This is a genomic window from Arthrobacter sp. AB6 (assembly GCF_031844545.1).
Lineage (GTDB): Bacteria > Actinomycetota > Actinomycetes > Actinomycetales > Micrococcaceae > Arthrobacter.
Genome location: NZ_JAUZVL010000002.1, coordinates 55271 through 109956, shown reverse-complemented (window position 1 = coordinate 109956; position 54686 = coordinate 55271). Strand labels below are relative to the sequence as shown.

General features: G+C 65.4%; 60 protein-coding genes and 2 tRNA genes (2 of these 62 running past the window's edge). 38 read left to right on the top strand and 24 right to left on the bottom strand.

Annotated elements, in window-relative coordinates; genetic code table 11:
* From Q9R30_RS01925 to Q9R30_RS01895, 7 genes are all read left to right on the top strand, one after another.
* Positions 1 to 499, top strand: the end of a protein-coding gene (locus Q9R30_RS01925) for a glutamate-5-semialdehyde dehydrogenase (RefSeq protein ID WP_104998207.1). 881 nt of this gene lie to the left of the window's left edge; the window shows 499 of its 1380 coding nt (coding positions 882-1380); the start codon falls outside the window, past its left edge; the stop codon is at positions 497 to 499.
* 77 nt (positions 500 to 576) lie between these two features.
* Positions 577 to 807 carry a hypothetical protein gene (locus Q9R30_RS01920; protein WP_104998206.1) on the top strand — a complete coding sequence of 77 codons (231 nt, stop codon included), beginning with the start codon at positions 577 to 579 and terminating at the stop codon, positions 805 to 807.
* 55 nt (positions 808 to 862) lie between these two features.
* On the top strand, positions 863 to 1477 hold the full coding sequence (gene nadD / locus Q9R30_RS01915) for a nicotinate-nucleotide adenylyltransferase (RefSeq protein ID WP_104998205.1): 615 nt from the start codon (positions 863 to 865) through the stop codon (positions 1475 to 1477).
* Positions 1478 to 1484: 7 nt separating this feature from the next.
* Positions 1485 to 2720 (top strand): hypothetical protein, encoded by a 1236-nt coding sequence (locus tag Q9R30_RS01910; protein WP_311216614.1) that lies wholly within the window; start codon positions 1485 to 1487, stop codon positions 2718 to 2720.
* 43 nt (positions 2721 to 2763) lie between these two features.
* On the top strand, positions 2764 to 3165 hold the full coding sequence (rsfS, locus tag Q9R30_RS01905) for a ribosome silencing factor (protein ID WP_311216613.1): 402 nt from the start codon (positions 2764 to 2766) through the stop codon (positions 3163 to 3165).
* Positions 3166 to 3277: 112 nt separating this feature from the next.
* Positions 3278 to 3350: transfer RNA gene (locus Q9R30_RS01900), tRNA-Ala, on the top strand.
* Positions 3351 to 3523: 173 nt separating this feature from the next.
* Positions 3524 to 3596: transfer RNA gene (locus tag Q9R30_RS01895), tRNA-Ala, on the top strand.
* A gap of 89 nt (positions 3597 to 3685) precedes the next feature.
* On the opposite strand, the gene Q9R30_RS01890 is transcribed toward Q9R30_RS01895, so the two are convergent.
* A complete protein-coding gene (locus Q9R30_RS01890; protein ID WP_311216612.1) occupies positions 3686 to 5008 on the bottom strand; it encodes a class I SAM-dependent methyltransferase in 1323 nt (440 codons plus the stop codon).
* 67 nt (positions 5009 to 5075) lie between these two features.
* Here Q9R30_RS01890 and Q9R30_RS01885 point away from each other — a divergent pair, with 67 nt between their 5' ends.
* From Q9R30_RS01885 to Q9R30_RS01860, 6 genes are all read left to right on the top strand, one after another.
* Complete coding sequence (locus Q9R30_RS01885; protein WP_311216611.1) at positions 5076 to 5168, top strand: FAD-binding protein; 93 nt, start codon at positions 5076 to 5078, stop codon at positions 5166 to 5168.
* Positions 5169 to 5303: 135 nt separating this feature from the next.
* A complete protein-coding gene (locus Q9R30_RS01880) occupies positions 5304 to 6497 on the top strand; it encodes a methyltransferase (protein WP_311216610.1) in 1194 nt (397 codons plus the stop codon).
* Between the two features lie 201 nt (positions 6498 to 6698).
* A complete protein-coding gene (locus Q9R30_RS01875) occupies positions 6699 to 7901 on the top strand; it encodes an ROK family protein (RefSeq protein ID WP_104998200.1) in 1203 nt (400 codons plus the stop codon).
* A 118-nt stretch (positions 7902 to 8019) separates the two neighbouring features.
* A complete protein-coding gene (locus Q9R30_RS01870; protein WP_311216684.1) occupies positions 8020 to 9372 on the top strand; it encodes an extracellular solute-binding protein in 1353 nt (450 codons plus the stop codon).
* A gap of 4 nt (positions 9373 to 9376) precedes the next feature.
* On the top strand, positions 9377 to 10258 hold the full coding sequence (locus Q9R30_RS01865; protein WP_311216609.1) for a sugar ABC transporter permease: 882 nt from the start codon (positions 9377 to 9379) through the stop codon (positions 10256 to 10258).
* The gene (locus tag Q9R30_RS01860; protein WP_311216608.1) at positions 10255 to 11130 is read left to right on the top strand and encodes a carbohydrate ABC transporter permease; all 876 of its coding nucleotides are present in this window, start codon (positions 10255 to 10257) and stop codon (positions 11128 to 11130) included. The genes Q9R30_RS01865 and Q9R30_RS01860 overlap by 4 nt, the downstream gene beginning before the upstream one ends.
* 106 nt (positions 11131 to 11236) lie before the next feature.
* Here Q9R30_RS01860 and Q9R30_RS01855 read toward each other — a convergent pair whose 3' ends face one another.
* A complete protein-coding gene (locus Q9R30_RS01855; protein ID WP_104999755.1) occupies positions 11237 to 11440 on the bottom strand; it encodes a hypothetical protein in 204 nt (67 codons plus the stop codon).
* Positions 11441 to 11580: 140 nt separating this feature from the next.
* On the opposite strand from Q9R30_RS01855, the gene Q9R30_RS01850 reads away from it, so the two are divergent.
* From Q9R30_RS01850 to metE, 9 genes are all read left to right on the top strand, one after another.
* A complete protein-coding gene (locus Q9R30_RS01850; RefSeq protein WP_311216607.1) occupies positions 11581 to 12588 on the top strand; it encodes a MoxR family ATPase in 1008 nt (335 codons plus the stop codon).
* 6 nt (positions 12589 to 12594) lie between these two features.
* A complete protein-coding gene (locus tag Q9R30_RS01845) occupies positions 12595 to 13497 on the top strand; it encodes a DUF58 domain-containing protein (RefSeq protein WP_311216606.1) in 903 nt (300 codons plus the stop codon).
* Entirely contained in the window at positions 13487 to 13957 is a 471-nt protein-coding gene (locus Q9R30_RS01840; protein ID WP_311216605.1) for a hypothetical protein, read from the top strand. The genes Q9R30_RS01845 and Q9R30_RS01840 overlap by 11 nt, the downstream gene beginning before the upstream one ends.
* Positions 13948 to 14979: a VWA domain-containing protein gene (locus tag Q9R30_RS01835; RefSeq protein WP_311216604.1), complete on the top strand. Its 1032-nt coding sequence runs from the start codon at positions 13948 to 13950 to the stop codon at positions 14977 to 14979. The genes Q9R30_RS01840 and Q9R30_RS01835 overlap by 10 nt, the downstream gene beginning before the upstream one ends.
* Positions 14976 to 16121, top strand: a complete 1146-nt coding sequence (locus Q9R30_RS01830; RefSeq protein WP_311216603.1) for a VWA domain-containing protein — start codon at positions 14976 to 14978, stop codon at positions 16119 to 16121. The genes Q9R30_RS01835 and Q9R30_RS01830 overlap by 4 nt, the downstream gene beginning before the upstream one ends.
* Positions 16118 to 16627 carry a hypothetical protein gene (locus Q9R30_RS01825; RefSeq protein ID WP_311216602.1) on the top strand — a complete coding sequence of 170 codons (510 nt, stop codon included), beginning with the start codon at positions 16118 to 16120 and terminating at the stop codon, positions 16625 to 16627. The genes Q9R30_RS01830 and Q9R30_RS01825 overlap by 4 nt, the downstream gene beginning before the upstream one ends.
* Before the next feature lie 112 nt (positions 16628 to 16739).
* Positions 16740 to 16874: a hypothetical protein gene (locus tag Q9R30_RS01820; protein WP_311216601.1), complete on the top strand. Its 135-nt coding sequence runs from the start codon at positions 16740 to 16742 to the stop codon at positions 16872 to 16874.
* A 326-nt stretch (positions 16875 to 17200) separates the two neighbouring features.
* On the top strand, positions 17201 to 18160 hold the full coding sequence (locus tag Q9R30_RS01815) for a methylenetetrahydrofolate reductase (protein WP_311216600.1): 960 nt from the start codon (positions 17201 to 17203) through the stop codon (positions 18158 to 18160).
* Positions 18161 to 18270: 110 nt separating this feature from the next.
* A complete protein-coding gene (gene metE / locus Q9R30_RS01810; protein WP_311216599.1) occupies positions 18271 to 20610 on the top strand; it encodes a 5-methyltetrahydropteroyltriglutamate--homocysteine S-methyltransferase in 2340 nt (779 codons plus the stop codon).
* Positions 20611 to 20690: 80 nt separating this feature from the next.
* Here the strand turns inward: metE and Q9R30_RS01805 are convergent, their stop codons facing one another.
* Both Q9R30_RS01805 and Q9R30_RS01800 read right to left on the bottom strand, forming a co-directional pair.
* The gene (locus Q9R30_RS01805; protein ID WP_104998188.1) at positions 20691 to 21197 is read right to left on the bottom strand and encodes a DUF2004 domain-containing protein; all 507 of its coding nucleotides are present in this window, start codon (positions 21195 to 21197) and stop codon (positions 20691 to 20693) included.
* 45 nt (positions 21198 to 21242) lie between these two features.
* Positions 21243 to 22160, bottom strand: coding sequence for a LysR family transcriptional regulator (locus Q9R30_RS01800; protein WP_104998187.1), 918 nt, complete (start codon positions 22158 to 22160; stop codon positions 21243 to 21245).
* A 130-nt stretch (positions 22161 to 22290) separates the two neighbouring features.
* On the opposite strand from Q9R30_RS01800, the gene Q9R30_RS01795 reads away from it, so the two are divergent.
* From Q9R30_RS01795 to Q9R30_RS01740, 12 genes are all read left to right on the top strand, one after another.
* On the top strand, positions 22291 to 23688 hold the full coding sequence (locus Q9R30_RS01795) for an FAD-dependent oxidoreductase (RefSeq protein ID WP_311216598.1): 1398 nt from the start codon (positions 22291 to 22293) through the stop codon (positions 23686 to 23688).
* Positions 23685 to 24416 carry a DUF1365 domain-containing protein gene (locus Q9R30_RS01790; RefSeq protein ID WP_311216597.1) on the top strand — a complete coding sequence of 244 codons (732 nt, stop codon included), beginning with the start codon at positions 23685 to 23687 and terminating at the stop codon, positions 24414 to 24416. The genes Q9R30_RS01795 and Q9R30_RS01790 overlap by 4 nt, the downstream gene beginning before the upstream one ends.
* The gene (locus tag Q9R30_RS01785) at positions 24413 to 25837 is read left to right on the top strand and encodes a class I SAM-dependent methyltransferase (RefSeq protein ID WP_199775239.1); all 1425 of its coding nucleotides are present in this window, start codon (positions 24413 to 24415) and stop codon (positions 25835 to 25837) included. The genes Q9R30_RS01790 and Q9R30_RS01785 overlap by 4 nt, the downstream gene beginning before the upstream one ends.
* A 383-nt stretch (positions 25838 to 26220) precedes the next feature.
* Positions 26221 to 26466: a glutaredoxin-like protein NrdH gene (nrdH, locus tag Q9R30_RS01780; protein ID WP_013601222.1), complete on the top strand. Its 246-nt coding sequence runs from the start codon at positions 26221 to 26223 to the stop codon at positions 26464 to 26466.
* Positions 26467 to 26553: 87 nt separating this feature from the next.
* A complete protein-coding gene (gene nrdI / locus Q9R30_RS01775) occupies positions 26554 to 27006 on the top strand; it encodes a class Ib ribonucleoside-diphosphate reductase assembly flavoprotein NrdI (RefSeq protein WP_311216683.1) in 453 nt (150 codons plus the stop codon).
* A gap of 20 nt (positions 27007 to 27026) precedes the next feature.
* Complete coding sequence (nrdE, locus tag Q9R30_RS01770) at positions 27027 to 29147, top strand: class 1b ribonucleoside-diphosphate reductase subunit alpha (RefSeq protein WP_311216682.1); 2121 nt, start codon at positions 27027 to 27029, stop codon at positions 29145 to 29147.
* 92 nt (positions 29148 to 29239) lie between these two features.
* Positions 29240 to 30214, top strand: coding sequence for a class 1b ribonucleoside-diphosphate reductase subunit beta (nrdF, locus tag Q9R30_RS01765; protein ID WP_056079660.1), 975 nt, complete (start codon positions 29240 to 29242; stop codon positions 30212 to 30214).
* Between the two features lie 60 nt (positions 30215 to 30274).
* Positions 30275 to 30523 carry a type II toxin-antitoxin system Phd/YefM family antitoxin gene (locus Q9R30_RS01760; RefSeq protein WP_311216596.1) on the top strand — a complete coding sequence of 83 codons (249 nt, stop codon included), beginning with the start codon at positions 30275 to 30277 and terminating at the stop codon, positions 30521 to 30523.
* A complete protein-coding gene (locus Q9R30_RS01755) occupies positions 30520 to 30780 on the top strand; it encodes a type II toxin-antitoxin system RelE/ParE family toxin (RefSeq protein ID WP_311216595.1) in 261 nt (86 codons plus the stop codon). The genes Q9R30_RS01760 and Q9R30_RS01755 overlap by 4 nt, the downstream gene beginning before the upstream one ends.
* A 334-nt stretch (positions 30781 to 31114) precedes the next feature.
* Entirely contained in the window at positions 31115 to 31237 is a 123-nt protein-coding gene (locus Q9R30_RS01750) for a hypothetical protein (protein ID WP_311216594.1), read from the top strand.
* A 188-nt stretch (positions 31238 to 31425) separates the two neighbouring features.
* A complete protein-coding gene (locus Q9R30_RS01745; RefSeq protein WP_311216593.1) occupies positions 31426 to 32703 on the top strand; it encodes a hypothetical protein in 1278 nt (425 codons plus the stop codon).
* Positions 32700 to 33011 (top strand): hypothetical protein, encoded by a 312-nt coding sequence (locus Q9R30_RS01740; protein WP_311216592.1) that lies wholly within the window; start codon positions 32700 to 32702, stop codon positions 33009 to 33011. The genes Q9R30_RS01745 and Q9R30_RS01740 overlap by 4 nt, the downstream gene beginning before the upstream one ends.
* Before the next feature lie 59 nt (positions 33012 to 33070).
* Here Q9R30_RS01740 and Q9R30_RS01735 read toward each other — a convergent pair whose 3' ends face one another.
* The 4 genes from Q9R30_RS01735 to Q9R30_RS01720 all read right to left on the bottom strand — a co-directional run bounded on the left by Q9R30_RS01735 (position 33071) and on the right by Q9R30_RS01720 (position 36719).
* Positions 33071 to 34609, bottom strand: coding sequence for a DUF222 domain-containing protein (locus Q9R30_RS01735; protein WP_311216591.1), 1539 nt, complete (start codon positions 34607 to 34609; stop codon positions 33071 to 33073).
* 71 nt (positions 34610 to 34680) lie between these two features.
* Positions 34681 to 35448: an SCO1664 family protein gene (locus Q9R30_RS01730; RefSeq protein WP_311216590.1), complete on the bottom strand. Its 768-nt coding sequence runs from the start codon at positions 35446 to 35448 to the stop codon at positions 34681 to 34683.
* Positions 35448 to 36002, bottom strand: coding sequence for a DUF3090 domain-containing protein (locus Q9R30_RS01725; RefSeq protein ID WP_311216589.1), 555 nt, complete (start codon positions 36000 to 36002; stop codon positions 35448 to 35450). Before Q9R30_RS01725 ends, Q9R30_RS01730 begins: the two co-directional genes overlap by 1 nt.
* A 24-nt stretch (positions 36003 to 36026) precedes the next feature.
* Positions 36027 to 36719: a histidine phosphatase family protein gene (locus Q9R30_RS01720; RefSeq protein ID WP_311216588.1), complete on the bottom strand. Its 693-nt coding sequence runs from the start codon at positions 36717 to 36719 to the stop codon at positions 36027 to 36029.
* 363 nt (positions 36720 to 37082) lie between these two features.
* Between Q9R30_RS01720 and Q9R30_RS01715 the strand changes: the two genes are divergently transcribed.
* A complete protein-coding gene (locus Q9R30_RS01715) occupies positions 37083 to 38045 on the top strand; it encodes a metallophosphoesterase (RefSeq protein ID WP_311216587.1) in 963 nt (320 codons plus the stop codon).
* An 81-nt stretch (positions 38046 to 38126) separates the two neighbouring features.
* On the opposite strand, the gene Q9R30_RS01710 is transcribed toward Q9R30_RS01715, so the two are convergent.
* The 11 genes from Q9R30_RS01710 to Q9R30_RS01660 all read right to left on the bottom strand — a co-directional run bounded on the left by Q9R30_RS01710 (position 38127) and on the right by Q9R30_RS01660 (position 50448).
* Positions 38127 to 39995, bottom strand: a complete 1869-nt coding sequence (locus tag Q9R30_RS01710; RefSeq protein WP_311216586.1) for a substrate-binding domain-containing protein — start codon at positions 39993 to 39995, stop codon at positions 38127 to 38129.
* A gap of 235 nt (positions 39996 to 40230) precedes the next feature.
* Positions 40231 to 41310 carry a glycerophosphodiester phosphodiesterase gene (locus tag Q9R30_RS01705; RefSeq protein ID WP_311216585.1) on the bottom strand — a complete coding sequence of 360 codons (1080 nt, stop codon included), beginning with the start codon at positions 41308 to 41310 and terminating at the stop codon, positions 40231 to 40233.
* Between the two features lie 135 nt (positions 41311 to 41445).
* Positions 41446 to 42963: a glycoside hydrolase family 32 protein gene (locus tag Q9R30_RS01700; protein ID WP_311216584.1), complete on the bottom strand. Its 1518-nt coding sequence runs from the start codon at positions 42961 to 42963 to the stop codon at positions 41446 to 41448.
* A 2-nt stretch (positions 42964 to 42965) separates the two neighbouring features.
* Positions 42966 to 43844 carry a carbohydrate ABC transporter permease gene (locus tag Q9R30_RS01695; RefSeq protein WP_311216583.1) on the bottom strand — a complete coding sequence of 293 codons (879 nt, stop codon included), beginning with the start codon at positions 43842 to 43844 and terminating at the stop codon, positions 42966 to 42968.
* A 1-nt stretch (position 43845) separates the two neighbouring features.
* Positions 43846 to 44814 carry a carbohydrate ABC transporter permease gene (locus tag Q9R30_RS01690; RefSeq protein ID WP_104998152.1) on the bottom strand — a complete coding sequence of 323 codons (969 nt, stop codon included), beginning with the start codon at positions 44812 to 44814 and terminating at the stop codon, positions 43846 to 43848.
* Between the two features lie 71 nt (positions 44815 to 44885).
* The gene (locus Q9R30_RS01685) at positions 44886 to 46178 is read right to left on the bottom strand and encodes a sugar ABC transporter substrate-binding protein (RefSeq protein ID WP_104998151.1); all 1293 of its coding nucleotides are present in this window, start codon (positions 46176 to 46178) and stop codon (positions 44886 to 44888) included.
* Between the two features lie 141 nt (positions 46179 to 46319).
* Positions 46320 to 47342 carry a LacI family DNA-binding transcriptional regulator gene (locus Q9R30_RS01680; RefSeq protein ID WP_311216582.1) on the bottom strand — a complete coding sequence of 341 codons (1023 nt, stop codon included), beginning with the start codon at positions 47340 to 47342 and terminating at the stop codon, positions 46320 to 46322.
* Between the two features lie 494 nt (positions 47343 to 47836).
* On the bottom strand, positions 47837 to 48709 hold the full coding sequence (locus tag Q9R30_RS01675; RefSeq protein ID WP_104998149.1) for an HNH endonuclease: 873 nt from the start codon (positions 48707 to 48709) through the stop codon (positions 47837 to 47839).
* Between the two features lie 62 nt (positions 48710 to 48771).
* Positions 48772 to 48966, bottom strand: coding sequence for a hypothetical protein (locus Q9R30_RS01670; RefSeq protein WP_104998148.1), 195 nt, complete (start codon positions 48964 to 48966; stop codon positions 48772 to 48774).
* Positions 48963 to 49493, bottom strand: a complete 531-nt coding sequence (locus Q9R30_RS01665; protein WP_104998147.1) for a hypothetical protein — start codon at positions 49491 to 49493, stop codon at positions 48963 to 48965. Before Q9R30_RS01665 ends, Q9R30_RS01670 begins: the two co-directional genes overlap by 4 nt.
* Positions 49494 to 49584: 91 nt before the next feature.
* The gene (locus Q9R30_RS01660) at positions 49585 to 50448 is read right to left on the bottom strand and encodes a universal stress protein (protein WP_311216581.1); all 864 of its coding nucleotides are present in this window, start codon (positions 50446 to 50448) and stop codon (positions 49585 to 49587) included.
* Between the two features lie 154 nt (positions 50449 to 50602).
* Between Q9R30_RS01660 and Q9R30_RS01655 the strand changes: the two genes are divergently transcribed.
* Both Q9R30_RS01655 and Q9R30_RS01650 read left to right on the top strand, forming a co-directional pair.
* Positions 50603 to 51373, top strand: a complete 771-nt coding sequence (locus Q9R30_RS01655) for an SDR family NAD(P)-dependent oxidoreductase (RefSeq protein ID WP_311216580.1) — start codon at positions 50603 to 50605, stop codon at positions 51371 to 51373.
* A 30-nt stretch (positions 51374 to 51403) separates the two neighbouring features.
* Positions 51404 to 51913, top strand: a complete 510-nt coding sequence (locus Q9R30_RS01650; protein ID WP_104998144.1) for a DUF1003 domain-containing protein — start codon at positions 51404 to 51406, stop codon at positions 51911 to 51913.
* A gap of 49 nt (positions 51914 to 51962) precedes the next feature.
* On the opposite strand, the gene Q9R30_RS01645 is transcribed toward Q9R30_RS01650, so the two are convergent.
* From Q9R30_RS01645 to Q9R30_RS01625, 5 genes are all read right to left on the bottom strand, one after another.
* Positions 51963 to 52526, bottom strand: coding sequence for a flavodoxin domain-containing protein (locus tag Q9R30_RS01645; RefSeq protein ID WP_311216579.1), 564 nt, complete (start codon positions 52524 to 52526; stop codon positions 51963 to 51965).
* Between the two features lie 33 nt (positions 52527 to 52559).
* On the bottom strand, positions 52560 to 53030 hold the full coding sequence (locus Q9R30_RS01640; RefSeq protein WP_311216578.1) for a GyrI-like domain-containing protein: 471 nt from the start codon (positions 53028 to 53030) through the stop codon (positions 52560 to 52562).
* Between the two features lie 74 nt (positions 53031 to 53104).
* Positions 53105 to 53536, bottom strand: a complete 432-nt coding sequence (locus Q9R30_RS01635) for a DUF5655 domain-containing protein (protein WP_311216681.1) — start codon at positions 53534 to 53536, stop codon at positions 53105 to 53107.
* Positions 53491 to 53961 (bottom strand): pyridoxamine 5'-phosphate oxidase family protein, encoded by a 471-nt coding sequence (locus Q9R30_RS01630; RefSeq protein WP_311216577.1) that lies wholly within the window; start codon positions 53959 to 53961, stop codon positions 53491 to 53493. The genes Q9R30_RS01635 and Q9R30_RS01630 overlap by 46 nt, the downstream gene beginning before the upstream one ends.
* 67 nt (positions 53962 to 54028) lie before the next feature.
* Positions 54029 to 54493 (bottom strand): flavodoxin domain-containing protein, encoded by a 465-nt coding sequence (locus Q9R30_RS01625; RefSeq protein WP_311216576.1) that lies wholly within the window; start codon positions 54491 to 54493, stop codon positions 54029 to 54031.
* Between the two features lie 141 nt (positions 54494 to 54634).
* Here Q9R30_RS01625 and Q9R30_RS01620 point away from each other — a divergent pair, with 141 nt between their 5' ends.
* On the top strand, positions 54635 to 54686 hold the beginning of the coding sequence (locus tag Q9R30_RS01620; protein WP_311216575.1) for a pyridoxamine 5'-phosphate oxidase family protein. The gene runs 425 nt beyond the window's last position; the window shows 52 of its 477 coding nt (coding positions 1-52); its start codon is at positions 54635 to 54637; its stop codon lies off the right edge, out of view.

Sequence of the window (54686 nt, the reverse complement as noted above, 5' to 3'; positions counted from 1 at the left end):
GCCCAGCGTCTGCAACACAGTGGAGACGCTCCTGGTCCACTCGGGATCCCCCGTTCTTCCCGCCGTGGCAGCTGCGCTCCGCCAGGCAGGGGTCCGGCTGCATGCGGACGAGCGGGTCCGCGCGGCCCTGCCCGCCTCCATTGAGTCCGAACCTGCCACTGAGGAGGACTGGGGCACGGAGTACATGGACCTGGACCTCGCGGTGGCCATGGTGGACAGCCTTGACGAGGCCGTGCAGCACATCCGTACCTGGTCCACGGGCCACACGGAAGCGATCCTCACCAACGATCTGCGGAATGCCGAACGCTTCATTGCCGAGGTGGATTCTGCTGCCGTCATTGTGAATGCCTCCACCCGGTTTACCGACGGCGGGGAGCTTGGCCTGGGCGCGGAGGTGGGCATTTCAACCCAAAAGCTGCACGCGCGGGGGCCCATGGGGCTGACCGAACTGACCACCACGAAGTGGATAGTGCAGGGCGAGGGCCAGGTGCGCGGGTAGCGCACGGTAACATAGACCAGAAGTCAGAAACGGCGGAGCTTTCCGCTGCCACAATCGTTTGAGCCCAAGGGGAGAAAATGCTGTTCCAGCAGATTGCCACGACCGCCGCCGAAGGCGGAGAACACGAACTCGCGCCGCTGTGGGCTGAGCCGTGGGTCTTCGGGGTGGTTATGTTCGCCCTCCTGCTGGTGCTGATGTTTATCACACTGTCCTACTCCAACCTGGGCAACCGCCACGCAGCAACCGAGGAGCACGCGGACCCGCACCGCCAGCACCCCAACAAGCACGATCACGGGCAGGGCCACTAACATTTCCCGCGCTTTGCACCGCTCGGGTGCCACCGGCAGGCTGCGGCTTGGCGTGATGGGCGGGACGTTTGATCCCATCCATCACGGCCACTTGGTCGCAGCCAGCGAGGTGGCTGCGGAATTCGACCTGGACGAGGTGGTTTTCGTCCCCACCGGCCAGCCGTGGCAGAAGTCCCACAAACACGTCAGCGAGCCCGAGCACCGCTACCTCATGACAGTCATCGCGACGGCCTCCAATCCGCGCTTCACTGTCAGCAGGGTAGACATTGAACGGCCAGGCCCCACCTACACCATCGACACCCTCCGGGACCTGCGCGCCCAGCGTCCCGACGCTGATCTCTTCTTCATCACCGGAGCGGACGCACTGGCACAAATCCTTTCCTGGAAGGACATCGACGAACTGTGGTCGCTCGCCCATTTTGTGGGAGTCACCAGGCCGGGGCATGTCCTCGACGGCATGGGACGCGATGACGTGAGCCTCCTCGAAGTTCCGGCCATGGCCATCTCCTCCACGGACTGCCGTACCCGCGTGGCGGCGAACAACCCGGTCTGGTACCTGGTGCCGGATGGCGTTGTCCAGTACATCGCCAAGTACGGCCTGTATGCCGAGGCCGTGGAAACCGGCGATGTCCCAACATCCCAAGCACGCGAACCAGCCAGTACTGAATGAGTTCTCAATGAGTCAGGAACAGCCCCCCATCCGCAGCCGCCGGGAACTCCGGAAAGCAAGGGATGCCCAACAGCCTGCGCCCGCCGGCACGGAGCAGCTTTCCCCTGCCGTGAACCCGCCTGCTGCCAGCCCTTCGGCCCCCGGGCCCGCTGCTGCTGTGCCCGCGCAAACCTCCACTCAGCGGTCGTCCCAGATCCGGGCGCGCGACCGCGCAGCCCTGCGCACCATCAAGGAGCTGGAGGAGAAAGAGGGCCAGCTTTCCGCCGGAGGGCCGCCCACCCGGCGGCAGCTCCGCCTGCAGCAGCTCAAGGAACAGGCGCTGACCGCGGCCAACCCCATTGTGCCGCCGTCGTCCGTCCAAACGGATGCGGCTGCTCCGGCGCCGAAGGACCGGGGGACAGGGGAGCGGGCTGCCCAGGGTAGCAGCAAGCCCTCCGCGACTGAGCCAGGTTCTGCAGCCCCCGCGGGCATGACGGTGGAACAGGCCCTGGCGGCACGGGCGCTGCTCGCCGAGCAGGCCAAGAACCAGATCGCCAAGATGGAGCACATCGCCTCCCTGGACCCGGAAGCGGTTGACCCGGAGATCCTTGCGGAGCAGATCGCCCTGGCGGAACGTGCTGCCATCCTGAACCGCCGTGCCATCGCCAAGCAGAAGCTGGCTGAGCAGGCCGGAGCTCCGGTTGCGCCATCGAAAGATCCTGCCCAAGGCCCGGCACGGGAACCCGGCAACGGCGACCAGGCCGGCACGGCGAGCCAGCGGCCGGCGCCGTCGACGGCCAGCAACCTTGCCATGGTCACTCCGCTGGAGTTCGTGCAGATTCCCGGCATGGACCGGCCCGTCATGAAGCCGCCGGCAACCTCGCACGTCCCGGTCACCACCCGTCCGGGGTCGAAGGTTACGGCGCCCGGAAAAAAGAAACGGCACCCCGCGGGTCCCCAGCGTCCGTCCGCGCCCGATGCCGGTTCGGGCCGCTCCCATGTCATCGCCAGGGCGGAAGCGGCAGCCCGGGCGGCCGCGCGCCCGCGGCCGGTGATGACCGACGCGAACCAGGCCGAGGACCTCTTTGAGGACCTGCCGCGCATCCCCGCCAAGTCGGCCTACGGCCTGGAACCCCTGGACGCCGCCACAGCCGGACTTGCCCGGGCCCAGCGGAACAGGGTCCTGCAGTTCTGCATCCTGGCATTCGGAATCGTGGCCCTGGTTTCGGGCATCATCCTCATCATCAGCGGCATGTCCCGCTGAGCCGCGTTCCGCAACTTAGAGTTTCCACCCAACAAGGAGTCACGTGACTGCATCAGAATTATCCATCACCATAGCCCGCGCCGCCGCCAAGGCAGCCGCGGACAAGATCGCGCAGGACCTCGTTGCCCTGGACGTCAGCGAGCGGCTCGCCCTGGCCGACGTCTTCCTCATTGCCTCCGCACCCAGCGAACGGCAGGTCAACGCAATCGTGGACGGGATCGAGGAAGAGCTCGCCAAGCAGGACCTGCGCCCCGTCCGCCGTGAAGGCCGGTCCGGCGGACGCTGGGTACTGCTCGACTACTCGGACGTAGTGATCCATGTCCAGCACGAGGAAGACCGCGTTTTCTACGCCCTGGAGCGCCTCTGGAAGGACTGCCCCGTCGTTGACCTGCAGCTCGGTGACGACACCTCCGCAAAGGCTGTCGCCGCGTCCGAGAGCGAGTAAATCCGCGGAACCACGCGGAATATGCCCGATTTGGAATTTTCGGAATTGCTGTTCTAAGATATTTGAGTTGCTTCGGGGAAAGCCGAAAAGCTTGAAGGAGCAGCAATAGTTCGGGGCTGTGGCGCAGCTGGTAGCGCACCTGCATGGCATGCAGGGGGTCAGGGGTTCGAGTCCCCTCAGCTCCACCGGACGATCCGCCGGAATCATTGTGATTCCGGCGGATTTTTTTGTGCTCCATGTGCCCAAGCCTGAAGCCGATGCGCCCGCCAATGGGCACCAGCCCGATTGGCGTGAGCGGCGAAAGTGCATTAAGCTGAACAGGTTGCTTCGAGGTGGTGAACCGGAAGCGGCAAAGTCCGGGGCTGTGGCGCAGCTGGTAGCGCACCTGCATGGCATGCAGGGGGTCAGGGGTTCGAGTCCCCTCAGCTCCACCGGAACAAAAGGGACGATCCCCACGGGATCGTCCCTTTTGTTTTTCCGCCCACGGGTGCAGGACCCGGCATCACCGCGGGTCAGGCAGTCAAAGCCACGCTGTACGGCGCAGCGGCGGTTCGTCGCCGCCCGGCCGCCGGACCAGGACCTGGTTCACGCCGGTTAGCCCGCCTTCGAAGCCCAGCGCGCTTGAAGCCATGTAAAGCCTCCAGACCCGGGCCCTTCCGAGGCCGCTGAGCTTCGCAGCCTGGTTCCAGTTTGCCTCCAGCCGGTGGACCCACGCGCGCAGGGTCAACGCATAGTGGCGCCGCAGTGCCTCCACATCCAGGATCTCGAAGCCGGCTGCCTCCAGGGCGGAAACCATCTCGCCGAGGCTGATCATCTCCCCGTCCGGAAACACGTAACGGGGGATGAAGGAATTCGGATCGGGTTTGGTGGGGCCGGCATTCCAGGAGATCGCGTGGTTCAGCAGCCGCCCGCCCGGCCGAAGGAGGCCGAACAAGGCAGCGGCGTACCCGGGGGTCTGTTCCCGCCCCACATGCTCGGACATTCCGATGGAACTGATGGCATCGAACGGACCATCCGCGACGTCCCGGTAATCCTGGACCCGAATGTCCACGCGTTCCGTCAGCCCGGCGTCTGCGGCCCGTTTCCGTGCCAGGATGGCCTGCTCCCTGGAGAGCGTTACGCCCACAACGGTTGCGCCGTACTTTCCGGCTGCATGCAGGGCAAAACTGCCCCAGCCGCAGCCAACGTCCAGCACCCGCATGCCCGGCCGGAGGCCCAGCTTGCGGCACACGAGGTCCAGCTTGGCCTCCTGCGCGGCGTCGAGGCCGTCGGCGAGCCGGCTGCCGGCATCCGGACGCGCCGGGTGGCTGCTGTCTTCGGGCCACACTGCGCAGGAGTAGACCATGGACGGCCCCAGCACCAAAGAGTAAAAGTCGTTGCCTACGTCATAGTGATGCGAGATGGCCGCGGAGTCACGGCGGCGCGAGTGCAGGCGTCCTTTCCGGGCCACCTTAGCCTCCTCCGGCGGCGGGGCCGGGTTGGGGCCAAAGGCGCCGAGCCGGACCGCGATGCGCAGCAGCGTCAAGACTTCACCGGCGGTGAGCGGCCGGAACGGACCCGGCTCCGCGAACTTGCCCGCCGAGCTCAGGGCCGCGAACGCTGCGAAAATGTCCCCGGGAGAGTCGATCTCGCCAGCCACGTAGGCCCGGCTCAAGCCGAGCTGGCCCGGAGACCACAGGATCCGCCGCAGGGCGCGGCGGGATCGGAACTCAAGGACTGGCGCTCCCGCCGGCCCCGCCTCGGAGCCGTCCCAGGCGCGCAGGCGCAGGGGTATTTCTTCAGTGCCAAGCACTACTGCCAGGGCCCTGGCGAGCCGCGATGCATTCCCGGTAGCTGTGGTCATGGTGCTCCTCCCGTCTCCATGGGCCAACACTAAGGCCGGAGTACCCCGCGCGACTATCATTGGGGAGGTGAATTCTGCCCGAACCGACGTCGTCATCATTGGTGCGGGCCAGGCCGGGTTCTCCGCTGCCTATCACCTTCAGGGCCGCGGCACTGGCTAGCGCTCGACGCCGAGGACAGCCAGGGAGGCGCGTGGCGGCACCGCCGCGAAGCCTGCGGACGGCTTTGGAATGGGCGGCCGCAGGTCCGGGCAGCGGCAGGACGCAACCAGGCACAACGGAAAGCAGCAGGAACAATTGGCATCAAACAGTCTTGGGGACCTCTTTGCGGCACTGCGGCGCAGGCCGGATGTGGAAGCACCCAACCTTCAGGCGTGGGACGCCACGGACCGGCTCCTGCTGGAGGCAGCCGAAGGACTGGTGGCAGCCGGAAGCACAGTGGCTGTCATCGGGGACCGGTACGGTGCCCTGACACTGGGGGCACTCGCCGCGCTCAACCCAGGCACCGTCCGGGTGCACCAGGACCTGATCACCGGGGAGCGCGCCCTGCAACTCAACGCAGCCGGGCTCCGTGGCGCCGGCCTGCTGCCGGACACCGCGGCGGGGATGCCCGGCGGTTCCACGGACGGGGAGCCCGGATTCACCCAGCTGCCGCTTGGCCCGGAGCTCCTGGCCGGAGTGCAGGCAGTACTCCTGCAGCTGCCCAAGACGCTGGCCGAGCTGGACGAGATCGCCGCCGCGGCGGCCCGCTACGCGGCACCGGACGTTACGCTCCTGGCAGGCGGGCGGGTCAAGCACATGTCGCTCGGCATGAACGCCGTTCTTGAACGCCACTTCTCTTCCGTCCGGCCGCAGCTCGCCAGGCAGAAGTCCCGCGTCATCCTGGCCAGCGGTGCGCAGGGGGGCGGGGAGCAGGGAAACTATCCCGTCGTCGAACACCTGGCCGAGCTGGACCTCGACGTCGCCGCCCACGGGGCAGTGTTCGCGGGCTCCAAACTGGACATCGGTACCAGGTTCCTGCTGACGTTCCTTCCGGCCATGAAGGAAGCCCGGCACGCCGTCGACCTGGGCTGCGGCACGGGTATCCTTGCCGCCATGTACGCCCGGCAGCACCCCGGGGCAAGAGTGACCGCCACGGACCAGTCCGCCGCGGCAGTGGCCTCCGCGCAGGCAACGGCACAGGCCAACGGGCTGGAAGGCCGAATCACCGTCCTGCAGGATGACGCCCTCAGCACCCTGGCCGCAGGCAGCGTGGACCTGGTCCTGCTCAACCCGCCGTTCCACGTCGGCACCGGGGTCCATGCCGGTGCAGGCCTGAAGATGATTGAGGCAGCGGGACGGGTCCTCGCGCCCGGGGGCGAGCTGTGGACGGTCTTCAACCGCCACCTGCCCTACCTGCCCGCGCTGGAGCGGCACGTTGGGCCTACCGCCGTCAAAGGCAGGAACCCCAAGTTCACGGTGACGTTGAGTACCCGCCGCGGCGATGGATAAGCGGGACCGGCGGGCCCACACCCCCGCACAGGGGGAGGACCGCACCTGCCACGCCGCGCCGTCGCGCCCGCCCTATGGGTCTGTGACCACGCGTAACGTACCATTCAAGCATCACCACAAGTACGTGGCCAAAGACGTTTAGGGGACGCCGTGACTGAGATCCGCCAATCCTCACCGAGGCGCGGAACCAACCTGCCCAAAATGGGGGATTTCAACCTCACGGTGATCCTGGACGCCATTAGAAGGGCTTCCGCCGGGCTGAGCCGGGTGGAGCTGGCCCAGATTGTGGGCCTATCGCCGCAGACCATTTCCAACATCTCCCGGCGCCTCCTTGACCAGAACCTCATCGTGGAGGCGGGCAAGGAAGGCAGCGGCCCTGGCAAACCGCGCACCATCCTGCGGCTCAACCCCGGCGGTGTGTTCGCGCTGGGTGTCCATCTCGACCCCGCCGTCACCACCTTCGTGGTCCTGGACCTGGTGGGCGCGGTGGTGCGGCACTCCAGGATCAAAACCCCCGGCGGCAACGATCCGTCGGCGGTCATTTCCACCATCGCCGAGGAAATCGCCCAGTTGGTGGAGGACTCCGGCGTGGACCGGGAGAGGATCGCCGGACTCGGTGTCGCTGCACCGGGCCCCATTGACGTTGAGCACGGAACCGTGGTGGATCCGCCCCTGCTCCCGGGCTGGGACCGGGTGGAACTGCGCAGCGCCCTTTCCGAAGCCACGGGCTACTCCGTCCTGATGGACAAGGACGTCACCAGCGCCGCCGTCGCGGAAACGTGGGCCGGCGGCCCCAGCGGCTCCGGCAGCTTCGTCTTCATGTACATGGGCACCGGCATCGGCTGCGGCATTGTGCTCAATGACGAGGTTGTCCGGGGAACCTCCGGAAACGCCGGCGAGATCGGACACATCGTGGTGGACCCGGACGGACCGCCTTGTGACTGCGGCCTGCGCGGCTGCGTGAAGTCCACCTGCATCCCGCAGGTATTGGTGGCCGAAGCGGAGGCCGCCGGCATCCTGGACGGCACGCGCCCGGGGAACAGCGGCGCGGAGATCCAGCAGAGTTTTTCCCGGCTGTGCGACCTCGCGGATGAGGGAAACGAACAGGCCCTTGCCATCATCGACAAATCCGCAGCCCGGGTGGCGCGTGCAGCGTCGGTGGTCACCAACACGCTCGATGTTGAGCGCGTGGTGTTCGGAGGGCCGTTCTGGAGCCGCCTGGCCGGACGCTACCTTGAGAAGATTCCGGCCCTGCTCGATGCCAACAGTGACACGCGGCTCATCCATCCCATCGAGGTGGTGGGCACCGGGGTAGGGGAGGACGTCGGAGCCATTGGGGCGGCCTCCCTGGTCCTGGAACATGCGCTGGCGCCCCGGGCCCAGCGGCTCCTCCTGGAGAGTTGACCGGTACGCCGCACGCGGCGCCTTGCCTGGGTCAGGGCGTCCATCTAGCATTTGCTTATTGCCGCGGCTGGGGGCCCGCTGACAACGGGGAACGCAGCCATTGACCGAATGGAGCACCATGCGTCGCCAGTCGTTGAAGACCATGTCCCTCATCGCTTCGGCAATGATTGTCCTGACGGCGTGCAACCCGGGTGATCCGGCGGGCGCGTCCAAGACCCTGAAGGTGGCTTACCAGAAGACGGATTCCTTTACCGCCCTGGATAGCATGCTCCAGGCCGCCAAACAGGAGTTCGAGGCGGCGAACCAGGGTGTCAAGGTTGAGCTTCAGCCCATCCAGGCAAACGACGACGACTACGGCACCAAACTGGCGCTTGCCCTCCGGTCGCCGTCCACGGCACCGGACGTTTTTTACGAGGACACCTTCAAGGTCCGCTCCGACGTGGACGCCGGCTACCTCCTGAAGCTGGACAGCCACCTTGAGGGCTGGGCGGACTGGGATACGTTCGACGACGGCGCCAAGGCGGCAGGGCGCGCGGACGACGGCGGGACGTACGCGGTGCCGCTGGGCACGGACACGCGCGCCATCTGGTACAACCGGAAGGTCCTGGAAAACGCCGGGATCAGCCTTCCCTGGAAGCCGCGGAGCTGGCAGGACATCCTGGACACCGCCCGGAAGATCAAGGCCAACGACCCCGCCGTGATCCCGTTCAACATGTACGCCGGCAAGGGCACGGGCGAGGGCACCGTCATGCAAAGCTTCTACGAACTGCTGTACGGGACGGGATCCGCCCTGTACGACGAAGAGGCAGGGAAATGGGTGGTTGGTTCCGCCGGATTCAAGGATTCGCTGGCCTTCCTTGAAACTCTGTATGAGGAGCAACTGGCGGTTTCCCCGGCTGAGGCCCTGGATGCGAATGTCTGGAAAAAAGTCTTCGGTGAATGGTTCCCGAAGGCCAAACTGGGCGCCACGGTGGAAGGCTCCTACTCGCCGTCGTTCTGGCAGGATGGGGGACCCTACGAGTGGCCCGGCTACGAGCAGGAGATGGGCGTGGCCCCTTTCCCCACCCAAAACGGCCAAGCGCCCGGTGCCGTGAGCATGTCCGGCGGCTGGACCCTGGCGCTGGGGGCGGGGACCAAGGAACCGGAACTGGCATTCAACTTCCTCTCAACGGCGCTCAACAAGAAGAATTCACTGGCCTTCACCGTGGAAAGCTCGCAGATTGCCGTCCGGCAGGACGTGGCTGCCGAGCAGGAGTACCTGGATGCCAACCCGTTCGTCAGGGATGTGTCCGAGCTTGTCGCGGTGACCCGGTACCGGCCGGCAACCGCTGACTACCCCCGGATTTCGGCGGCCGTCCAGGAGGCCACGGAAGCCGTCATCACCGGCAGCAAATCACCCCAGGAGGCGGCCGCGGAGTATGACGCCGCGGTGGCCGGGATCGTGGGCGGCGACAAGACCGTCCGGAAGTAGCCCGTTGCAGCTCCCCTCCACCGGACGGCAACTGTTTCGGTACCTGCCGGTCCTGCCTGCTGTGCTGCTCCTCCTCGTCTTTCTTGCCGGACCCGTGCTTTGGGCGTTCCATGCGTCCCTCACCAACGCCGGCCTGACCGGGCGCAGCGCCCGCAACCCCTCATGGGTGGGGTTGGAGAACTATGGCCGGCTGCTGGCGGACCCGGTGTTTCCCCTCTCCCTTTTCCTCACGATGGTATTTGTCGGCGGTTCTGCGGTACTGGGCCAGAACCTGCTGGGCCTCGCACTGGCGGTGCTGATGCGCCGGGCCCGGCCGGTGGTGTCCACGGCCGTTGGCACCACGGTGGTGGCTGCCTGGGTCCTTCCCGAGATCGTGGCTGCCTTTGCCGCCTATGCCTTTTTCAGTGGCGACGGGACGCTGAACCAGCTGTTGGGGAGCCTGGGGCTTGGCCGGCCGGACTGGCTCTACGCCTTTCCCATGGTGGCCGTAACGCTGGCCAACGTGTGGCGGGGGACCGCGTTTTCCATGCTGGTGTACAGGGCGGCCCTGAACGATGTTCCGGCCGAGGTGACAGAGGCGGCCCAGATGGACGGCGCGCACGGCTGGCAGCGGCTCGCCTTCATCACGCTGCCGATGATCCGCGGGAGCATCACCACGAACCTGATGCTCATCACGCTGCAGACACTGGCGGTATTCACGCTGGTGTGGGTGATGACTGCGGGTGGACCGGCCAACGCAAGCACCACGCTCCCTGTCCTGGCGTACCAGGAGGCCTTCAAATTCGGGGACATTGGCTACGGGACAGCGGTGGCCTCGGTGCTCATCCTCATCGGCGCCGCCTTTGGCCTGGTGTACATCCGGCTGCTCCGGGAACGGACTCCATGAGCGCTCCCGCCAAGACGGCCCGCGCGCTTCCGGCCACCACTGGAAGGCGGCAGCGGCGGCGCGCCGGCAGCACCCCGGCTGACCTGGTGCTGTTCCTGATCGGCGCCGGCTTCCTGCTGCCCCTGCTTTGGCTCATCCTGGCGTCCCTCGATGCCGAAGCCGGACACGAACTAAGGATTCCGGCCGAGGCCGGTGCGGACAATTTCGCCGCAGTCCTGACGCCGGAACTGCTGCTCCGGCCTCTGTGGAACAGCGTGGTGTTATCCGGGGGGACGGCTGCCGTGACCCTGGTTGCAGCCGTCCTGGCCGCCTATCCGCTCTCCCGCTACCAGTCCCGGTTCAACCGGCCGTTCATGTACACCGTCCTCTTCGGAACATGCCTCCCTATCACCGCCATCATGGTTCCGGTGTACGGCCTCTTCGTCCAGTTCGAGCTGCTGGACTCGATGCCCGCCACCATCTTCTTTATGGCCACCACCACGCTGCCCATGGCCATCTGGATGACCAAGAACTTCATGGACGGCGTGCCGGCATCGCTGGAAGAAGCCGCCTGGGTGGACGGTGCGACGCGCATGGCTGCGCTCCGAACCATTGTGCTGCCGCTGATGAGGCAGGGGCTGGGCGTCGTGTTCATCTTCGTGTTCATCCAGGCGTGGGGAAACTTCTTCGTGCCGTTCGTGCTGCTCCTGTCCGAGGCACGGCAGCCCGCCGCGGTGTCCATCTTCAGTTTCTTCGGGCAGCACGGGGCCGTGGCGTACGGCCAGCTGGCCGCGTTCTCCATCCTGTATTCCCTGCCCGTGCTGGCCCTCTACGTGATTGTGGCCAGGGGTGCCGGTGGTTCCTTTGCCCTGTCCGGGGCCGTCCGGGGGTAGCCGGGCAGCGCGGTTCCGGATCACCGTTGGCAGCCGCGGCGGCCACGGGTTCAACTCTGCCACGGGCCAAGGCGGCTCCTGGCACGATCTCGCCGCGCCGGCGAAATCAGTCGATGTCTTCGAAAACCACGCCGTACGGCAGGCTCTCATCGAGGTGGGCCTGGTGGCCGGTGGACCCGGGGTTGTACGTCACCCGTACCCCATGCAGCTTGTCCGCTGCAGACTGCAGCAGGACAGGCCTGACGGTACTGATGAACATCTCGCTTTTGTCGGCGAGAAACTCCTTGTAACTGGCTGGAAGCTCGCTCATGTCAAAAGGATAGACCTGGGCGCACCTGATGGGGAGGGGTCCCCATTGCCCAAACCGCAGCCCCGTCCTTGGATAGGATGGCGGGCGGAATGCTGCCTGTCCGGCAGCCATGCCCAGTTCAGCCAACAGGGGGAGTTCGAGTGCTTTCAACTAGCGCGTCCGCAAGAATCGAACCTGCGGAACTGGCGAGGGCGCAGCAGGTTGTGGCGAACATCGCCGGGAGCTTTGAGGCCAAAGTGGTGGGGCAGGCCAGGCTGCGGGAATCGCTGCTGGTTGGCCTGCTGACCGGCGGCCACATCCTCCTGGAAAGCGTCCCCGGGCTTGCCAAGACCACGGCTGCGCAGACGGTGGCGGAAGCCGTCAGCGCAGAGTTCCGCCGGATCCAGTGCACCCCGGACCTGCTGCCCAGTGACATCGTGGGAACCCAAATCTACGACGCCGCCAAAGGAACCTTCATCACCCAGCTGGGACCGGTGCACGCCAACATTGTCCTCCTGGACGAGATCAACCGTTCCAGCGCCAAAACGCAGAGTGCCATGCTCGAGGCAATGCAGGAACGCCAGACCTCCATCGGCGGCCAGGAATACCGTCTGCCCTCGCCTTTCCTTGTCCTGGCCACCCAGAACCCCATCGAGCAGGAGGGCACGTACCAGTTGCCGGAAGCGCAGATGGACCGCTTCATGCTCAAGGACGTGCTGGACTATCCTTCCCCGGCGGAGGAAGCCGAAATCATCCGTCGCATTGATGCCGGGGTGTACACGCCGGAGCAGGCGCCTCCGGCCGCAGCCTCCCTGGATGCCGTCACGGAGGTCCAAAAACTCGTCCGGCGCGTCTACATGGACCCCGCCATCATCAACTACATCGTGGGGCTGGTCTTCGTCACCCGGAACGCCGGGCAGTACATCGACCAGCGGCTGGCCGGGTTCATCGAGTTCGGTGCCAGCCCCAGGGCCAGCATCGCCTTCAGCCAGGCTGCACGGGCCGTTGCCCTGCTGAACGGCAGGGACCATGTCATTCCCGAGGACGTTAAGACGCTGGCGCACCGGGTCCTCCGCCACCGGCTGATCCTGAACTTTGACGCTGTGGCGGAAGAAGTGCGGGTGGAAACTGTGATTGACGCCGTCGTCACTGCCGTCCAAACCCCTTAGGCCGGCGTGACCAGCCTCCTCCAGCGGGTGAAGTCCAACATGGCCATCTTCGCGCACCGCAAGGCCCGCGGCATGCTCGACGGCGAGTACTGCTCGGTGTTCCGCGGCCGCAGCCTGGACTTCGATGACCTCCGTGCCTACGTTCCCGGCGACGAGGTCCGCGACATCGACTGGAAGGCATCGGCGCGGCACGGCTCGCCGCTGGTCAAGCAGTACATGGCGGTCCGCCGGCAGACCGTCATCCTTGTCACGGACACAGGCCGCAACATGGCCGCGGCCGCCTACAGCGGGGAAACCAAGAAGGACATCGCTGTGATGGCGCTGGGGGTCATGGGGTACCTGGCCCACCGGCACGGCGACATGGCGGGACTGGTGTGCGGCGATTCCGGCGGCACAACGTCACTGCCCGCCAAAGGCGGTGAGGCCCACCTGGAACGCCTCCTGCGTCAGGTGGACTCCACGGCAACGCTGGACGCCGCGCCCAGCAGGATCGAAGACCAGCTCCACCATGTGGCGCGCAATGTGAAGGGGCGCAACCTGCTGTTCGTCGTCGCCGACGAAGTCGCAGCCAACCCGGCCTTCGGGCAGTTGCTGCGCCGGCTTCGGGCCCAGCACGAGGTCCTCTGGCTCACGGTCCGCGACGCAGGACTGGCCCCTGGGGACCCGCTCCTTCAGCCGGAGCAGGCCCTGCCTGATTCCTACAGCGTCAGCGGCTCCCACCCCCTGCTTGCGCACCTTGCCCGGGACCCGGCAGTCGCCGCGGCCTATGCCACCGCCGTGGCAGAACGGGACGCCGGGCGCAAGGCCATGCTGCGCCAGGCCGGAATCACGGAAGGCGAAGTGGACGGAACCGGGGGCGTGATGAAGGCCCTGTTCGCCCTCCTCGAAAGGCACCGACGTGCGGGCTGAACCGGAGTTTTACGGACCGCTGGAGTATGCCCCGGTGTGGGGGTGGGCTGGAGTGGGGCTGCTCGTGATGGTTGCCGCCTGGTATACGTTCGTGTTTGCCGCCACCCGCACGCATCGCAGGGTGGAGGCCCGCCAGCGCCCTGCCCGGCTCACGGACCTGGCGGGACTCAAGGCGGCATACCTGCAGAGGATCAATGACGTGGAACGTGACGCCGCCGCGGGAAAACGGAGCGCCCGGGACTCCCACCAGGAAATCAGCCTCCTGCTGCGGAAATTCGTCCGCGATGCCACCGGAGTGGATGCGCCCCGCATGACCCGGGCGGACCTCGCCGAACATCCGCTGCCGGCGGCCGCGTCCGCCGTCGGGCAGCTGTACCCGGCCGAGTTCGGTCCCGAACCCCTTCCCTCCGTCTCAGGCTCCGCGGCCGCGGCACGCAAGGCGGTGCAGGCATGGAACTGATGTTGTGGTGGCTGCTTCCGCTGGCCGCTGTGACAGCCTGCGCTGCCGGATGGGCGGCCCTCCGGCCGGACAGGAACGCCAACGCACGACGCCGGCCGGTGGCCCATGCGGACCGCCTCACCGCACTGCCGGAGTACCAGGCGGCGCTGCGTCGGCACCGCCGCTGGCTGGCCGTGGCCGCGCTCGCATGCGCGTCCCTGCTGGCTTCCACGGCTGTGGCGGCGGCACGGCCCGTCGAGGTGGCCACCGTCCGGCCGGAACAGCACAACCGGGACATCATGCTGTGCCTTGACGTTTCGGGTTCCATGAGCAGCGCAGACGCCGCCGTGGTGGACGTTTTCTCCGAACTGGCCGCCGAATTCGACGGCGAACGCATCGGCCTGACGGTTTTCGACAGCACGGCCGTCCAGGTTTTTCCCCTGACCGACGACTACGGCTACGCCCGCGAACAGCTGCAGCTTGCTCGGGACGCCTTCAACGGGAAGCCCGGCAGTTCCGGCTTCCTGGACGGGACGTGGAGCGGCCGGGGCTCCTCCCTGATCGGCGACGGCCTGGCCTCCTGCCTCACCAGCTTCCCGCGCGGGACGGAGCAGGCAGCAAGCCGGAATCCGGGCACGGGCCAGAACCTTGGCCAACAGCCGCGCTCGCGGTCAGTGGTCCTGGCTACGGACAATTTCCTCTCCGGGGACCCCATCATGACCCTTGGGGAAGCGGCCGCCCTCGCCAAAGACAGGGCAGTCAGGGTATATGCACTGAACCCGGGCGACCTTGACTACGGCCCGGGGCCGGACCAGCCGGGGGAGCAGCTGCGGGCTGCGGCGGAATCCACGGGCGGCGCTTATTACTCCCTGGACAACCCCGAGGCAGTGCCGGGCGTCGTGCGGGGCGTCGAGGAAACAGAAAAGTCGGCTCTTCAGGGCGCCCCGCGGGCAGTGGTTTCGGAAGAACCGGGCCTGCCGCTCGCCGCGGCCCTCCTCTCCGGGCTGGTCCTCGCCGTCGCCACCTGGCGGTTGCGGCCATGACCCTGCAACCGGTCCTTTCCTGGTGGCTGATGCTTCCCGTCATCGTGGCGGCCCTCGCGTTCCTGGGATGGCGGCTTTACCGGGCAGCGGGGACTGCCGAGCGGACGGGTGCGCAGCCAAGGGCGGGAGTCAATGTCCGCGCCTGGATGCGCCGAAGCGCACTGGTGCTGCTCCTCCTCGGCGCGGCGCTGCGTCCCGGGCTGCCGGGCGGCACGGTCCAAGCAGCCGCCGCCGACCTCAACGTGTTTTTTGTGGTGGACACCACCACCAGCATGGTCGCGGAAGACTACGGCAACGCCGGACCCAGGATGGGGGGAGTGCGGCGGGACATCGCGGCCATCGCCGAAGAACTGCCCGGAGCCCGCTTCTCCGTCATCACCTTCGACACCAAAGCGCATGTCCGGATGCCGCTGACCACCGACACCCTGGCGCTGGAAACCATCATCTCCGTGCTGGAGCCGCAGGTCACCGCCTATGCCAAGGGAACCAGCATCACCGCCGCCCGGAAGGTGCTGGCCGAACGCCTCGCCGCAGCCCGGCAGAGCCACCCTGAGCGTCCCCGGCTTGTCTACTACCTGGGCGACGGCGAGCACACCAGCGCGAAGGAACCGGAAGCCCTGGACCTGGAGGATGGCCTGGTGGCCGGGGGAGCAGTGCTGGGCTACGGCACAGCCGGCGGCGGAAGGATGCGGGAAAACACCGGGCGGGAAAGCACCGGGCAGGACCACCCCGGAAATTCCACGGGAGGGGAGGCCGCCCCCTACGTCCAGGACAGTACCGGCAGAGCCGGCGGGGAGGCGCAGCCTGGGGATGCGGTGTCCAGGATTGATGAAGCCCGGCTGCGGCAGATCGCCGGGCAGTTGGGCGTTCCGTATGTGCACCGGTCGTCCGGCGACCCCGTTGCGCCGATGATGCAGGATGCCCGCCCCGCGGTGCTCGACTCCAGGGGAACGCTCGAACACCCGGCCAGTGACGGATCCCTGGCGGGGCGGACCGAGCTGTACTGGATCCTCGCGGCCGGTGCCTTCGTGCTGGGGTTGGCGGAAGCCATCGTGATTATTCGCCGGCTGCGTGAACTGCGGCCGCTTGCACCGTCCATGGCTGGCAGGCGCTCGCAGGATAGAAGGGCGGAGGCCCGGTGACTCCCCTTGAGCGGAACGCGGGCAGCAGCCCGGCACGGCGGCGGCGCCTCCTCGCGTGGTCTGCCTTACCGGTGGTCCTGGTCCTGTGCATCGCCGCCAAGCTGCTCAGCCTTGGAGTGCTGGGAGGCCGGGCGGCCGGCGCCTTCGAAGCTGCCGATGCAGCATCCCTCCGGGCCGCCGCGGAAGCACTCCAGCCGGCAAACATCATCGAACCCCACAAGGCGCACTTCGCCGCCGGGGATGCCCATGTCCTTGACGGCAATTTCGCCGCGGCGCGCCTCCGCTTCGAGGAGGCGCTGGGCGCTGTCCCGCCGGCCCGGTCCGAATCCCCCGATGCCTGCGTCATCAGGGTGAACCTGGTCCTGGCCATCGAGCGCCTCGGTGACGAAAAGCTGCAGGCAGGAGAACCGGTGCCGGCTGCCGGTTTGTTCGAGGAGGCACTCGCAGCCGCGGAAGCAACGCCGGACGGGTGCTTTTCCGGGGGACTGCCAGGGGGGGACGGGTGACCGGCTGGCCGGAGCTGAAGCACGCCTGCAGGAAAAACTCTCGGCACCCGGCAGCAGCCCGGCCCCGGAAGCAGGGCCGGCGGAGGACGCGCCCGGTGAGCACGGCCGGGATTTGCCGCTGCAGAGCCAGCTGCAGCAGTTGGAGGACAGCGCCCGGCAGGGCCAGCGCGAACGCAACAGCGGCCGCGAACGGGAGGAATACCTGGAGGACACCGGGTATGCTCCCGGCCCGGAGCGCCCCTGGTAGCGGCTGCGCACGAAGAAAATTCCGTAGAGAACCAGAAGAAGGCGTAAAACTGCGTCTTAATTCGGAGACCAACTTGAATGCTTCCCCTGCCGCTCATAGAGTCTTATACAAGTTACCCCGGTAACGTGTCAGCGATCCTCCGTGTGGAGGGTGTGGGTGCCCCCATGTGGGCCTGACATTTGCTCACGGACAACTTCATTTCAGGGCGTACCAGCCGCGGCTGCGTCCTCGTGGAGTCCTTCCGTGTTCCCCAAACTCAAATTCATTGCCGGCCGTCGTCGCTTTTTCCGACAGCAGCCGTCAATGGCCCAAAGCCAAGGACGCAAATGTCGCCACCAAGCCTTATTGAAACGCACCCGAATCTATCAGACGCCGCACCTGTGGCGCTTTCCTACGAGCTGTTCCCGCCACGTTCGCCGGCAGCCGCGGAAACCCTCTGGACCACCATCCGGGAACTGGAAACCACCGCACCGGACTACGTTTCCGTCACTTACGGCGCCAGCGGCTCCAACCGGGACACCGCCGTCGAGCTCATCAACCGCCTGCTCCTGGAAACCACGCTCCGGCCCCTGGCCCACCTGACCTGCGTGGGCAACACGCCCCAGGAACTTGCGGGAATCATCGGCGAACTGCTGGACACGGGCGTGCGTGGCATCCTTGCCCTCCGCGGCGACCTGCCCAAGGACGGCGGCGAACCGGCCGAGGGATCGCTACGCTATGCACAGGACCTGATCGAGCTCATCCGCCGGGTTGAACAGCGCCGGTCCGCCCTGCTCTGTGCAGGCAAGATCGCCGTGGGTGTCGCTGCCTACCCCACCCGGCACCCGGAGTCACCGAGCGAAGCGCACGACGTCGAGGTGCTGCTCGCCAAGCAGCGGTCCGGCGCGGACTTCGCCATCACGCAGGTCTTCTTCCACACGGAGCAGTACGCCGACCTCCTGACGCGGGCACGCCGGGCAGGGGTCACCATCCCGATCATTCCCGGTGTCATGCCGCTCACCAGCCTTCGGCGCCTGAAGCGGCTCGGCGAGCTGACAGGCGTGGAGCCGGCTCCCGAACTGCTGGACCGGATGGCCGCGGCGGACAGCGACCTGGAGCGCATGCGGATTGGTGTCAGTGCCACCGTTGACCTTGCCAACGCGGCACTGGATGCCGGAGCGCCGGGCATCCATCTCTACACCTTCAATGAACACCAAAGCGCCCTGGACGTGCTGGACAAGCTGGCCCTCCCGCGGCGCACCCGTTCCAGCCGCCGCGATGCCGTGGCCGGCCAGCTCGCCAGCTGAGCCCGCCAAAGCCCAACGTCTTTTAGCTGAACGCTTTTTAGCCCAACACCTTTTTGCGGACGCCCGCCAACGGCCTGTCCGCACTCATTGCAACTCCCCAGGAGATTCCCATGACTGAAATCAACAACGCCACCACGCCCTTTCCCGCTGCTTCCCTGCTGGGGTACCCCCGCATCGGCCGCCGCCGCGAGCTCAAGAAAGCCATCGAGGCCTACTGGGCCGGCAAGATCGACGCCGCCGCCCTGGACAACGCCGCCAAGGACATCCAACTGGCCATCGCCAAGCGCCTGCAGGAACTCGGCCTGACGGAAGCGGCAGCCGTGCCGGGCACCTTCTCCTACTACGACCAGGTCCTGGACGCCACCGCCCACCTCGGTGCCGTGCCTGCCCGCTTCGGCAAGCTCCTCAACGCCGAGGGACAGCTGGACATCGACGGCTACTTCACCCTGGCCCGCGGCAACAAGGACCAGCAGCCGCTGGAAATGACCAAGTGGTTCGACACCAACTACCACTACCTGGTGCCGGAAATCGGCCCGGAGACCGGGTTCAGCCTGGCCTCCACCGCGAAGGTTGACGAGTTCGCCTTCGCCCTGGCCAACGGCATCGAAACCCGCCCGTACATCGTTGGCCCGGTCACGTACCTGCTGCTGTCCAAGGCTTCCGACGGCGCCCCGGCCGGTTTCGCGCCGCTGTCCCGCCTCGAGGACATCCTGCCCGTCTACGTCCAGCTGCTCGAGAAGCTCGCCGCCGCCGGCGCCAGCTGGGTCCAGCTGGACGAACCCGCACTCGTGGTTGACCAGGACACCCCGGCCGTCGAAATCGAAGCAGCCGTGGCCCGCGCCTACGAGGTCCTCACCGCTGCAGCCGACCGCCCGCAGATCCTCGTCTCCACCCCGTACGGTTCACTCGACGGCCAGCTTGGCACCCTCGCCGCCACCAACATCGAGGCCCTGCACATTGACGTCTTCAAGGGCGCCGTCCCCTCCGCCGCGGCACTCGCCGGACTGGGCAGCAAGACCCTGGTTGCCGGCGTCGTTGACGGCCACAACATCTGGCGCAACGACCTCGCCGCTTCGGCCGCCAAGCTGGACGCACTGAAGGCTGCTGCAGGCAGGGTCACCGTCTCCACCTCCACGTCCACGCAGCACGTGCCGCATGACGTTGCCGAGGAGGCGCAGCTCTCCGAACAGCTGCGCAGCTGGCTGGCGTTCTCCGACCAGAAGGCAGTTGAGGTCAGGACCCTCGCGTCCTACCTGGCCGACCCCGCTTCCGCGAAGGCCGCCATTGACGAAGCCACAGCAGTGATTGCTTCCCGCGCCACCGCCGCAGGCGTCCGCCGCACGGACGTCCGTGCCCGCACCGAGGCGCTCACCGCCGCTGACTTCAGCCGCTCGGAGTACCCGGTCCGCGAGGCCGCCCAGGAACAGGCGCTGCACCTGCCGCCGCTGCCCACCACCACCATCGGCTCCTTCCCGCAGACCTCGGAGATCCGTTCGGCCCGGGCCCGCAACAACAAGGGCGACCTCACCAACGAGCAGTACGAACAGCTCATGAAAGATGAGATCAAGCGGGTCGTTGAACTCCAGGAAGAGCTGGGCTATGACGTCCTGGTGCACGGCGAGCCGGAGCGCAACGACATGGTGCAGTACTTCGCCGAGAACCTTGAGGGCTTCGACGTCACGGTCCACGGCTGGGTCCAGTCCTACGGCTCCCGCTGCACCCGGCCGTCCATCCTTTGGGGCGACGTCACCCGCAGCGCGCCCATCACGGTCGAGTGGGCCAAGTACGCACAGTCCCTGACCAGCAAGCCGATGAAGGGCATGCTCACCGGCCCGGTCACCATCCTGGCCTGGTCCTTCGTCCGCGACGACCAGCCGCTGCGCGAAACCGCCAACCAGGTTGGCCTGGCCCTGCGCGACGAAATCGCCGACCTCGAAGCCGCCGGCATCAAGGTCATCCAGGTGGACGAGCCCGCGCTGCGCGAGCTCCTGCCGCTGCGCAAAGCTGACCACGAGGACTACCTGAAGTGGTCCGTGGACTCCTTCCGCCTGGCAACGGCCGGTGCCGCCGACGCCACCCAGATCCACACCCACCTCTGCTACTCGGAGTTCGGCGTGATCATCGACGCGATCGACGGCCTCGATGCGGACGTGACGTCCATCGAGGCAGCCCGCTCACGCATGGAGGTTGTCCACGACCTCGAGTCCCACGGCTTCGGCCGCGGCGTTGGCCCGGGCGTCTATGACATCCACTCGCCGCGCGTGCCGGGTGAGGGTGAAGTCACCGAACTGCTGGCCACCGCCGTCAAGCACGTTCCGTCCCGCCAGCTCTGGGTCAACCCGGACTGCGGACTGAAGACCCGGGGCTACGCCGAGACCGAAGAGTCCCTGCGCAACCTGGTCAAGGCAACCCAGGCAGTCCGCGCCGGCCTGCTGGAGTCAGCGAAGTAAGTACATAAAGAACGACGTCGGCTGGTCACTTCAGGTGACCTGCCGACGTCGTTCTTTTGTTTGGCCGAGCCCGCCGAAACCTAGGATTCCCACACGATTTCGTCGTCCACGACGCCGTCTTCGTCCGCGGAGGCCACCAGCACCTCGTCGGTGAAATGCTCGCCCAGGGTGAAGTCCAGGACGAAGTAGCGCTCGGGCTGTCCGGGGTAGATGCCCACGTGGCCGAGCTTCAGGGCCTTCAGGAACACCTCGTTGGTGAGCTGGCTGCGGTCCGATATGCCGAAGACCTTCTGCAGGTGCTCGTCCTTGAGGGCGTTGCAGTGGAAGTGCAGGTACTCCTGCGGGCTGGTGCCTTCCTGTTCCAGTTCTTCCGCGATCATGTCCCGGACCTCGTCCACGAGCTCGGGCAGGAACCGCAGGCGGTAGTCCACCTTGTGCAGTGCGGCCTCGTCGAAGTGGTCGTGGGCGGTCACGTTCAGGTCGAGCTCCAGCGGATGGCCGCGAAGTTCGTGCTTCGCGGCGATGAAGTGATCCCTGCCGTGGTTGAGCTCAATCTCTCCAAAGTGCCGGCTCGCTACCTTGCTCATAGTTTCAACATAGACCCGAACAGCGGTGCATTCCAGCGTTCGGGCCTAATTCACCGCGGTGCGCATCCCGGCGAGCGTCTCGGCCAGCAGGTCGACGAACAGCTGGACCCGGGCGGTCTTCCGCTCGTTGATCAGGAGCGCAAAGACGTTCCGGGCCAGCCGGATTTCAGGGACGTCCAGGACCACCACGCCCGCCGGCTTGTTGCGCAGGGCAAGCTCCGGCACCAAAGCCGCGCCCAGCCCCGCGGCCGCCATCTCCAGGCTCGCGTGGAAATCGTCACTGTGCGCCACCACCCGCGGATGCAAATTGCAGCCGGCGAACAGGCGCTCAATCACCATGGCGTCGCTGGTGCCCGGGTGGTGCATGATCCACGGCATCTCGGAGAGATGGTCAGCGGCTACCTTGGCATCGGACCGGAAGCCCCAGCCGGCGGGCAGCACCACCCGGAAGTCGTCGTCGCCGATCCATTGCCGGTTGATGGTGTTCGGCCACGCAAAACCGGTCTGGCCCACCTGGAACACAACGGCGAGGTCCAGGTCGCCGCCGGTGCGCAGACCCTGGATGGTCTGCCCGGGTTCAGCCACGGACACTTTCAGGTCGATGCCCAGGTTCTTCCAGGACGGGTTCTTAAGGATGCGTGGCAGGACGTACGTGGCGAGGCTGGGAAAGATCCCCAGCCTGAGTTCCTGGCTGGCCGAATCCTGCGTCCTTGAGGCAGCGGCCATCAGGGCTTCGATGTCCGTGAGGACCTTGGCGGCGTGCCGGGTCATGACGACGGCGGCTTCCGTGGGCACCACGCGCCGTGCCGAACGCTGGAACAGGACGACGCCGGTGTCGCGTTCCAGGGCGGACATCTGCTGGGAGACGGCCGAGGCCGTGTAGCCAAGTGTTGCCGCTGCGGCTGCGAATGAACCGAGCCGGGTGACCTCCAGGAGGGTCTTCAGGTGTACCGGGTTTACCACCCGCCCACAGTACTCCGCCGGCCGCCGCCGAAAAAACTGCCGCCCATCCCACCCATCCGCCGGGCACGTGGTGCCGAATTGCCATCTGGATACCCAGCCAAGCGGCAAATGTTCAGCAGAGGAGCATGCATTGTCACCTAACCCAGCAGTAAGCGGAGGCGGGCGACGGCGGGTGGCCGTCATTGGCAGCGGCGTGGCCGGCCTGACCGCCGCCTACGTCCTCAACAGGGAGGACGACGTCACGCTGTTCGAAGCGGATTCACGGCTGGGAGGGCACGCGCACACGCATGACCTGCCGCAGCCGGACGGGCCCACCATCGGCGTCGATACCGGCTTCATTGTGCACAATGAACGGACGTACCCCACTCTGCTGCGGCTGTTCGCCGAACTGGGGGTGGAGACGCAGGATTCCGAGATGAGCATGTCCATCCGGTGCGACGGCTGCGGCCTGGAGTACGCCGGAGCCCGCGAGGGCGGACGCGGCATCATCGCCCGCCCCTCCAGCCTCCTGCGGGGCCGGTACCTGCGGATGCTGTTCGAGGTCACCCGCTTCTACCGGAAGGCCCGGGCCCTGCTGGAGACCACACCCGTTTCCGCGGCCAACGCGGACCTGGCAGCAGAGCCGACCCTTGGCGAGTTCCTGGAACGCGAAAACTTCAGTCCCTACTTCATCTCCCACTTCATGACCCCGGTGGTCAGTGCGGTGTGGTCCTGCGATCCCACCACCGCGCTTGCCTACCCGGCACGGTACCTCTTCACGTTCCTGGGCCATCACGGCATGCTGGGCGTCAAAGGCTCGCCGCAGTGGCGGACCGTCAGCGGCGGCTCGGCCAGGTACGTCGAGAAACTCGCTGCCGCCCTCGCGGATGTCCGGCTCAATACGCCGGTGATTGCCGTCCGGCGCCATGCACTCGGCGTCGAGCTGGTGACGGAGCATGGCGTGGAGGACTTCGAGGCGGTTGTCGTTGCCACCCACCCTGCGCAGGCACTGGGATTCCTGGCCGATGCCACGCCCGCCGAAAAGCAGGCGCTGGGCGGGATGCCGTACTCCGTGAACCAGACAGTGTTCCACCGGGACCCGGCCGTCCTGCCCGCCTCGGACAATGCCAAGGCCTCCTGGAACTACCGCCTTCCCTCCTGCGAAGCCCGGCCGGACAAGGTCCTGGTCAGCTACGACCTCACCCGGCTGCAGCGGCTCAGCCCGGCTGACGGCATGCCCTACCTGGTAAGCCTGGGGGAGTCGGAGCTGATAGCGGATGGCCGGGTCCTCGAGCGGATGGTGTACGAGCACCCGCAGTACACCCCCGAGTCGCTGCAGGCCCAGCAGGCAATCGCGGGCCTCAGTGACAACCGGATCGCGTACGCCGGTGCCTACCTCGGCTGGGGCTTCCATGAGGACGGCGCGCTTTCCGGCGTGCGGGCCGCCGAGGCGCTGGGCCGTTCCTGGCCCGTTGCCCAGGCTGCCGATCTGCCCGGCTCCCGCGACGGCGGGGAACGGGAGCTGCTGTCCGCGGCGGAATCCGCATGACCGCAGCCCCAGCCATCTACCGCACGTCCATCTCGCACGTGCGGCGCACACCGCTGAAGAACGCGTTCACGTACCGCAACTACAGCTGGTTCGTGGATGTGGACCAGCTCCCGCGGCTACCGTTCCTGCTCCGGCCGCTGGCCGTGTTCAAGGCCCGTGACCATCTCGGGGATCCGCATGCCAGCATCCGCAGCAACGTGGAGCGCTACTTGCGCACCCAGGGCATAGAGCCCGACGGCGGCACCATCCACATGCTGACCAGCGCCAGGGTTTTCGGCTACGTTTTCAACCCCCTGACGCTGTTCTGGTGCTACCGGACCAGCGGTGAGCTTCAGTGCGTGGTGGCCGAGGTCCACAACACCTACGGGGAGCGCCACTGCTACCTGCTGCGGACGGACGCGGCCGGGCGGGCAGCCGTGCCCAAGGCGTTCTATGTCTCACCCTTCAACGACGTAAGCGGGCAGTACCGGATGAAGCTGCCCGCGCCGGGGGAGCGGCTGGCGGTGTCCATCGTGCTGGAACGGGAGGGGCACCGGCCCTTCGTGGCCAGCATGGACGGCACCCGCCGGCCCGCCACCCTCCGGAACATCCTTGCCGCCGCCCTTGCGGTGCCCGCGGCGCCGCTGCTGGTTTCCGCGCTCATCAGGGTGCAGGGCATTACACTCTGGGCAAGACGCCTGCCTGTCGTCGCCCGGCCACACCACCCCTCACAGGAGGCAGTTCAATGACAATGACGGACGACAACCAAGCAACTGCGGCCTATGTCGGAGGCAAGGCAGCAGGCACAGCCACCGATAGGGCTGGACTCATGGCAGCAGGCGACGCTGCCGGCAAGGCCCCCGCGCACTCTCCCGCAGCCTGGACCGCGGCCGGCGTGCCGGCGTCGCCCGCCACCATCGATCCGGACCTGTGGCCGGAAGTGGCCCAGCCGCCGTCGGGCGCCAAGGCTGCCGTGGCCGGCAAAGCCGCCGGCCTCCTGTTCAAGGGAGCCGTGAAGCGGCTGCCGCTGCGGGTGGAGTACCCGGACGGCACCGTGCTGGGCACCGGCGGTCCGGACGCGCCGGTCATGACCGTGGTGCGGCCGGTGGCGTTCGAAGCGAGGATCGGCGACAACGGCCTGATCGGGCTGGGTGAATCCTTTATGGCCGGGGACTGGGAAGCCAGCGACCTGGCGGGCGTGCTCGAGGTGTTCGCGGCGTCGGTGGACACGCTCATTCCCGCTCCGCTGCAGAAGCTGCGTTCGCTGTACCTGCCGCGCACGCCCCGCCAGGAGCGGAACGCCGAGCAGAATACGCGCAGCAACATCTCGCGGCACTACGACCTGTCCAACGACCTGTTCTCCAACTTCCTGGACACCACCATGAGCTACTCGGCGGCACTGTTTCCGTCCGACGCCGGGCCGCTCGCCTCGGTTGGCTGGGAGGCGCTGGCCGAGGCCCAGCAGGCAAAGATCGACAGGCTGCTGGACAAGGCCGGCGTCGGAGCCGGGACCAGGCTCCTGGAAATCGGCACCGGCTGGGGTGAACTGGCGCTCCGGGCAGCGGCCCGCGGCGCCACCGTCTACAGCGTCACCCTGTCCAGCGAGCAGCAGGCGCTGGCGCAGGAGCGGATCGCGGCGGCCGGCTACGCGGACAGCGTGACCGTGGCCCTCCAGGATTACCGGGCTGTGGAGGGCGAGTACGACGCCGTTGTGTCCGTGGAAATGATCGAAGCGGTGGGCTTCGAGTACTGGCCAATCTATTTCCAGACCATCGACCGGGTGCTGGCCCCCGGCGGCAAGGTGGCCATCCAGGCAATCACCATGCCGCACGGGCGCATGTTGGCAACCCGGAACGCGTACACGTGGGTGCACAAGTACATCTTCCCGGGCGGGTTCCTGCCCTCCGTGCGCGCCATCGAGGGCGTGACGCAGCTGCACACCTCGCTGCGCGTGCGGGAGCGGATGGGCATGGGGGACCACTACGCCGCTACCCTGCGGTTGTGGGAGGAACGGTTCCTGGAGCGGTCCCGCGAGGTGGGCGAGCTGGGCTTCGACGCCGTGTTCCAGCGGATGTGGCTGTTCTACCTCTGCTACTCGCGGGCGGGATTCCAGTCCGGCTACCTGGACGTGCAGCAGATCGTGCTGGACCGCCGGGAGGCGCTGCTCTAGCGCTTCATGCAAAAGGCGGCGGCCGTCGTCGTGCGTTTCATCACCAGGAGGGGTTCCGAAGGTCACTTCGGGACCCCTCTCCTGTACCCCGGACCCTTCCCGAGACCCTACGGCGGCAGCCGCGACACGCCGTCTTTTCAGCGACACGCTGAGGGTTAAATGTGGCTAAGTACTCCACAGGGTGTGGATTCAGTCCACGAATTTGGCGGGATTCCGGACATTTTGAAGGACCTTGCCTGTGGATTAACGGTGCATTAAATGACATACTTGTAATACATCATCTTGGGGTTCCGAAGAGGCGTCTGCACTAGATGTAGTATCTACATACAGCTTGGGCGGGAACACCGGACGAGCAAGTTTTTCCAGAAAAGGGGACAGGAATCATGACCGTAACGGTTTACACCAAGCCTGCTTGTGTTCAGTGCAACGCCACCTACCGGGCTCTCGACAAAAAGGGCATCACCTACCAGAGCGTTGACATCTCCCAGGACGCGGAGGCCCTCGAGCGCCTGAAGGCGCTGGGCTACATGCAGGCACCCGTTGTGGTCACGGACCAGGACCACTGGTCAGGCTTCCGCCCGGACAAGATCGAGGAACTGGCCCTCTCCGCCGTTTCCTCCGTGGCCTAAGGGCCCGTCCCTGCCGGCAACCAACAACCAGCCGAGGTGACTCTTACGGCAGCACCAGCAATCCAGGATTTCCACGCGGCTCAGCGCGTGGAATCGCCCGGGCCGGTCCCGTCCGTTGTTACGGAGAGCCAGCTTATCTATTTCTCCTCGGCGTCGGAGAACACCAGCCGCTTTGTCTCGAAGCTTGGCCGCGACGCGGCCCGGATTCCGCTCCTTGCGAAGGATGCACCCCTGCTCGCCACCCGGCCGTACGTGCTGGTGGTGCCCACCTACGGCGGCACCGGGGGAGAAGGCTCCGTTCCCAAGCAGGTCATCCGGTTCCTGAACCACCCGCAGAACAGGCAACTGCTGCGCGGGGTCATCGGTGCCGGCAACACAAACTTCGGGGACAACTACTGCATGGCGGGGGACATCATCGCCGCCAAATGCCAGATACCCCACCTCTATAGATTCGAACTTATGGGAACGCCGGAAGACGTCACCCGGGTCAACCAAGGATTGGATACGTTTTGGACACGACTGTCGCAGACACAGAAGTAACCAGGGCCCAGAAGCCCGAGATGCCCGCCGCCTACAAGGGCCTGGGCTACCACGAGCTGAACGCCATGCTGAACCTGTACGGTCCCAGCGGCGAGATCCAGTTCGAGGCTGACCGCGAGGCCGCCCACCAGTACTTCCTGCAGCACGTTAACAACAACACCGTGTTCTTCCACGACCTGGAAGAGAAGCTCGACTACCTGGTGAAGAACCAGTACTACGAGCGCGAGACGCTGGACCAGTACACGATGAACTTCATCCGTGAGCTGTTCAACCGTGCCTACAAGAAGAAGTTCCGCTTCGAGACGTTCCTGGGCGCCTTCAAGTTCTACACGTCCTACACGCTGAAGACGTTTGACGGCAAGCGCTTCCTGGAGCGCTACGAGGACCGCGTCTGCATGGTGGCCCTGCACCTGGCCCGCGGCAACGAGCAGCTTGCCCTCCAGATGGTGGACGAGATCATCGAGGGCCGCTTCCAGCCGGCCACCCCCACGTTCCTGAACGCCGGCAAGAAGCAGCGCGGCGAGCTGGTCTCCTGCTTCCTGCTCCGCATCGAAGACAACATGGAGTCGATCGGACGGTCCATCAACTCCGCGCTGCAGCTCTCCAAGCGCGGCGGCGGCGTGGCATTCGCGCTGACCAACATCCGCGAAGTCGGCGCCCCGATCAAGCAGATCGAGAACCAGTCCTCCGGCGTCATCCCCGTGATGAAGCTCCTCGAAGACAGCTTCTCCTACGCCAACCAGCTCGGTGCCCGCCAGGGTGCGGGAGCTGTGTACCTGCACGCGCACCACCCGGACATCTACCGCTTCCTGGACACCAAGCGCGAGAACGCGGACGAGAAGATCCGCATCAAGACCCTCTCCCTCGGCGTCGTCATCCCGGACATCACGTTCGAGCTGGCCAAGCGGGACGAGGACATGTACCTGTTCTCCCCGTACGACGTGGAGCGCGTCTACGGCATGCCGTTCTCCGACGTCTCGGTCACCGAGAAGTACTACGAGATGGTGGACGACTCCCGGATCAAGAAGACCAAGATCAAGGCCCGCGAGTTCTTCCAGACCCTCGCCGAGATCCAGTTCGAGTCCGGCTACCCGTACATCATGTTCGAGGACACCGTGAACCGGGAGAACCCGATTGACGGCAAGATCATCATGTCCAACCTGTGCTCTGAGATCCTCCAGGTTTCCCAGCCCACCACGTACAACGATGACCTGTCCTACGCGGACACCGGCAAGGACATTTCCTGCAACCTGGGCTCGCTGAACATTGCCAAGACCATGGACTCGCCGGACTTCGGCCTGACCATCGAGACGGCCATCCGCTCGCTCTCGGCCGTGTCCGACATGTCCAACATCACCTCGGTGCCGTCCATCGCCAAGGGCAACGACCAGAGCCACGCCATCGGCCTGGGCCAGATGAACCTGCACGGCTACCTTGCCCGGGAACGGGTCCACTACGGTTCCGAAGAGGGCCTGGACTTCACCAACATCTACTTCTACTCGGTGGTGTACCACGCCATCCGCGCCTCCAACCTGCTGGCCATCGAGACCGGCCAGACGTTCGGCGGCTTCGAGAAGTCCAAGTACGCCTCCGGCGAGTTCTTCGACAAGTACACGGAGCAGGAATGGGTGCCGCAGACCGAGAAGGTGGCGGAGCTGTTCAAGAACGTCCACATCCCCACCCAGGCTGACTGGCTGGCGCTGAAGGCTTCGGTCATGGAGCACGGCATCTACAACCAGAACCTGCAGGCTGTTCCGCCCACGGGCTCGATCTCCTACATCAACAACTCCACCTCCTCGATCCACCCGGTGGCGTCCAAGATCGAGATCCGCAAGGAAGGCAAGCTGGGCCGCGTGTACTACCCGGCGCCGTACCTGACGAACGACAACCTGGAGTACTACCAGGACGCGTACGAGATCGGCTACGAGAAGGTCATCGACACCTACGCCGCCGCCACCCAGCACGTGGACCAGGGCCTGTCGCTGACGCTGTTCTTCAAGGACACCGCCACCACGCGCGACATCAACAAGGCCCAGATCTACGCCTGGAAAAAGGGCATCAAGACCATCTACTACATCCGTCTCCGCCAGCTCGCGCTGGAAGGGACTGAGGTTGAGGGCTGCGTCAGCTGCATGCTTTAATCTTCAACTAAACGTGCCAGTACGACGGCGGGTGCCCGCCCGCCGTCGTACGCTTTAACTTAGAGAAAACCACCCAACGCATAGGGGATGACATGACCGAGAAGGTCAAGCTGCTTAGCCACGTCGAGGCCATCAACTGGAACCGCATCCAGGACGACAAGGACGTCGACGTCTGGAACCGCCTGGTCAACAACTTCTGGCTGCCGGAGAAGGTGCCGCTGTCCAACGACGTCCAGTCCTGGAACACGCTGACGCCTGCCGAGCAGCAGCTCACCATGCGCGTCTTCACCGGACTGACCCTGCTGGACACCATCCAGGGCACGGTTGGCGCCGTTTCCCTGATTCCGGATGCGCTGACCCCGCACGAGGAGGCCGTGTACACCAACATCGCGTTCATGGAGTCCGTGCACGCCAAGAGCTACTCCTCCATCTTCTCCACGCTGGCCTCCACCAAGGAGATCGACGAGGCTTTCCGCTGGTCCACCGAGAACGAGAACCTTCAGAAGAAGGCGCAGATCGTCATGGACTACTACCAGGGCGATGATCCCCTGAAGCGCAAGGTTGCCTCCACGCTGCTGGAGAGCTTCCTGTTCTACTCGGGCTTCTACCTGCCCATGTACTGGTCCTCACGCGCCAAGCTGACGAACACGGCTGACCTGATCCGCCTGATCATCCGTGACGAGGCCGTGCACGGCTACTACATCGGCTACAAGTTCCAGAAGGGCCTGGAGAGGGTTTCCGAGGAGAAGCGCCAGGAAATCAAGGACTACACGTTCGAGCTGCTGTTCGAGCTGTACGAGAACGAAGTCCAGTACACGCACGACCTCTACGACGGCGTCGGCCTGGCCGAGGACGTCAAGAAGTTCCTGCACTACAACGCCAACAAGGCCCTGATGAACCTGGGCTACGAGGCGATGTTCCCGGCGTCCGTCACCGACGTGAACCCGGCAATCCTTTCGGCCCTGTCCCCGAACGCTGACGAGAACCACGACTTCTTCAGTGGCTCCGGCTCTTCGTATGTCATCGGCAAGGCTGTCAATACTGAAGACGAGGACTGGGACTTCTAGTCTCGCTCGTTTCGCATGGGGCAGATGTATATCTGGTGCTAGCGGATGTACATTTGTTTCATGTCGACCATCAATATCACTGAGGCGCGATCACACTTGCCCGAGCTCATCGAAAAGGCCGAGTCGGAGCCTGTGTTCATTGAGCGTCGCGGACATCGGGCAGCAGTTTTGGTATCGCCAGAGCGTTATGAGCAGATGCTTGATGCCTTGGAAGAAGTCGAGGACGTTGCGGCATTCGATGCAGCGATGGCGGAAGAAGGCGAGAACATTCCCTGGGTACAGGTGAAGGCGGATCTGGGCTGGGCATGAGCCCCTACCGGATTGAGCTAAGACCTGCGGCCATCCGCGCACTAAAGAAAATTCATTCCGAGGACAAAGAACGCATTCAAGGTGCCATCGCGCTCCTCGGCCAAGACCCGCGGCCGCCCAAAGCAATTGCCTTGAGCGGCCGTCCGGGTTATCGGGTCCGTGTTGGTGACTACCGGATCATCTATACGATCGAGGATGACGTTTTGCTCGTTGTGGTTGTGACCGTAGGGCACCGCCGCGACGTCTATAACAAGTAGGGAACCCGTCCAATCTCCCGCCGGTCAAGACACAATTGACCGCTGTCGGTTTACCCGTTCGACGCCCCGGATGATGAGTTCCCCGGCTACTCCCAACCCAATAAGGGCCAACAGGTTTCCATTCCGCATGGAACTTCCAGCGATGTAGCTGTTCTGGGCTGCTTGAACCACCGCAATATCGTTCAAGTACCACCCGTTGACAACACTCTGCTGGGGTGCTCCCTTGGTCTCGCCCGCGTTTAGTTCATTCGTGACGGCAGCCTCGGTAAGGTCCGCTCTCCAGTCTGACGGATTGCTGCCGCTATGAATCGCAGGGTTGTTGACGATCCACGTGATGATCAGCATGCCGGGGGACAAGTCACGCGGTTTCATTGCGTTTGATATCGCTCCCGGTGCCGCCACTGTCATGATCTCGGATCCGCTGCTGCAGGAGGCGGCGCGGATCCAGATTCCGTAGAAGCCGAGGTAGAAAACCGAGGGCCGTGTGCCGCGCGCAGTCTGTGCAGCGTGGCGCACGGAGTCCCACCGGATCATGCGGGACACTGATGACGTCGCGGCGGGGGAGCTTTCCTTCGGTCTGCGCGGCAGATCGAACAGCAGAAGAAGTGCCCCAGGCACAGCCTGTGGCTAAGAGGGGACAGCACAATGGCCGAGATTGAAGACGTGACACTGGAGACGCAGCTCGATGATGGTGAGGCCAACGCAGACATCGCGAAGGCGGTCAGTGCCCGTCACTCGATCGCCCGCAAGTACGTCATGAGGATTCGGCGCCGGCGTCCGGAGGCGACGCCAGCGGAAGTTATCAAGTTGTTGGAGCGCCACTACAGCACATCGATCACCGCTGCAGGGGCTGCTATCGCTGCTGGGTCCATCGCCGCTGAGGTGGGAATTTCCTTGATTCCGGGTGGCGGAGTCGCGGCCGCCGGTCTCAAGACCGCCGGCAAGCAGGCCGCGAAGAAGACTGTTCAGGTAACGGCGAAGGAGGCGGCCAAGGTAGCCGCGAAGAACATGGCCATGGGTGCTGCGAAAAACGGGGCCCAGCGGGTGGCCGCGTTTCTCCCTGCCGGTGACCAGCAGCTTCAATTCGAGATTACGGCAGTTTTTGGGCTAGCCCTCGCCGACGTACATGGGATGAACCTCGACCAAGACCAGGCTCATGCTCTGGTTTACGGGCTCACCAATGACTCCGTTAGCCAGCAGCAAATCGCGACCATGGCCAAGGACGTCGCGGAAACGTCTCCCGATGGAGTGGTGGGCGTTGGTCACAAATTCGCCGCCGCCAGCGGTGACTGGTCGCACTGGGCAACGACGCTGGCAGACACGCTGCCGAGCGGAGCCGCGCAAAGTCTCGTCAGGACCATGCAGACGGGCCAGCTGGATACCGTGCGGGAAACCCTGAGCGGAAAGCAGCAGTCCGCGATCGAATACGGAGTTGGCGCGCTGACGGGAGGAGTCAGCCGGTTCGTTTTCGGCCGCGATGTGGTGGAAGCGGCCCGGGCTGCATTCCCTGAGGCTCCGGAGGAGTTCCCGGCACATCTGGCTCTGCAGGAGAAGTCGAAGGCTGATGCCGATGACGGGGAGGTGGAGCAGAACCGTGCACTCGCCGCTCTGGAGGATGCTGCGAAGTCCACGGGGATGTGGATTTCCGGGACGGCAAGCACGGTTGGAGAAGGAGTTGCAACCGGTGCCACCGCCGTGGGGTCAGGGGTAGCAAGCGCCGCCGCTGCGGTGTCCCGCCCCTTCCGTGCCGTGGACGTTGACGGCGACGGTATCCCCGACGAGCCGCAGGCCCTCGCCGCGGTCAAGGGCCTTGGCGGTGCCCTGGCCGGTGCCACCGGCGCAGCGAGCGGAAGGGTTGCTGGTTTGTTCAAGTCCCGGAAGCGAGACACGGCTGATGCGCCGGAGAAGGCGCCTGAGGAATGAAATCAGACGCCTACAGCGCAGAACTGGCCGCTGCCATGGAGGCTGGCTTTATAAGAAACCGCAATACGGGCGAGCACTGCCACAGCCTTGCCGATGCGTATATGGCCTCTCTGGCCGAGAGTTCCCTACCTGAGGAAGTAGAGGAGCGCGAGGAGTACGACCGCCTGGTCGCGTGGTCCCTGGAGAAGAGAGACGTGTCGCCGGGAGAAGTCGTGAGGACGTTCAACTACATCCGGGTTAAAGCGGTTCGGGTAGCCATGAAAGTCGCCCAAAGGCGCGGAGACGTGGGCCAGCACGAGTTCCTTTGAGCAACACACCGAGGGGCTCCGCACGCTTTGTGCGGGGTCCCTTGGGCTTTGTCCGGGAGTTATCTGGCATCGAGGTAGGCGCGCAGGAACTGTTCTGCGGCAGATGGCGGTACCTTTAGGTAGTCCACGGTCCCGCCCAGGGCGGTGGGCATAGGCGGGTAAGGACGTTGTGATTGCCACTGGCCGGCGTCCGGCGCGAGGGAACGCGGCCAGTGGGGTGGTTCCCAGTCCTGGTGTTCGCTTTTGTATTTCCGTCCTGATGGTGAGATCCAGCCGGGCGGCTCGTTCTTTGTTGCCGGCGCCGGTTTCCAGCCGCTGGCATGTTTGAGTCTGTGGTGCCGTGGACAGGGCTGTCCCAGGTTGCTGATTCCGGTGGTGCCGCCGTGGTGCCAGGCCAGGAGGTGGTCTGCTTCGTTGTCCAGGGAGTGGTTGCTGCACCCTGGGAACGGGCATTTGCCGTCACGCATCCGTAGCCAGTTCCGCATGGCCTTCGTGAGCCGGTAACTGGTGCGGCCGATTTCCAGGGGTGCCCCGTCCCGTGGGTCCACGAGCACCCGGTGGAACGAGTCCGCCCCGTTGGCCACCAGCTCCCGTGCCATGGAGGCAGGGATAGGTCCGAACCCGTCGAGCATCGCCGACTCTTCAGTCATACCGAGCAGGGAGAAGACAGGAACGGTAACCAGGATTTCGGCCCGGGGCGTAGGCACATCGGCAAGACCGCTGGCCCCTGCATCCAGCCCGGCCCCGGTCGCGGCGCTGACTCCCTTGCTGCAGCGGGCGCAGCCGTTGTTGCTGCGCAGGGCTGCGGCTGCGAACACGTCTGCCCGTAACTGGGTGAGCGTCCGGGCCTCGTGAGGACCCTGCAGGCCGCGGGCGATGGCCGTGATGCGGTTCCAGATCGCAGCCGCCTGGTCCGCGGGCAGGTAGGCGGACACCCGTGCCATGCCGTCCTGCTCCGGGGTGTATTCCAGGTACCTGTCTTGCACTCCTTTAGCATGGCGTCTTTCAATGCTGTCCGGGTGATGGCGTTCCCGCCAGGTCCTGGCCTTCCGCCGGAACCTAAAGGCGGGCATCTCGCCGGCCGGACAACCGCGGGCAGGATTGGCCGCGTCAGCGTCGAGGAAGTGAGCTTCAAGTGCCCGCGCTGCTTCGCGGTCGAGGGTGGCGGTTTCGTCCACCATTACCTTGGCGTGTTGCCACGAAACGGTTCCCGCCTGGAGGGCTGACAGGGTGAGTGGGAGAGACGTAGACAAGGCATGGGATTGCTCCAGTAGCATGCCTGCGGCCCTATCTCCGATAGCCAGTACGCAGCCCACCTCGGCCGTTATTGCCATTTCCTGGGCAATGGCCGGCACATAAGGAGGCGCCGCCGACCGGGCCGAATCCGCATACGTAGCGGCTGCCTCCGCCTTCAATGCAGCGATCCGAGCCTCAGCGCGTGCTATCCCCGCAAGGATGTCCAAACACTCATCAGCGACGGCGGCCAGCGGGTCGGTGTCCGAGGTCAACCCGCATCCGGACCCAGCCACCTCGGCGCGAAGCATGGCGATTGCGGCGTCGATCGCCCCAAAAGCCTCTTCCACCGCTTGGTTTGCCATGTGCCCATTATTGAAGGGGGGTGTGACATTTTTTGTGCACCAGTTTTGCGAAGCCCGTAACCATGCTTCCCTCAGAACAGCGGCCAGGGCACCGCCGACATCTCACCGCTCGGAGCCGGGAACCGACCCGCCGAGCGCAACCGGGCGCAGCGCACGGCGAGCGAGGCGACTTCTTCTGCGCTGAGCAGGTCCGCCAGGTTCCGGCCCAGCTCACCGTCCAGTCTTTCGCTGACACGGTCGATGCCCTCAAGTTCCTCGACAGTCAGTGCGTCCCCCAGCCAACCCCACAGCACCGTGCGCAGCTTGTGGTCACGGTGAAAGGTGAGCCCGTGGTCCACGCCGTGCCGGTGTCCGTTCGGCATGGCCAGGATGTGGTCGCCTTTGCGGTCGGCATTGTTTACGACGACGTCGAACACCGCCATGCGTCTGAGCGCCGGAGTGTCCTCATGTATGAGGGCGACCATCCGTCCGTTCTCATCCTGACCCTCGAGGACGTGTTTCCAACCGACCTCCGGTACGTCGTCCGACGCAATGAGGTCCACGGCGTTCTGGCCAGGGTCTGTCTCCTGCCACAGCTGCACCATCCCTTCGCCGAGCGGACCATCGCGCAGCCAGGTGCGAGGCACCACGTTCCAGCCGAGGACCTCCGAGACCAGGTAGGCGGCAACCTCCCGGTGGGCAAGGACGCCGTCGGGAAAATCCCACAGCGGTTTCTCTCCGGCTATCGGCTTGTAGACAACCGTCGTGTCGCCGATGCTGCCCACGAAGGTGGCATTCGACGCCGCCGTAATGCGCCCGGTGAGCGTCAGCTCGGCCGTCACCAGGTCAGGCGCCGGCATCAGGCCTCGGGCAGGGTGCAGACGTGCCCGTCGGCGTCTACGGGGTAACCGCAGAGCGGGCACGCGGGACGCCCGGCGCCCACAACCTCCCGGGTGCGCTTAGCGAATGCGCGGGCGGTGCCAACGGGCATGCGCACCAGTAGCATTTCGGGCACATCGGCGTCATCCTCATCAAGCGATTCGTCGTCGTTATCAGCGCTGACATCGGTGAGCGGGTAGGCCTCTATCACGACCTGCGCCGTCGTCGGGTCCCACCCTAAACTCATGGCGCCCGTCCGGAACTGCTCCTGAACGGCCTCGAGCTGGTCATTGTCAACCAGCTCAATGGGAGTACTGGTGGGAACGCTGTGGGGGTTGCCCTCGACGTTGAGAAGCTGGTCGAGGATTTCGTCGATCTTCTCCGCGAGCAGGGCCGACTGCTGCTTTTCCATGGCGATACTTACGAGCTGAGTCCCTGCCCGCACCTGCAGGTAGAACGTCCGTGCCCCCGGAAGGCCAATGGTGCCAACGACGACCCGATCAGGCCAGTCGAACTCATGAACACGTGTTGGCATATGAACATTCTAGGCACAGGCGCTTCATGGCGCCCCTTGCCCTGCACCGCCGCCCACCGTCGCGTCAACGGACTGGATGCCGTTGGACAGCCAGGACAGATCCCCGGCATCGGTGTTGGTCGCGTAGACGCTTGGCCGAGTGGCGCTGTAGCGCACGATCGACGCCGATGCAGGGGCCACGTTAATGCGCTGGAACAGGTCGAGGTGCATGCCAAGCGCGTCGGCAACAATCGATTTGATGATGTCACCGTGGCTCACCGCCACCCATACGGCTCCCGGCCCGTACTCGGCTTCGAAGGCTGCATCGTGGCGCCGAATTGCTGCTACCGCCCGAGCCTGCATCCCGGCCATGGATTCACCGCCGGGAAAGACGACGGCGGACGGCTGCGATTGCACCGCGGACCACAGGTCTTCGGTTGCGAGATCACTGAGCGAGCGGCCCTGCCACTGGCCATAATCGCACTCGGTGAGATCGGGTTCCACAGGCGCGTACGGATTGCCGGCCTGGCGGTCGAGGATGAACTGGGCAGTTTGCTGGCAACGCTCGAGAGGGCTCGATACCACCCCAACTAAGGGGACTGCCGCGAGCCGTTCTCCGGTCAAGGCCGCCTGCTCGCGTCCGATCTGGTCCAGGCTGACCCCGGCGGCCCGCCCGGCCAGCAGTCCAGTGGCATTGGCTGTGGTGCGGCCGTGCCGCACGAGAATAACTGTCGCCATCCACCCAGCCTATCTACCCGCTCGATGGCAGTGTCCACCAGATCCATGAAGATTTGGTCCGGCGCTGGCATCGGCCCTTCGGAAGGGAGTAGGCGTGCCCGTCGGGGACCTGGGTAGGCAATAGCCCGCACCATGACGGTGCGGGTGGAGTCGCTGGGTGGATGGGCACTCGCTGCCGCCGTCGGGCACCTTTCATTTGGTCAAGACACAGCATCGCGGCCCACCGAACTGCCGCGGCACCACTTTTGTTGTCCCTCGGGACTTTGGCCGAAGTTTACGGTGTAGCCCCTGATGCGTTGCCGCGGTGTCACCTGGCGCTGTTTGGCTCGTGCTGTTCCTTTCCCTATCACCCAGGAGCTCACGATGCCGATCCAGTTCCCCGCATCCCACACCAGCCATGGCCAGAGCCGCCGCAGCTTCCTGGGCATGAGTGCGGCCGCCGCTTTCGCGGTCGCCGGGGCCCCAGCAGCAGCCGCGACTACCCGCGGCGCCGAGCCGCCGCTGCGATTCGGTGTCATCGCCGACTGCCAGTTCGCTGACAAGCCTGACCGCGGCGTCCGGCTCTACCGGCAGTCCGTAAGCAAGCTGCAGGAGGCGGTGGCCACCCTCAACGAGGAGGACCTACGGTTCGCGCTGCACCTCGGCGACTTCGTTGATGAGTTCCCGGAGAGCTTTGATGCCGTGATGCCGATCTGGGAGCAGCTGAGGATGTCGAAATACCACGTTCTTGGCAACCATGACTTCCAGATGCCCCGCGAGGACGTGCTGCGCACCATGAACATGCCGGCGTCGTACCACCAGTTCCGCCGCAACGGCTGGCGATTCATCATCGTGGACACAAACGACGTCAGCACCTACGGCAACCCCGAAGGTTCCGCCAATTACGTACTGGCCGAAAAGATGCGGGCCGAACTGCAGGCAGCGGGCAAGCCGAACGGCCAGACCTGGAACGGCGGTGTTGGTCCGGAGCAGCTCGCCTGGATCGAGCAGACCCTTGAGTTGGCTCGCCACAACGGCGAAAAGGTTGTGCTCAACGCGCACCACCCTGTCTTCCCCCTCGACCAGCACAATGCCTACAACGACACCACACTGGTGGACCTGGTGACCTCCTACGACAATGTTGTTGCCTGGTTCAATGGCCACAACCACGCAGGCAACTACGGCTTCGCCGGCGGAACCCACTTCATCACTTTCAAGGGCATGCTCGACACGATGGTGAATTCCTACGCCACTGTCCAGGCGTTCGATGACCGCCTCGTGGTTCAGGGATTCGGACGCGAGCCCAACCGGATCGTCCCCATTGGCGCGCCTGCATACGAGGTCTGAGGGAGGTTTTCGCCGTTGACGCGCCCCGGTTGTGTGCCGATGGATTGCGCGTAGCAGTCGCCAGAGCTCGTGGCGTGGTGCCTAGAAACTGGTCACCAGTTCGCTGAGCACCTCTTCGAGCCTGTTTGGATCGGTGGCGTCATAGTAGTGTGCCCCGCTGGCCTTGGCGATTTCCCGGAGGGTGGGGACGTCGGCGTCGGGACCGTAAGCGAGGGTAAAAACCAGTACCGGCGTGGAGTGGTTCTGATGGCTCAACTGTTCGGAGAGACTCGTCAGGTCTCCCGGATGCGTGGTGTCGTTTTTTCCGTCGCTCAAAAGCACGATGGTGTTGATGAAGCTGTCCTTGTATTCCTTCGCCTGTTCGCCCGCGAAGCGGCTCACTGCTTCAAAAAGAGGCGTAGCGTCTACGGCCTTAAGTTCAGCGAGCTTGGCCCTGATGTCATCCTTGTTGGTCTCATACGGAGCTACGGGGCTTACGATGCCCGGTGTCAGGGGACCGTCACCCACTTGGGAGAAGGCAGCCAGCCCAATCTCATCTTCCCCCACGAAATGGTCCAGCGCCTTGAGCACGGCGTCCTTGGCCCGTTGCAGCTTGGTCACTCCGGTTTCCTGCACCATGGACTCCGAGACGTCCAGCAGGAACAAGGCCCTGGCCCGCTTCCGGACATCGGCGAAGCTGTCCTTAATGCCGGTAAGCACCTCGCCCTTGGGAAGCGGCAGTGGCTGGAGCGTCTCGGCGTACCGTCCGGTCGCGGCCACCCCGGGGTCCAGCTTCCCCTGGATGCTGCGGTACCCGGACGCCTTCACAACCTGTTGGCCCTGTTCCGTTACTGCGAACGCGAGGAAGTCCTCGGCCGCCATGCGCTGCTGGGTCCCCACCCAATCACCGTTAAGGATCACCGCGGGGTTGTCCGCTACGTGCACGCCGTCGTCCGGATAGATGGCGCGGAGGGGTTCCTTGGGCGCGGGACCGGATTGCTTTGTTTTGCCGTCCTCGCTGACGACTCCCCGGTTGTAGTCCCAGACTGACTTTTCATCCACGATCACGGCGGAAAGGAACTCCGAGACCTTCCCCGCGTCATCAGCCTGCCTGGCGTGCCACAGGAAATGCTCGGGAGTGGCCATGTAGTGGCTGGTGCCGAGTTCCACGTCGCGCACCTTCTCCACCAGAGACGGTGCCTTTAGATCCATGCCCTCCAAACCTCCCACGCTGCCGCCGGCGGCACCGTATGAAGCTGCGAGGGCCATCAAGCCCGACGTCGACACGAGCGGGCTGGCCTTGCCGAACTTGAACTTTCCCCAGTCCCCATGGCCCAGGCGCTCCCAGACGTCCTGCTCCCCGGCCATCCGGAAGACCTCAGACCACGACGGCGGTTTGCTGTCCCAGCCGAGCGCGGCGGTCATCGTCTCCGGCATAGCCACCACGATCGCACTCCGGGCGAGGCTGGTTCCTTCCTCAGGGACAAGGCTTCCACCGGCACCTTCCCGTGCGATTCTTAACCACGCGGAGGAGTCCGGCAGCCAGATGGCGGGCCTGTCACCTGCCGGCACACCGGGGAATTGTGCAGAAACCTTGCCGGCAGCGACTCCCGATTTTTCCTGCATCACTGCAGGAGCCACGCATTTGCCGTCCACGCTCCGGGGTTTCGCCGTGTACTCGCCGGCCAGGGCACGGACCATGTCCGCGTTTTCCAGCGAAGTGAGGATATTGACGGGAATGCAGGGAGCGCTCCCGGCGGCAGCGGCAGGGCTGTCCTGCGCCAGGGATGCACTTACTGGAGGCGTGCCGCCGTTCCCCGCTGAAGCGCCGTCCTCCCCTGAATCGGCGGGAAAAATCACCGCCCGCAGCACGAATGCGGCGCCTACGATCAGGAGTGCCACGGCTGCCGCTGCGGCAGTCCAGATCCAGCGTGGATAAATCGGGTCAGTTGCTGCGCGTCGGCGGCCCATGCATGTTTCCTTTGGCTTCCGCCGGGTTTCCCCGGTGTGAATACAAATATGAAACCGACCCGCGGTAGTTAAACCGCGATTGCGCCTCGCCCCCGCCCGAATGCCCCCGCAACCGGAGACGCACTTTGAGGATAACCCCGGCAGGCGCGAAGTGAGCGTTGTGATTCATATTTTTGCCAAGAAGCGGGCCCTGCACGGAAAACCGTGCAGGGCCCGCATGGTGCCGGTACCGGCCTTACAGCTGGGCAGCTCCGGGTTCCAGCGAAAATTTCTTCGGAAGCTTCATGGAGTTTTCGGCCATGACGTCGCGAAGGCGGTCCGGATAGTCGGTGATGATGCCGTCCACCCCGGTGGCGATGAGCGCGCGCATGGTGGGCTTGTCATTGACGGTCCAGGGGATCACCTGCATGCCTGCTTCGTGGGCACGGTCGACCATGTCAGTGGTGACATAGGGGGTGTACCCGGCGTCCTCCACCGTCCCGTTCTGGGGAGCTCCGTGCACCGGGGAAATAGCGTCGAAGCCCAGGTGGGATGCTGCCGCCACCAGGTCGCCGCCGAAGTCGTCGGCGTCGATGCCGCCCAGCCAGGGTGAGCTGCCGGGCTTGCCGGCCTGCAGGAAGTCCTTGTTGGTCAGGGCAACGGTGCGGATCTGCGGGTCCAGTTCCTGGACGAGCCGGAGTGCACCCCAGTCGAAGCTTTGGATGGACACGCGGGGCTGCATGTTGGCGGTCTTGATTTCCTTGAGTGCCACGTTCACGAACTGTTCCCGGGGAGCAGTCTGTTCCGGCGCGCCGGCTTCCACCTTGGTCTCGATGTTGAACTTGACCTGGCTTGCCCGGTAGGAATCCACCAGAGCAAAAACTTCGGCAAGGGTAGGCATCTTCTCGCCGGGGGCGGACTGCTGGCCCGGGTACTGGGACAGGGTCAGGCTGCCGCAATCGAGGCTTCGGACCTGCTCGAAGGTGAGGTCTTTGATGTATTTGCCAACGTACGGGAACTGGGGATCCCCCGGCGTGACGGGAGCCGTGTCGGCGCACTTCTTGTTGCTGATCTTCCGGTCATGCGTGACGACTTCGCGGCCGTCCTTGGTGATCTGGAGGTCAAGTTCAAGGGTGGTCACGCCCGTCTCGAGCGCCTTGGCGAATGCGGGGAGGGTGGACTCCACCGTCAGTCCCAGGCCGCCGCGGTGCGCCTGGAGGTCGAAGTGGTTGTCGGCGCCGTTCGGATTGGTGTCGGCGGCCTGCGCCGGCAGGGATGTTCCCAGCGCCAGGCCTGTGCATATGGCCGCCGCGGTCAGCAGCTTTGCATAGTTCATCTGTCAATCTCCAAGTTGGGGTGGTGTGCCCGTAAAAGGGCACACCAAGTCTCGGGATCCAGGGGAAACCAACAACAGCGAGCAGGTGGCGGGGACGTTACGCAGACATGAACTAAGACCGTACTCCCGGAAGGTTCAACGGCCGACGACGGCCAGCGCCACGAGGCGCGCGCCCTCACCTTCCGCGAATACAGACAGAGCCGTGGCCGCCTCCGCGGGGAACACCAGGTCCGTGACGGTGGCGAGCCCGTCCTGGGCGAAGACCTCCACGGAGCAGCGGTCCAGGTAGATCCGCAGTCGGAGCCGGCCTTCCTGCAGGGGCACGGCCACGGCTTCAATCGAAGGGAACGTTTCGTGGAAGGCAACCTGCCCCGATTCGCGCCGGTCCAGCCGCAGCGTTCCGTCCGCCGTGTCGTAGCGGATGACCGTCCGCTCACCGGACCCGGCCCGCAGCGCCAGTCCCACGCCCGCCGCGGCGCCCGGTTCCAACTCAACGTCGATCCGCGCCACGGAATCGGCGGCCGGGACGTCCAGAACGCCGGAAGCCAAGGGCTGCGGCCCCAGCCGGACGTGCCCTGTTTCCAGCTCCGGAAAAGGATCAATGGCCTCCTGCCGAAGTACCACCTTCCCGTCCACCCGGGTCAGCGACACCTCCCGCGGCAGGGACATGGCGCTGCGCCAGCCGCCGGTGGGGGTGGACGCGGCATAGTCCCAGTTGTTCATCCAGCCCATCATGATCCGGCGCCCGCCCGGGACGTTGCTGAACGAGACGGCGGCGTAGTAGTCCCGCCCCCAGTCCAGCCAGCCGTACTCGCGCATCCGGCTGCTGTCCGGCTGGAGGCCCTCGGTAACGGTCGTCCCGGAATGGAACGCCACGCCGTCGAACTCTCCCAGGAAGTACTGTCCCGCGGAGCCGCCGGCAATCCCGCCCGGGTTGATGTTCACAATGAGGACCCACCGGCTGTCCTCCGGATTCCCGTCCACGGGCAACTCGAACAGGTCCGGGCACTCCCATACGCCGCCGGTTGCGTTGGCAGGTCCAAAGGTGCTCAGGTGTTCCCACGCCTTGAGGTCGGCGGACTTGTACAGCACCACCTGGCGCTCCACCGCCTCAACGGCGACCATCACCCAGTAACTGCCGGCGCCGCCGTCGTACCAAAAAACCTTTGGATCGCGGAAGTCAGCGGACGCGCGGTCCAGCACGGGATTGCCGTGGTACTTGGTCCAGGTCCGGCCTTCGTCGAGGCTGTAGGCGAGGGACTGCGCCTGCCGGCCCGCCAGTGGGGAGGCCTCGCTGTAGGCACTGGTGTAGATGGCGACCAGCGGGGGATTGGCCTGTGTGCCCAGGCCACTGGTGTTGTACTGATCGAACACCGCCGAGCCGGAGAAGATGGCCTCGCGCTCGTCGCACGGAATGGCCACCGGCTGCTCGTCCCAGTGCAGCAGGTCCCGGGAGGTGGCGTGCCCCCAGGACATGTTGCCCCAGTCCGGGCCGAACGGGTTGTGCTGGTAGAAGAGGTGGTAGGTGCCGTTGAGGTACACCAGCCCGTTCGGATCGTTCAACCAGTTCCGTTCGGCGGTGTAGTGGAACGCGGGCCGGTACTGGTCGGTGGCAGCCAACGTGGCGCTCGCCGCCGTCGTCAATGAATTCATGGTTAGCCCTTTACGCCGCTGGAGGCGATGCTGTTGACGAACGAACGCTGGAAGGCGATGAAAAGCACCACCACCGGAACGGTGATCAGGGAAGCGTATGCCATCACCTCGCCCCACGAAACGTTCAGCTGGAAGAAGTACTGGATGCCGATCATCACAGGGCGCAGCTCCTCGGACTGGACCACCATGAGTGGCCAGAGGTAGGAGTTCCAGGCCGGCAGGAAGGTCAGGATCGCCACCGTTGCGGTCGCCGGGCCGGACAGCGGCATGACCACCTGGCGGTAGATCTTGAACCAGCCGGCACCGTCAATGCGGGCGGCCTCGTCGAGTTCCTTGGGGATGGACTCGAAGTACTGGTGGAACAGGTAGATGGAGAAGGCGTTGGCGATGAACGGGATGATCTGCACCTGGTAGGTGTCCAGCCAGCCCTTGGAGAATTCAAGGCTGAAGCCGTTCAGCTCGAAGTAGGGAAGCTGGTTGACCCACCACACCAGCGGCAGGGCCAGGGTCTGGAAAGGCACGATCAGCGTGGCCAGGATGGCGGTGAACACGATCTTCTTGCCGCGGACCTCCATCCGGGACAGGGCGAAGGCGCAGAGGCTGTTGACGAAGATGCCCAGGACAACGGTGACGGCGGAGACGCCCACCGAGTTGAGCAGGAAGCGGGCTGCCGGGACGCGGTCGAACACGGCTGCGTAGTTGTCGAAGGAGATGTTGCCGATGGGCAGGAACGCGGCCAGCGAGGACATGTCGCCGAAGATCTGCTGGTCCGGCTTCAGCGAGGACACCAGCATGAAGACGATGGGGAACGCAGCGACGACCGCGAAGAGGATGCGCACCAGCATGGTGCCGGCGCTTCTGAGGAGCAGTTGGTTTTTCATGTCAGTCTTTCTCCCGCGTGAGGTGGCGCTGCACCACGGAGACGATCAGGACGAGGACGAAGAACACCAGCGAGATGGCGGAGGCGTAGGAGGTTTCCTGCTGCCGGTAGCCGGACTGGACAGCCTCGTAAATGATGGTTGTGGTGGAATCCATGGGCCCGCCCTGGGTCATTACGCTGATCTGGTCGAAGAGGCCAAGGGCCTGGATGGTGATGGTCACGAGCACCAGGCTCCGGGTGTGGAAGAGGCCGGGCCAGGTGACGTAGCGGAACTGCTGCCACCGGCTGGTGCCGTCCAGCTGCGCCGCCTCGTAGAGCTCGCCGGAGATGCCCTGCAGTCCGGCCAGCCAGATGATCATGTGGAAGCCGGCGGCCTGCCAGATGGACAGGATGATGATGGCCGGCATCGCAGTGTTCGGATCGCCCAGCCAGTCCGGCCCGTCGATCAGGCCGAAGCTGACGGCGGCGAGGATCTCGTTGATCAGGCCGTCCTTGCGGTACATAAACAGCCACAGCAGCGAGACCACCACCATGGAGGTGACCACAGGCAGGAAGTACACGGTGCGGAAGAAGTTCACTCCGCGGAATTTCTTGTTGATCAGCAGCGCCATGACCAGTGCAAGGCCGGACTGCACCGGAACAATGACCACGGTGAAGTAGGCGACGTTGAGCAGGGCGCGGTAGAACGTGGGGTCCGTGAAGAGCCGGGCGAAGTTGTCCACGCCCACGAATTCCACCGGCCGCGGCGAGATGAGCCGGGCGTTGGTGAAGGCCAGGCCGAAGCCCAGGATGGCCGGAATGAAGATGAAGGCCAGCAGGAGCACCGCCGCGGGGGCGATCATGCCCCAGCCGCTGAGCTGGTCCCGGCGGAAGCCGGGCCGGCGGTGCGCGGCGGGTTTAGCGTTCGACGGCGGCACGGCAGTTGCGAGGGTGGCCGGACGTGGGCGGGTGGGAAGGTGTGAAGTTGCCATGAGGGGTCTCCGTAGGTCGGGCGGCCGGAGGGATGCGGCGCGCTGCGGCGCATCCCTCCGGCGTGCTCCGGCTATTTCTTGTAGCCGCCGTTGGACTTGATGTTGGCGTCTATCGCCTTCACGGCGCTGTCCAGGGTGGACTTCGGGTCTGCACCGTTCAGGATGTCCTGGACGGCCTTGCCGTATTCAGTGGCGATGAACGGGTAGGCGGGTGTCTCGGGGCGCATGACGGCGTATTCACGCGAGAAGTCCATGAAGATCCGGTTGGCGCCGCCCTCGGCGAAGGCCGGGATCAGGGCTGCCGCCTCATTGCTGGCGGGGATGGCTCCGGTGGCTTTGGCGACGGCGGCGATGTTCTCCGGCTTCAGGGAGTAGGAGAGGTAGTCCATGGCGGCCTCGGAATTGCTGCAGCCGCTGGTGACGCCCCACTGCCAGGAGGCGCCGCCGATCTTGGGGCCTTCACCCAGGTCAACAGGGGGCATAACCACCAGGTCGTCACCGAGCGCGGCCTTGGCCTTGTCCGCAGCCCATGAACCGGTGTAGACGATGGCGCTCTTGTTGTTCAGGAAGTCCTGGGTGGAATCCTTGCCGCTCTTCTTGGCCATGAATCCCTGGTCGGCCAGGCCGCGGAACCACTCGGCCCACGCCACAGCCTTGTCCCCGTTGAGCTCGCCCTCGGCGCTCTGGAAGCCGTCGCGGTTGACCAGGTCTCCGCCGAAGGACTGCAGGAAGGGGGAGTAGGCGTACGGAAGCCATTCGCCGGTGCCGGCGGTGCCCAGGTCCAGCGGGTGCTCCCACTTGCCGAGGGCCTTGAGCTTTGTCAGGGCGTCCTGGAACTCCTCTTTGGTCCAGGGCTGCTCGATGGTGGCAGCCCGCACCCCGGCGGCCTCCAGGTCTGAGGTGCGTGCCATCATGGCCAGCGCGACGTCGTAGTAGCCCACCGCGTAGGGCTTTCCGTCCCATTCAGCCACTGTGCTGGGGAGCTGCTTGGAAAGGTCGGCATCCAGTTCCAGGGGCTTCAGGTATCCGGCCCACGCCCAGTTCGGCACGTTGGGGCCGTCGATGTCCACGATGCAGGGGAGGTTCCCCGCGGCGGCGGCGGAAACGACAGAGTCGTTGTAGGAGTCCTGCGGGAAGGCCTGGACCTTGATCTTCACTTTGTCCTGGCTGCCGTTGTAGGAGTCCACGATCTTCTGGACCGCAGCCAGCTCATCCGGGTTACCGGCGTTGTGGGTCCAAAGGGCAATCTCCCCGGAACCTTCGCTGGAGGAGGACGCGCTGCCCTTGCCGCAGCCGGCGAGGGTGGCGGTGAGGGCGACGGCGGCTATGCTGGTCGCCAGGACCTTGGTGAGCTTCTTGTTCATGGGTCGGTCTTTCTGCTTGGACAGCGGGGGATTGATGAGGGTCCTGCAGGGAACGCGGCCGCTGCAACGGCTGCGTTCCCGATCTTTTTTGGGGGAATTAGGGAAAGCGGATAACAGCACCTGGCCCGGGGGCTCTGCAGGTCAGTTCCTGGGCGGGGCCACGGAGTCCCGCTCGACCAGCGGGCAGGCGATCTTTTCATGCACCCGGGGTGCGCCGGGGTTCTCAAGTTCGTTGAGCAGCTTATGGACCACCCACCGGCCCATTTCATAGTGGGGGAGGGCCATGGTGGATAGCCCCGGCCAGAGGGCGTCGGCAATCAGTTCCAGGTTGTCCACCCCCACAATCGAGAGGTCCGCCGGGATGTCCAGGCCAAGATAACCGGCTGCCTGGTAGGCGCCCATGGCCATCTGGTCGTTGAAACAGAACAACGCGGTGGGCCGTTCCGTTCCGGACAGCAGATCCAGTGCAGCCGCACGCCCGCCGGCAGTGCTCGGATGCCCAGCCACCAGGCGGTCCGCCGGCAGCTTCAGTCCATGGCGGTCCAGGGCTGAACGAAAACCCGCGAGCCGTTCGTGGGCGGCAGGAATGTCGTCCTCATTGTTGATCATGGCAATCCTGCGGTGGCCTGCCGCCACCAGGAGTTCGGCAGCGGCCTCGCCGGCCCCGAATTCGTCCGGCACTACCGAGGACAGCCCGGGGTTGTCCGTGGTGGCGTCCAGCACGATGGTGGGAACCGCGCTGAGTTCATCGGGTACGGACACCAGCTGGTTGAACATCCGGGCGAAGATGATTCCGTCAACCTGGTGCTGCTGCAGTGCCCGGATCTCCTGGCGCTCCAGTTCATTGTCCAGGCCGGAGTTGACCACCATCAGCAGGTGTCCGTGCTCTGAGGCGGCGTCCTGTGCGCCCTGGATCATGGCGCCGGCGAAGGGGGTGGTGGTGATCTCGTCGCTGACAAGGCCCAGGATCTGGGAGCGCTGGTTCCGCAGTCCGCTCGCCAAACGGTTCGGTGCGTAGCCGAGGTCGCCGGCGACGGCTTTGATGTGCTCGACAGTTTGGGCATTCACCCGGGAGCTGTGCGCTTCGCTCAGGGCGTGGGACACAGTGGTCACGGACACGCCTGCAGCTTTCGCTACGTCCCGGATGTTTACCTTCGTCGCCATCGACCGTTCCTTTGCAAAACGTTTTGTATGTTGCTTGCATCACTATATGCAAAACGTTTTGCAGCCGTCAAGGGCGGCAGCGTGGCTTTCCGCCATTTTCTTTCTTCACGCCGGAAATTGGCGTGGCGCGGGCTTGGGGCGCAGTGGCGTTGCGCAAGCAGGATGCGTAGCGTCGTCGTTCGGGCAAGGTGAGGGGCCGCATCTCTCCGGCACACAGTGCGCGCACGAAGTCGCCGCGCTGGAGTCCTCAATCCTGTTGGCGGCCTGCACCCGGGAGCCACCGTCGCTGGAACGTGTCCTCGCCGCGGCTGATCAGGCCCCGGAGGCTGAGAAGCGCTGATCAGCTGCGTCGCGAATACTTTCGGCAACCCCTGGGTTCTCGCGGAGCTGGGGTTGGGAGAAGCGCCGGAGGAGGAGGAAGTGGATATGCCTGCTCGGACCGCTGCACCCGCGAAGGCGAAAATGTCCCGATGCCAGCCAGGCAGACCGCTCCGTTAGCCTGGCGGCCCTTCGAGGATGCGCCGGGCGTCGAGCTCAGCGTCGAGGGCCTTATTGCTGACAATGTCGCCGCGGAGATGGCCGGCAGCAGCGATGATGTTCCGGAGCTCCGAAACTGTGCGTGGTTCTTTGACGCCGTGGTGCGCCAGGGCGTGGCAGTTTGGGCACAACGGAACAAGGTCGACAATGGGATCCAGCTGGTACCCGTCACCGAGCAGTGCCGGCGGCACTACGTGGTGGACGTCGATGTAGCCTGTGCCGGCGTCGCCGTACGAGGCCTCGAATGAAAAGCCGCAGGCCGCGCAGGACGTTCCATGGAAAGCCAGGCAGATCCGGCGTGCCTCGGAGTCCCGCTCATAGCGGTTCACGTCGATGCTGGTGACTGCGTCCGGCGGGTAGGTTCCGGAAACCACCTGCGCGGGGACAACCGCCGTCGGTCCCTGCTCCCGCCACAGCCGACGAAGGCCCGGCTCCGCCCCAGGCGGCAGGCCCATGCCTGAACGAAGGGTGAGGTCTCGCCAATCCATCCCGGGGAGGGCGTGGCTGATGGCCCCGGGCCGTATCTGCTCGCCGAGGGGGAGCAGGGCGTCGAAAGCAACGCTGACGTGCCAGGCGGCGTCTTCACGTTCCCCCGGCGGCACGGCCGCGTATGGTTCGGACATCACAACCCCGTGTCCGATGAGCCCGGTTCCCGCGTCAGTCCTGCCCTGTACCAGGAGCCAGGTTTCAGTGCCCGGCCCGATATCCCATGCGCGGCCTACGCTCCAGCGCTGCAGGAACCAGCCTGACCGGGCCACGTGCTCGACGGCGGCGCGGTAGTCCCAGCGGTTCCGTTCACCGGGGTTCCAGCCAAGAATTACTGCAGCCACTGCCCACCTTGTCCAGTTATCCAGCGCTCACCGGGTGCCCGCCTTCACGGCCGGCACTCGGGCTAGATGGGTTCCTTGGCCAGCGCCTTGGTCTTGGCCGGTGTCTCGCGGCCCAAACGTTCGTCGAGGGTGACGCGCAGCCTGGCGGCCGCCACCTGGACACGGTGCTCAGCCGGGGTGGCCTTCTTCGGGACGGGCTTGGCGGAAGTGTTCCGCGGAGTATGGACAAACCGGCGTTCAGGCGACGCTGCGCTCATGGTCCAGCCTCCTTGGTTGTGTCTTCATCCGTGGTTCCATTCTCGCCCATGTTGAGGCCGGCGTCCACGAACGGCACCTCCGGGCCGGTGTTGCCTTCCTCCCCAAGGTCGTCCCCGTTCTCGTCACCGGAGACGCTTTTCCACGCGATGTCGAACAACTCGAGTTCTTCGGTGCGCGCGAGTTCGCTGCGGGCCAGCACTTCCAGGGTAGCCAGCCCCAGGGCCTTGGTTCCCTCGTCCTGGTCCAGCGCCCGGTCCAGGGCCCACTGGGTCCGCCGCCACCATTCGGCGCGGCTGTCCGCCTCGGTTTTCTGCATCAGGGCCCGGGCGTCCGCTTCCCGCTTCTGCTCCAGGGCAGTCTTGTCCGCGGCGGTGCGCTGCTTGAGGGTGCGCCAGTTGATGTAGAAGGCCAGCAGGGCGGCAATGAGGACGGCCAGGGGGCCGAGCCCGGCGAGGATCACCCACCAGTCGGCCGGTCCCGAGTGGACGACGACATCCAGCGGCGCGGGGGACGGGGCAGGGGTCACCTTGCCAGCATAGGCCGGGGAGGTGGTTCCAGCCGGCGGACACCCCGCAACCGGCAGTCAGGCGGACACCCCGCAACCGGCAGTCAGGCGGTCAGGGGGCGTGGGCGCCGGAGCCGCGCCGGGAGATCAGGACCGGGCCTCGCGCGTGGTGAAGAACCGCATGGGCGGTGGAACCGATGGTCTGCCGCAAAAAGCCGTGTCCTTGGGTCCCCACGACCAGCATCCGCGCGTCGTCCGAGGCTTTGAGGATGGCGTGCGGGACCGACGCATCGGTGAGGACCCTGCCCTCCATCTGAACGTAGGGTGCGAGAGTGCGGGCGCGGTGAAGGGCTGCATGGAGCACTTCGCCGGCGGCAGCCTCGGCGTCGAGCCCGTTCTGCTGCGCGTACCCTGCAGGCACATGGTGGACGTGGACAATAGTGAGCTTCACCTGCCATGCCGAGGCCAGGGCGCAAGCGTCCGCCAGGGCCGTGGGAGAACCGGAGGCGTCAACGGCGACGACGACCGGTCCGCCAGGATGGAGGTCCGGCCGGATCACTGCTACGGGGCAGGAGGCAGTGGCGGCGAGCTCAAGGCTCACCGAACCCACCAGCAGCCCCAGGAATCCGCCCAGCCCCCGGCTGCCTACAACAACCATCTCCTGGCCGGTAGAGATCTCAGCCAGGTACGAGGCGGGCAGTCCATGCAACAGGGTGGCCTGGACGTCCAGCCCCGGTGCCGCGGCTTGAGCGCGACTGACGCCCTCCTCAAGGATCGCCTGGGCTGACCGCTCCAGGCCGCTGTCCGCCACACCTGGTACGGGGCCCAGTTTGTGGGTGAGCAGCGGCCAAATTGAAACGTGGACGACGCGGAGGGGACAGCCGCGCAGGTCCGCCTGCTGCGCTGCCCAATGGATGGCGGCTGCGGCTTCTGCCGAGCCGTCGTAACCGGCGACGATGGACCGCGGTTCCTCCATTGCTCCTTAGCTCCTGCCCAGGGGACTTTCGGCCCTGTGGTGGCTCCTTGTGAGACTCCATGCTGAGGGGGTGGGCCGCTGTATATCTGCCTATTCCAGCAGAGCACCCCCAGTTGGCGGAAGCAAGAATGTTATCTGAGATGAGGAGCATGGCATGGCCGTCTGGCAGGAAATCATCAGTCCAAACCGGTTCGAGGGCCAGACCGTCATCGTCACAGGCGCCGCTTCCGGCATTGGGCTTGCCACCGCGCTGCGTGTTGCCCGGGAAGGCGGGCGGGTCATTGCCAGCGACCTCAGCGCGGAGGGCCCGGACAAGCTCGTAGCGGACTACGCGGAACTGGGCTTCGTACCCGTGGCCGGCGACGTCAGCAAAGAGGACGTGGTGCAGGGCGTGGTGGCTGCTGCCGGCGGGCGCATCGACGCACTGGCCAACGTGGCCGGGATCATGGACAGCTTCCAGCCTGTGCATGAGGTCGACGACGCTACCTGGGACCGCGTCCTCAATGTCAATCTGACGTCAATGATGCGCCTTATGAGGGCGGCAGTGCCCGTCATGCTGGCTGCGGGGTCCGGCTCGATCGTGAATGTTTCATCCGAGGCGGGCCTGCGGGGGTCCGCAGCCGGTGCTGCGTACACCGTTTCAAAGCACGCCGTCATTGGCCTGACCCGCAGCTCTGCCGTCATGTACGGGCGCCGGGGCATCCGCGTCAATGCGGTCGCCCCCGGCGGCACCAGGACCAACATCCATGCCGAATTCAAGTCCGACCTCGCAGCTGGAGTCCTCGGTCCGTTCATGCAGGTGAACGTACCGCCCATCGCTGAAGCGGGGGAGGTCGCCGCCGGAATCACTTTCCTGCTCAGCCGGGACGGATCGAACATCAACGGCGTGGTGCTTGCCTCTGACAACGGCTGGAACGCCATCTGAGCCACGCCGGCCGGCACAGACCCCAGGCACATGAGCGAGCGAAGAAGTACGTGGCACGCGCGGCACAAGGAGGGCCTAAGCCGGGGCGAGCGGGCGGCCGACGTCCTCCGCAACGGCATGGGCAGCTGGACTTTCGTGGGGCTGTTCGTCGCCTTCATGGCGGCATGGGCCGCGTACAATTCCTATGTCCTGGCATCGGACGCGTGGGACCCCTATCCCTACATCCTCCTCAACCTCTTCCTTTCCATGCTGGCCGGGCTCCAGGGCGCCATCCTGTTGATTGCCGCCAAGCGCCAGGACGCAATTGCGGCGGCCATGGCCCGCCATGACTACGAGACGGACGTGCAGTCGAAGTCAGAGATCGACCGGCTGATGGCAATCAACAGCCGGCAGCTTGAGTTGCTGGAGGAACTCCGGGCCATGCTCTCCAGGCCCGGCGTGCTTCAACCCGGTCTATTGCCGCCCGGCGCGCCCCTGCTGGGGGAAGATGCAGGCACGGACGACGGCGGGAGCACGGCCGGCCGCCCGGCCGGCGGATAGGCAGGGGTCGCCCGGGCGGAACCGCGGACTGTACATCAGGCGTGGCCGCTTACCCTGACCGGCCGTCCGGGTTCGGGCCGCCACGGGATTTCAGGTCGGCGGCGATCCCGTCTGCCCAGGCGTCGATGGCGTCCCAATCCCGGAAATCGCCTGCCGGCAGGGCTTCCTTCGCTGCCGGCGCGAGCCGGATGAGGCGCTCACCGATGCCGATGGGCGGGGAATCCGGGTCCCACGCGCCGAAGAAGACCTGTTCTCCGCTGGGCCGGAGCAGTTCCTGCAGTTCGGTGAACTGCTTGGGCCTGGCGCTGTTCAAGATGTCCTCACCGTCCTTGTCAACGGTCTCGTTTCCAAGGGGGCCGCTGCTGAAAAGCCATACTTTTTTGTCCTGGAGCTCCCGCCGGTGCCGCTTGGCGAAAGTTGTGGCCTCCTTAAGCCAGTGGACCAAGTAGGCGGCGCTGCCCAGCACCACGGCTTCATACTGGCCCACGTCATCCACTTCTGCCACGGGCCGGGCCTCGGCCTCGATCCCGTCTTCAGTGATGCGGGCAGCGATACGTTCGGCTATTCCGGCGGTGGAGCCGTGCCTGCTGGCGTACGCAACCAGAACCTTCATGGCGAACCTCCTGTGATGGTTGCTGTGCACTACTTACGCGATGGGCCAGACAACCCTTGTCTGCCACTTCGCGGGGTCGGGTTCCGCTTCCGGGTCGCTCAGGTAGTACTCCCACATGGTGTCCGACGGGGTGAAGCCTTCAGCTTCCATTCGCCCCAGGATCGCGCCGTAGGTGTTTTCCAGGGTGTCGTACGGACCGATGTGGAGGGCTTCAAGGGCATCCGTCTCAGGCAACGTCCCGGTCGCCACCCCGTCGGCCTCCGTGAAGTTGCCTGCGATGGGGAAGCCGGCTTCCACGTCAACCGTCTCGGCTGGCATTCCCCGGTAGAGCGCAAAAGGCGGTCCTGCAGGGCTGGCACCCTGATTCCGGACCGCGGCCATGACCGTACCGAAGGCACGGCCGAAGAATTCAGTGAGCGAGGCCATGGGGACCCGTTCGCGGACGACAGCGACAGCCTGCTCGGTGAGGTGAACTTTCCTGGGGTGCTGGGCAGAGTTGTTCATGGCATTCAGCCTGCGCCGGGGGCTGCCGGCCTCACAGGGCCCAAGGACTCTAAAAGGTGCAGGCCGTGCCGGCCCTACCCGGCAGCTTCATAGGCTTCACGCATCCATTCCTGCACCTCGGCGTCCAGTTGGGTGCTGTCCGGAAGCTCGAGGTGGTGCATCCAGATTCCCGCGGAGGGATGGGCGATTTGCTTGAACCGCGGCGACGCCGACTGGTACGGGAGCGCCAGCGACAAGACGGCGGGAACGGAGGACTTGACGTAGGAGCCGGGACGCCAAACAAACGCGAAGCTGCGCCGGCGGCGGAACGAAACCTGGCTCTTGGAAACCCAGACCTCCAGGGGTCCCAGGCCGGACGCCATGTGCTCTGCCGCACGGTAGATGTCGTACGCCGTGGCGGAACCTTCAAAGAAGCGGTCGAGGGTCCATGGTTCGCCGTCGCCGGGGGAAGAGACCGTGGCTACTCGAAGCCCGCGCGGGTGGCTTCGTCCAGCGGGGTGCGCCAGGTACCCGAGGCGGACAGGGTGAACCTCCTGCCCGTCACCGACTGGGGAACAATACGGATCAGGTGGTCCTGGCCTACACCCTGCCAGGGAAAAAGCCCCCGTCGCGTCTCGTTCAGGGCCGGCCCTGCAGCATCGTCCTCGACCGCCCTGCCCTTGACCACAACGCTCCAGGCCAGGCCAAACTCGGCGCTCCCGCTGTCCGCTTCCAGGGCAACCATAGAGTTGGCTTCAATGGCCTGCAGCTTTGTTCCGCTGCCCGTCCGGAAAACAAGGCCCTCGCCGTCAACTTTGAAGCTCACCGGGAAGACGTCGGGCTGGCCGTCAACGATGACGCCAAGCCTTCCCACACTCGTGTGTCCCAGCAATTTCCAGCATTCGCCGGAGTCGAGGATTTCTGCCTCAGGCACCATGTTCTTTTCGGTCATGCCCAGATCCTACGGCGCTGGCCAAAGCCCCTGACAGGGCCCAAAGACCTTTGACCTGTCCGGGAGTTCAGGCGTCCCCCAGGCTGCCCCTGTCCTTCAGGCCGGCGCGAAGCTTTTCGGCCCATGCAACTGCCCGGTCAACCTCCCCTTTAAGGAGGGGCCCCTCACTGCCTTTGACGTAAAAGGCCATGGGGCTGGCGACAATGCTGGCGCCGGCGTCCTTCAGCGCCCGGCTCATCTTCTTGGCCGCGTCCCCGTGGATGAACAGCTTGAGCCGGGTGTCGAAAGCTGCCGCCCTTACCCCTGCAGGTCCGCGGGCCGCAAGGTCGGCGAGCGCCTGGGTGATTTTGAGCGTCGGGCGCCAGCCATTGATGGGACTGCCAACCACCAGGAGATCTCCGGACTTGAGCGAGCCGGCGTCGAAACGGTCCACGGGAACAGCAGCAGCCTTGCGGCCCAGGCCCGATGCCAGGGCTTCGGCGATTGTCTTGGTGTTGCCGTAGGCGGAGTCATAGACGACAAGAGTTTTCATGCCTTCCAGCGTGGGGGAAGCAGAGCCCGCCGGACAGGGCCGAAAGTCATGACCGGGCTGGAGGCACCTGCCGGGGACCCACAGGCCCTTAGAGCCTAAATGCCCTAGTGCAGCCGGCCCGGAGGCATTAATTTCAGCAGTATGCGCAACAACTCGGAACGGGATGCCGCATCAGTCGAGGACCTTGGTGCCA

What these genes read in the sequence shown, in the direction of transcription:
- Q9R30_RS01920 (WP_104998206.1), top strand. Translation starts at nt 577, where the DNA reads ATGCTGTTCCAGCAGATTGCCACGACCGCCGCCGAAGGCGGAGAACAC.
- nadD (WP_104998205.1), top strand. Translation starts at nt 863, where the DNA reads ATGGGCGGGACGTTTGATCCCATCCATCACGGCCACTTGGTCGCAGCC.
- Q9R30_RS01910 (WP_311216614.1), top strand. Translation starts at nt 1,485, where the DNA reads ATGAGTCAGGAACAGCCCCCCATCCGCAGCCGCCGGGAACTCCGGAAA.
- Q9R30_RS01890 (WP_311216612.1), bottom strand. Translation starts at nt 5,008, where the DNA reads ATGACCACAGCTACCGGGAATGCATCGCGGCTCGCCAGGGCCCTGGCA.
- Q9R30_RS01875 (WP_104998200.1), top strand. Translation starts at nt 6,699, where the DNA reads ATGGGGGATTTCAACCTCACGGTGATCCTGGACGCCATTAGAAGGGCT.
- Q9R30_RS01870 (WP_311216684.1), top strand. Translation starts at nt 8,020, where the DNA reads ATGCGTCGCCAGTCGTTGAAGACCATGTCCCTCATCGCTTCGGCAATG.
- Q9R30_RS01860 (WP_311216608.1), top strand. Translation starts at nt 10,255, where the DNA reads ATGAGCGCTCCCGCCAAGACGGCCCGCGCGCTTCCGGCCACCACTGGA.
- Q9R30_RS01855 (WP_104999755.1), bottom strand. Translation starts at nt 11,440, where the DNA reads ATGAGCGAGCTTCCAGCCAGTTACAAGGAGTTTCTCGCCGACAAAAGC.
- Q9R30_RS01835 (WP_311216604.1), top strand. Translation starts at nt 13,948, where the DNA reads ATGGAACTGATGTTGTGGTGGCTGCTTCCGCTGGCCGCTGTGACAGCC.
- Q9R30_RS01830 (WP_311216603.1), top strand. Translation starts at nt 14,976, where the DNA reads ATGACCCTGCAACCGGTCCTTTCCTGGTGGCTGATGCTTCCCGTCATC.
- Q9R30_RS01815 (WP_311216600.1), top strand. Translation starts at nt 17,201, where the DNA reads ATGTCGCCACCAAGCCTTATTGAAACGCACCCGAATCTATCAGACGCC.
- metE (WP_311216599.1), top strand. Translation starts at nt 18,271, where the DNA reads ATGACTGAAATCAACAACGCCACCACGCCCTTTCCCGCTGCTTCCCTG.
- Q9R30_RS01805 (WP_104998188.1), bottom strand. Translation starts at nt 21,197, where the DNA reads ATGAGCAAGGTAGCGAGCCGGCACTTTGGAGAGATTGAGCTCAACCAC.
- Q9R30_RS01790 (WP_311216597.1), top strand. Translation starts at nt 23,685, where the DNA reads ATGACCGCAGCCCCAGCCATCTACCGCACGTCCATCTCGCACGTGCGG.
- Q9R30_RS01785 (WP_199775239.1), top strand. Translation starts at nt 24,413, where the DNA reads ATGACAATGACGGACGACAACCAAGCAACTGCGGCCTATGTCGGAGGC.
- nrdH (WP_013601222.1), top strand. Translation starts at nt 26,221, where the DNA reads ATGACCGTAACGGTTTACACCAAGCCTGCTTGTGTTCAGTGCAACGCC.
- nrdE (WP_311216682.1), top strand. Translation starts at nt 27,027, where the DNA reads ATGCCCGCCGCCTACAAGGGCCTGGGCTACCACGAGCTGAACGCCATG.
- nrdF (WP_056079660.1), top strand. Translation starts at nt 29,240, where the DNA reads ATGACCGAGAAGGTCAAGCTGCTTAGCCACGTCGAGGCCATCAACTGG.
- Q9R30_RS01760 (WP_311216596.1), top strand. Translation starts at nt 30,275, where the DNA reads ATGTCGACCATCAATATCACTGAGGCGCGATCACACTTGCCCGAGCTC.
- Q9R30_RS01755 (WP_311216595.1), top strand. Translation starts at nt 30,520, where the DNA reads ATGAGCCCCTACCGGATTGAGCTAAGACCTGCGGCCATCCGCGCACTA.
- Q9R30_RS01750 (WP_311216594.1), top strand. Translation starts at nt 31,115, where the DNA reads ATGATCAGCATGCCGGGGGACAAGTCACGCGGTTTCATTGCGTTTGAT.
- Q9R30_RS01745 (WP_311216593.1), top strand. Translation starts at nt 31,426, where the DNA reads ATGGCCGAGATTGAAGACGTGACACTGGAGACGCAGCTCGATGATGGT.
- Q9R30_RS01740 (WP_311216592.1), top strand. Translation starts at nt 32,700, where the DNA reads ATGAAATCAGACGCCTACAGCGCAGAACTGGCCGCTGCCATGGAGGCT.
- Q9R30_RS01735 (WP_311216591.1), bottom strand. Translation starts at nt 34,609, where the DNA reads ATGGCAAACCAAGCGGTGGAAGAGGCTTTTGGGGCGATCGACGCCGCA.
- Q9R30_RS01730 (WP_311216590.1), bottom strand. Translation starts at nt 35,448, where the DNA reads ATGCCGGCGCCTGACCTGGTGACGGCCGAGCTGACGCTCACCGGGCGC.
- Q9R30_RS01725 (WP_311216589.1), bottom strand. Translation starts at nt 36,002, where the DNA reads ATGCCAACACGTGTTCATGAGTTCGACTGGCCTGATCGGGTCGTCGTT.
- Q9R30_RS01720 (WP_311216588.1), bottom strand. Translation starts at nt 36,719, where the DNA reads ATGGCGACAGTTATTCTCGTGCGGCACGGCCGCACCACAGCCAATGCC.
- Q9R30_RS01715 (WP_311216587.1), top strand. Translation starts at nt 37,083, where the DNA reads ATGCCGATCCAGTTCCCCGCATCCCACACCAGCCATGGCCAGAGCCGC.
- Q9R30_RS01710 (WP_311216586.1), bottom strand. Translation starts at nt 39,995, where the DNA reads ATGGGCCGCCGACGCGCAGCAACTGACCCGATTTATCCACGCTGGATC.
- Q9R30_RS01705 (WP_311216585.1), bottom strand. Translation starts at nt 41,310, where the DNA reads ATGAACTATGCAAAGCTGCTGACCGCGGCGGCCATATGCACAGGCCTG.
- Q9R30_RS01700 (WP_311216584.1), bottom strand. Translation starts at nt 42,963, where the DNA reads ATGAATTCATTGACGACGGCGGCGAGCGCCACGTTGGCTGCCACCGAC.
- Q9R30_RS01695 (WP_311216583.1), bottom strand. Translation starts at nt 43,844, where the DNA reads ATGAAAAACCAACTGCTCCTCAGAAGCGCCGGCACCATGCTGGTGCGC.
- Q9R30_RS01690 (WP_104998152.1), bottom strand. Translation starts at nt 44,814, where the DNA reads ATGGCAACTTCACACCTTCCCACCCGCCCACGTCCGGCCACCCTCGCA.
- Q9R30_RS01685 (WP_104998151.1), bottom strand. Translation starts at nt 46,178, where the DNA reads ATGAACAAGAAGCTCACCAAGGTCCTGGCGACCAGCATAGCCGCCGTC.
- Q9R30_RS01680 (WP_311216582.1), bottom strand. Translation starts at nt 47,342, where the DNA reads ATGGCGACGAAGGTAAACATCCGGGACGTAGCGAAAGCTGCAGGCGTG.
- Q9R30_RS01670 (WP_104998148.1), bottom strand. Translation starts at nt 48,966, where the DNA reads ATGAGCGCAGCGTCGCCTGAACGCCGGTTTGTCCATACTCCGCGGAAC.
- Q9R30_RS01660 (WP_311216581.1), bottom strand. Translation starts at nt 50,448, where the DNA reads ATGGAGGAACCGCGGTCCATCGTCGCCGGTTACGACGGCTCGGCAGAA.
- Q9R30_RS01655 (WP_311216580.1), top strand. Translation starts at nt 50,603, where the DNA reads ATGGCCGTCTGGCAGGAAATCATCAGTCCAAACCGGTTCGAGGGCCAG.
- Q9R30_RS01650 (WP_104998144.1), top strand. Translation starts at nt 51,404, where the DNA reads ATGAGCGAGCGAAGAAGTACGTGGCACGCGCGGCACAAGGAGGGCCTA.
- Q9R30_RS01645 (WP_311216579.1), bottom strand. Translation starts at nt 52,526, where the DNA reads ATGAAGGTTCTGGTTGCGTACGCCAGCAGGCACGGCTCCACCGCCGGA.
- Q9R30_RS01640 (WP_311216578.1), bottom strand. Translation starts at nt 53,030, where the DNA reads ATGAACAACTCTGCCCAGCACCCCAGGAAAGTTCACCTCACCGAGCAG.
- Q9R30_RS01630 (WP_311216577.1), bottom strand. Translation starts at nt 53,961, where the DNA reads ATGACCGAAAAGAACATGGTGCCTGAGGCAGAAATCCTCGACTCCGGC.
- Q9R30_RS01625 (WP_311216576.1), bottom strand. Translation starts at nt 54,493, where the DNA reads ATGAAAACTCTTGTCGTCTATGACTCCGCCTACGGCAACACCAAGACA.